Here is a 57,671-nt window from a genome sequence, read left to right as displayed (position 1 = left end):
ATGAGAGCGAACATTTATGTTTCCAGCCAGACTTTTTCGGCAAGGCGCGCACCCATCAGATTGAACATCGGATGGGGAGTGACACCCTTGACCTTCTTGGATGTAGCGTCGAGAAAATCGCCGAACATGGGGATAAGTGCGCCGCCATCATTGCTGATCATCGCTTGCAATTCGGCGTAAATTTCCTTGCGCTTCTCCTGATCGAGCATCGCACGAGCTTCGAGCAGCTTGGCATCGAAATCAGCTCGCTTCCAATGTGTATCGTTTTGCGATGCATTCGAAGCATAAGCGACCGACAGGGCCTGATCGGCGGTTGGACGACCACCGCGATAAGACATGCAGAACGGTGCTTTCATCCAGACATTATCCCAATACCCATCGGCTGGCTCGCGCTTAATGTCGATCTCAATGCCCGATTTGGCTGCGGCGGTGCGGAAAATTGCCGCTGCATCGACAGCACCTGTGAAAGCGGCATCGGAGGCAGATAACTGGATTTTCAGCGAATCCATGCCAGCCTGTTTGAGATAAAACTTGGCCTTTTCGGGATCATAAGCACGCTGCGGAAGCGAGAGGTCGAAGTAAGGGTCGGCGCTTGGGATCGGATTGTCGTTGCCCAGACGGCCATAACCGCGCAAAGCAGTTTTGAGCAGCTGCTCTCGGTCGATGGCGTGCTTGATAGCAAGGCGGATATTGTTGTCGGTAAATGGCGCTTGCGTGCAATCCATCAGGAAAGAAAAGTGCTGGCCGCCAGAGGACTGGACGATATTGAGGTTTGGATTGCGCTTGAGCAGATCGACGGTCTTGAAGTCGAGCTGGTTAATGGCGTGAACCTGACCGGACATTATGGCGTTGGTACGCGCGGACACATCATTGATGACAATAACTTCTACCGCATCGACCCAGGCTGTATTCGGCTTCCAATAGCTCTCATTGCGCGTGAAACGTGCACGCACACCGGGCTGAAAACGCTCAAAGACGAAAGGTCCGGTGCCGACAGGCTTGTTGAAATCCGTCCAGCCCTCAGGAATTACGAGGAAGTGATAATCGGACAGAATGTAAGGCAAATCGGCGTTGCCGCTCTTCAATGTGATCTTTATTGTAGCTGCATCGACCTTGGCAACGTCGGTAAATTCCGAGGCGAGAGAACGAGCGCCAGAGACGGTTTCGCCACGATGCAGGTTGATCGAATAGATGACGTCATCGGCGTCGAGTGTCTTGCCGTTATGGAAGGTTACCCCCTGGCGAACTTTAAAGGTCCATTCCTTGGCGTCGGCTGATGGCTCCCAGCTTTCGAGCAATTCCGGCACTGCATTATTATTGGAGTCGATTTCGACAAGGCCGTTCATCAGCATGTAAGCCTGAGCAACCGGAACCCAATCTTTCAGAAGACGCGGATCGAAATTATCAGTAGTGCTGCCGCCACCGATGCCAAGTTTGAGCACTCCGCCTCTCTTGGGTGCACCATCCTCTGCTGCAGAAGCGGGCGATGTAATCAGACCGCTCATGCCGGTGATGCCCACCAGTCCAAGACCAGCTGTACCCGCCATGAAACAACGACGCGTCAACTGAAACTGGCTCTTTTGCTCAGACATTATGTACCCCTGTGTTAAAATCATAGCTTATTTGTTTTGGCGAGTATGGTAGATGACTATACCCTTTGTTTTCAAGGGAGTATGGTCAGTTTTTAGGTATGACTTTTAAGCATACCCCCATGCGAAATGTGTGTCTTGGCATTTACGTGAACAGGATCTAAAGCAACCTTTAATAGGACCGGCAGGGTGTTTTCTCGCAAGAGCAGTTGTCCCCTGCTTTCCCAGATTTAGGTGATCTTGGAGATCGAAAATGGGTTTGCCAGACGTTATTGGCTTGGTGGGCGCGTTCTTTTACGTTCTTGGCTATGCGCTGATTCAATTGCGTATCTTTTCCGTTGACGATCCGATTATTCCGCTGCTGAATATTCTGGGTGGTTTCGCCTTGATCTATTCGCTTATCTGGAATTTCAATCTCGGTTCGTTCATTTCGCAAGTAGCCTGGGTCGTCATTACGATTGTCGGATATATCCGCTTTCGCATGGGGTCGCGGCCTTGCACCACTCGTCCGCAAGAATGAGACGCGAGGCGGATCCGGTCATCCTATGTGATCGGATCTGCTCCATTGCTAGCAATGAGCCAGTCCGACACTTCGCGCACAATTTTGCGCTGATGTCTATCGGCTGGTCGCATCAAGTAGAAATAGGCATTCGACCGCATCATATGACTGTGAACCGGGACTAATGTGCCATTCGCGAGCTGCTCCTTGATAAGCCATGTCCAGCCGAGAGTAATGCCGATGCCCTGCGTTGCCGCAGCGACACAAAGACCATAATCACCGAGGCGCCATTCTCGGACGCCGGGCGGTGGTGAAAGTCTGGCGTCATGCCACCATTCTGACCATCCTTGCCATTCGCGCATCGCATCCTCAATGGCGAGCAGAACAGGCGCTTCTTGCTCCATAATATTGGGTGTTCCCGGCGCTGATACCGGTACGACTTCTTCTCGACCAAGCACCGTGAGATTAACGCCGATAGGGCGCTCTTTGCGGTAGAACAATGCAAGGTCGAACTCATCAAGCCGCAAATGCGCGACGCCATCCGTCACACGTAACCGAATTTCAATGCCTAGAATCTCTGCCTTCAGCCGACTTATTCGAGAAAGAAACCACTGGTCGGCAATTCCGCGCGAGCAGGCGATGGTGATCTGTCGCGGCCCGCTCCATGCCCGCAGGCCATCGGTCACCGTGCTTAAATCTCCTAAAAGGCGGCTTACTTCCGAGGCATAGCTTTCCCCGATGGCGGTTAACTGCACTCCCACAGGTAGGCGGTTGAACAGTTTCGAGCCGATAAAGGCTTCGAGCTTGCCGATTTGTCGACTGACAGCGCTCTGGGTGAGGCCCAGTTCTAAACCTGCGCGCGAAAAACTCCCGAGCCGAGCTGCACTATCGAAGACCACAAGCGAATTAAGTGGTGGTAGGGACTGACGGCCGAATGCCAAAGTAGTTTTCTCCCGTTTGAAGGTATCCGATTACAAGCATCTGGGTTTTGCTGGTTTTTTTCCCTTCTGCTGCGCTATTGTAATTCAGTTTGCATAATCGAATGAAGATGAATGCTTATGCCGCGTTTTTATCAGGTTAAGTGCCGCTTAGTTTTCAACCCACGCCCATGCGATACTAGGATTGGTCGTTGGCCAGGCCGGGTCATGGCCATGCTTGGTCGTTCAACCCCTCAAACCGGCCTGTTTACTTTATGTATTGAAGTGTCGCCGCCAGCCTCTGGCTGAGATAGTCGGTCGTCCTTGCTAAAGCGTTAATTGCTAATGCCGGATCTCCGATTCTGACAAGCTTGCATCGATTAATTTAATGTTCTGAAAACTCCAAAATCGTGCCGGAGGCATTTTCTGGCAAAACAGCAATTCCAGCGTCGGTTTTTAGATAAGACACCTCATTTTTATCCAAAGCCGCGCTTACTTCCGCCAGCGAACTAACGCGGATCCGAAGTGCTGCAAAAGCATTTGAGGGCGTGTTGGAGAAATCAACATCAGGATAAATTTCCGCTGCGCGTTGTGCGCCAACAATGATGAGGTCAGCCGAATTGGCGCCCGTGGACACTCTCCATTCGCCATCCGCTTTGCCTACCTTGCCATCAGCAAACAATCTCGCAAAGCCTTGAGCCGTTTTTTCGGGATCGGCCGAAACCGCAATGATGGCGGAAAGCCCTATGGCGCCATTGCTGTGTTTGATCAGTTCAGGCAGCCAGACAGTCTCGCGGGTTTTATGCTGGCACATGAATACCATGCCTTGCGGCACTTCGCTTTGATCGTAGGAAACGGTTTCAAAAGCCGCCACACTTTCCTTACCATCCGATAGCGTTACCGGGCGTGCAAATGCACCCACTTCGCCGGTATGAAAGCATAAAGCGGTAAGCTGGGTTTTTGCATCTTGCGCATTGTCGATGCGGCAAGCTATTGCGTGAAGCCCTTCACCTTCCGAGGCTAGTTTATTACGTTGATGGATATTTCCGTCGGTCTCGTTAACAATGCCCAGAAGCTCAAAATAATCTTCCGGAAACATGATCGTATAATTTCCGGTTCCCTTTTCTTTGCTGTGCAGGCCGCGCGGGCTAAGAGTGAAGCCCAATTGACGATAGCGCTGAGCACTTTCTTCCAAATTTTTTACCAGAAGATAGACGTGATCAATGCCTTTAACCGGATGCGTCATCAAACTTCCTTTCAGCACAACCTGAGCAATATTCCTGATTTTAAGTTCGCAGCGATTTCCCACTTTAACGTGAGTCCCCCGTCAGCGGAGATATCCCACAACGCTGCACACTATTACTTTGGCATGTTTGCACAATGTTGCGATGATAAATTTTTCTAATTTTTATGATAATATTAGTTTGAATTCGCTGAATCGCTGTTTATTGTGGCAACGCAATGCAGATTGAGAGCCATTGCCAAAAGAAGCCGCTTTACGTTTATTTTCAGGGCCTTGAACAATAATGTGAGTTGCGGGAAAAGAAGCTAAACAGCCCTACCTCAACCGACTTCAGGGGAATAAAAATGCAGAATAGAATAGTTGGCCTTGGCGTTTTACTCGCTGCTTTTTCGGTCGCTGCGACTGCATCGCATGCGGAAGAAGTGCAGCGTGGCGGAACGGTCATTGTCCACATGAATACCGAACAGGGCGTGCTCAACCCAGCATTGCGCGCATCAACGGGTGTTTATCAGATCACGGGTCGCATTATGGAGCCTCTGATCGATAAGAGCTATGAAGGCTACGAGCCAGTTCTGGCCACGAGCTGGACCTCCTCTGATGATGGTAAGGAAATTACTTTCAAGCTTCGCGAAAATGTTCGCTGGCATGATGGCAAGCCGTTTAGCTGCGATGACGTAGCTTTCACCGCAATGAATATGTGGAAGACGCTGCTTAACTATTCGACGACATTGCAGGCAAATTTAGAAGCGGTTGACTGCCCTGATCCGCACACTGCTGTTTTCCGCTATTCAAAACCTATGCCGCTCGAACTGCTGGTCGCTGCGATGCCGGATCTTGGTCATCCAGTGCCCAAGCATCTTTATGAGGGCACTGATATTCTCAAGAATAAATATAATGCCGCGCCAGTCGGCACGGGTCCGTTTAAGTTTGTGCAGTATGAGCGGGGCCAGCACATCATTGCTGAGCGCAATGACGATTATTGGCGCGGAGAGCAATATCCATATCTCGACCGTGTTATCTGGCGCTTTATTCCAGATAAAGCCGCCGCCGCCGCGGCGCTCGAAGCCGAAGAAATGATGGAGACTGCATTTAACGGCATTTCTATGTCGGATACTGAGCGGCTGCAAAAAGATGGTCGTTTTGATACGGGCACTCAGGGTTTCGAAAACAATGTTGCGCATTCGACCGTTGAATTTAACTGGCGTAATCCAATTCTGGCCAATTTGAAGGTTCGTCAGGCCATCTATCACGGGCTTGATATTGATTTTGCCATCAACACGATCATGCGTGGCTATGCCAAACCCGGACGCGGCCCGATCCCCAGCAGCGGCGGAGCCAACTATACTGACGATGTTCGCGTTTATGAATATGACGTAGAAAAAGCCAAAGCATTGCTAGATGAAGCTGGCTATCCGGTCGGACCCGATGGCATCCGCTTCAAACTGCGGCATCGTCCGGCTCCATGGGGCGAATATACTCAGCTCTGGGCTGAATATTATGCGCAGGCAATGAAGGAAATCGGTATTGATGTCGAGTTGCTGACCAATGATGCGCCGGGTTTCCTCAATGGCGTCTATCGTGACCATGATTTTGATACTGCCAATGGCTGGCACCAGTTTCGCGCTGACCCAGCTGTTTCAACGACGGTTTGGTTGCGGTCCGGTGCGCCTGTGGGCACAGCCTGGTCCAACCAGTTCGACTATAAATCCGAAGAGATGGACAATCTGATTGATCAGGCTGCAACCGAGCTTAACCCGGAAAAGCGTGCGGAGCTTTACCATCAGATCCAGAAGCTCAGCATGGAAGAGCTGCCAGTAATCTTTGCGATTGAGCATCCTTTTGTTGGGGTCACGAACAAAAAGCTCAAGAATCATCACAACACACCGCGTTGGGATTCTTCGAGCTGGTATGATCTCTGGATCGAACAATAATTAATCTCACCGCTGCCGGACGGTCCGGCAGCGGTTATTTTTGAGCGAGCACAGCATATGCTTTGGAATATTTTGCAGGATAGTTCGCAATGGCGTTGCCCCCGATCCTGACATTTGCACTGCGGCGAATTTTACAGGCAATACCCGTCATTCTACTGATTATGATAGGGTCGTTTTTGCTGATCAAACTGGCGCCCGGCGACACAGTAGACGCGCTTGTGGGCGATATGGGCGGAGCGGATCCGCAATTCGTCGAACGGTTGCGCGCGGAATATGGCCTTGATCAGCCGGTCTGGGTGCAGCTTTGGCGTTATATGAGCAAGCTGGCGCAGTTCGATTTCGGCTGGTCGCACGTCTATGAGCTCCCCGTTCTTGACGTACTCTTGAGCCGTCTGGTGCCCACACTGTTATTGATGCTATCTGCCCTGACTGTGGCTTTTATTTTTGGCGTCGCACTCGGTGCTATCGCTGCACGGCGCGCCTATTCGCTGACGGATAACGCAATTTCCACGCTTGGCCTGATCTTTTATGCAATGCCAAGCTTTTTCCTCAGCCTTATTTTGATGTTCGTTTTTTCGGTCAAACTCGGCTGGCTTCCCGTTGGTGGCTATAAAACGATTGGTGGCTTTTATACCGGTTGGCAGAATGTCTGGGACATTACACTACATCTTATTATGCCGGCGACTGCGCTATCGCTGATTTATCTTGCATTCTATATGCGCCTCATGCGCACCAGCGTGCTGGAAGTTGAAGGGCTTGATTATGTGCGCACGGCCCGGGCCAAAGGAGCGAGCGGCGCAAGATTGATGTTCCATCACATCATGCGCAATGCGTTATTGCCGGTTGTTACTCTGCTGGGTTTACAATTTTCAACAGTACTTGGCGGTTCTGTTGTGGTGGAGACGATTTTTTCTTTACCGGGCCTCGGGCAGCTCGCCTATATGTCGGTCATCAAACGCGATCTCAATACATTAATGGGCATTATTTTCCTCTGCTCGGTGCTTGTGGTGATTGTCAATTTCATCACCGACCTGATTTATGCGCGTCTTGATTCAAGGATTGAATTGTCATGAGCAATCAGGATCTTACGCTCTCCGCACCGCAAGTTTCGCGGGCCAAAATTCTTTGGCAGCGCTTTCGTAGAAACCGCGCTGCCGTGCTTGGCCTGATGATTTTCATCATCGTGGTGGCGATTGCTGTTCTGGCAGGAATTATAACGCCCGGTGACCCTCTGCGACGCGCAGGCAACCCGCTTGTTTGGCCGTTTACAAATATGGCTACTCCACTGGGAACAGATCAGCTGGGGCGTGATATTATGGCGGGCATCTTTCACGGCGCGCGCATTTCCTTGCTGATTGGGGTTGTGGCAACGCTGATTTCGATTTTCATCGGTGTTTTGATTGGCGCTGTCGCGGGTTTTTATGGTGGCTGGGTTGATGACGTGTTGATGCGTATCACCGAAGCTTTCCAAACCGTTCCCAGTTTTGTGCTGCTTTTGGCTCTCGTAGCGATTTTCGGATCGTCGATTGAAAATATTATCATTTGCATTGGCATTGTGTCTTGGACTGCGCCAGCACGTATGGTGCGCGCTGAGTTTCTTGCATTGCGTAAGCGTGAATTTGTCGATGCTGTGCGGAATTTGGGCGTGGGGAATATTTCGATCATTTTCCGTGAGATTCTGCCCAATGCCCTGCCGCCCGTCATTGTATTTGCATCGGTTGTGATGGCGAATTCCATTTTAATGGAAAGCGGTTTGGCATTTCTGGGACTTGGTGATCCTAACTATGCAAGCTGGGGCAATATGATCGGGCAGGGGCGCGCAGTATTGCGTTCTGATTGGTACTGTTCGGTTATTCCGGGCATTGCAATTCTGCTGACGGTTCTTTCTTTCAGCCTTCTTGGTGAGGGATTGAATGATGCGCTTAATCCAAGGCAGAAAAAATGACTAATTCATCGGTTCTGGAAATTAAAAATCTGCAAATTGCGCTGCCTAAAGGTGCGGATCGTCCGCTGGCCTTGCAGGATCTGACGCTAAACATTCACCCAGGCGAGGTCGTTTGCCTTGTTGGCGAAAGCGGGTCGGGCAAATCGCTTTCCGCTGGGGCGATCATGCGGCTTCTGCCGGAGCCGCATGTGCGCGTCACCAATGGGACCATCAAGCTTGAAGGAGTCGATCTTTATTCGCTTAGCGAAGCAGAAATGAAAAAACTGCGCGGCGATCGGATTGGCATGATCTTTCAGGAGCCGATGACGGCCCTTAACCCGCAAAAAACGGTTGGCTGGCAAATTGATGAAGTGCTCCGGCTGCATACGAAGCTTGGTCGAAAAGAACGACGGGCTGCCGTGCTGGAAATGTTGCATGAGGTGAAAATTCCCGACCCAGAATCTGCCTATAATGCCTATCCGCATCAGATTTCTGGTGGCCAGCGCCAGCGCGTGATGATCGCAATGGCTTTGATCTTAAAGCCCCGTTTGATCATTGCAGATGAGCCAACCACAGCGCTTGATGTGACGACGCAGGCACAAATTCTCAAATTGATCCGTGACTTGCAAAAAGAGCATGACACGGGCATTCTCTTTATTACCCATGATTTTGGTGTGGTTGCCGAAATTGCTGATCGTGTTGCAGTGTTGCGCCTTGGTGAACTCGTGGAGCACGGCACCGCGCAGGAAGTGCTCAATCATCCCAAACACCCATATACACAGGCATTGATAGCATCAGTGCCTTCGCTCACTCCGCCAAAGCCGATTGATATTGCTCAAAACCAGCCGGTAATTTTGAAAGCGAATAATCTTCAAAAAACATTTAAGGCACGCGGTGGGCTGATTTCAGGAAAACGCAGTGCAGTGGCTGCGGTTAAAAATCTTACTTTTGAACTGCGTCAGGGCGAAACGCTGGGCGTGGTTGGTGAAAGTGGTTCTGGAAAAACGACCGTTTCGCGCATTGTGACCCGTTTGCTCGAAGCCGATAGCGGTAAGGTGGAAGTGAACGGCAAGGATTTTTTAAGCGCTAGCCCGCGTGAATTGCGCTCAATGCGCAAGAATATTCAAATGGTATTTCAAGACCCGATGGCGTCTCTCAATCCGCGTCGACGGGTGATTGACCTGATTGCGCAAGGGCCTATTGTTCATGGAGTGCCCAAAAGCCAAGCGCATGAAAAAGCCCGGGAATTGCTAGAGCTGGTCGAGCTTTCCCCAGCGGCGGCTGATCGCTTTCCGCATGAGTTTTCCGGCGGCCAGCGTCAACGTATCGGCATTGCGCGCGCGCTAGCATTGGAGCCGCGGATAATCGTTGCGGATGAGCCGGTTTCAGCGCTCGATGTTTCGGTTCAGGCGCAGGTTTTGCGGCTATTAGCGGAGCTTCGTGAGCGGCTAAATCTGTCTTTATTATTCGTCACCCATGATTTGCGCGTTGCGGCCCAGCTTTGTGATCGCATTATCGTCATGTCTAAGGGCGAAATTGCCGAAGCAGGATTAACTGCGGAAGTTTTCGCCAATCCAAAGGCCGAATATACGCAAAGATTATTGGCTTCAATTCCCGGCAAGGAATGGACACCACCCCATATTAACAGCGCGAGTGAGAACAGCTGATCAATGCAGAACGTTACTTTTCCGCCGTCTATCTGGGCAGCAACAGCGCCAGAACGTAAAATTACAGCGCCGCTCACACAAGATGTAGAGGCAGAAGTTGCCATTGTCGGCGGTGGTTTTAGCGGCCTTTCGGCAGCGCTTCATCTCGCCAAGCGAGGCAAGCGCGTGGTCTTGCTTGAAGGCAACGCGGTTGGTTGGGGCGCGTCGGGGCGCAATAATGGTCAGGTCATTCCAACCATGACTGCGGCTGAACCTGATGCAATCGCCCAGCGCTACGGAGCGGCGGGCGAACGATTTGCCAAATTGATTGGAAACAGTGCCGATATTCTGTTTGCAATCGTGCGGGAAGAAAATATTCAGGCCGAAGCGGAGCAGAATGGCTGGTTCCAGCCCGCCCATTCGCCGGGCCGGGTGAAACTGTCGCAAATGCGGGTAGAAGCCTGGAAACGTTTTGGATTTCCGGCTGAATTTTTAGACCGGGAAGCTACCCAAAAATTGCTCGGTAGTGATTTTTGGTATGGCGGCATGTTCAATCCGACCGGAGGTCATATTAATCCGCTTGCGCTTGCGCGTGGAATGGCGGCAGCCGTCGAAAGCCATGGCGCGATAATTTACGAACAAAGCCCGGTCACCTCTTACAAACAGATGGGCGATAGCTGGATTGTTCAAACCGATAAAGCCAGCTTACGAGCCAAGAGCTTTTTGCTGGCGACAAATGCCTATACTGGAGAGTTGCGCGAAAGCTTGGCTCCCCGTCTTGCGCGCACCATAGTGCCGGTGCTTTCATGGCAGATGGCAACCACGCCCTTGAGCGATAAGCTGCGCGCAACCATCTTGCCGGGCCGGCAGGCGGTTTCTGATACGCGTGGTGACTTGCGTTTCTTCCGCTATGATGCACGTAATCGATTGATTACTGGCGGGGTGGTGATGGGCAATTATAATGTTGCAGAACGCGTCAAGCGCAAGACAGCGCGCAATCTGGCTGAAGCGTTTCCCGCACTTGGCGAACCGGAAATTACCCATGTCTGGAGCGGATATATCGGCATGACATGGGATAGGTTTCCCCGCGTGCATAAGCTGGGACAAAATGGCTGGGCGTGGATTGGTTGCAATGGCCGAGGGGTTGCGCTCGGCACGGCCCTTGGCCGGGAAATTGCGCGGGCAATTGACGGCGAGCCGGTGCAGGAGCTTGCATTACCGCTTAGCGAACCGGCACCTTTACCGTTTCACAAAATTGCTCGGCGCATAGCGCCTTTCTATCTTTCCTGGCTTCGGCGCAAAGATCTCACCGAGCCTAAACTTTAATCAGTCTCGTTATTAATCATCTGAAAGGTCAGGTCCATGAATCAGATGCCAATTCTCGAACGTCGCCGCATCGAAGCGATGGTAATTAAGAATATTTATGATGTGCTTTGCGAACGCGTAGGCGAGGAGGAAGCGCAGGCTTCCATTGGCGAGGCGATCAGCCGCTCGGCGATCCAGCAAGGTAAAAGCTTTGCAGAAGAGCTAGGGCGCACGCCGACGATTCAGGATTTTGTCGATATCCAGCCTCTTTGGACCAAAGATAACGCTCTTGAAATTGATGTTATTTCGCAGAGCGAAGAGCATTTCGATTTCAATGTTACGCGCTGCCGTTATTCGGAAATGTATCGCGAAATGGGGCTTGGCCATATCGGTCATCTACTGTCATGCAATCGTGACGGTGATTTCTGCATCGGATACAATCCAGATATGAAGCTCAAGCGCACCCAGACCATAATGCAGGGCGCAAGCCATTGCGATTTCCGCTATCGTCTAGAAACATCAGAAAATGAAAAAGGGGCTGAAAATGCCGGTTGAAAATTGGACTGCAAACCAGCTCGATGATCTGATTGCCTTCCGCCGCGACCTGCATCAGAATCCTGAACTGCTTTATGATGTCGAGCGCACCGCTGAAAAGGTTGCAGATGCATTGCGTGCAGCAGGTGTGGATGAGGTTGTAACTGGTATCGGTCGCACCGGCGTAGTCGGGGTTATTCATGGTCAGACGAATAATTCTGGCCGCACGATTGGACTGCGTGCCGATATGGATGCATTGCCGATTTTTGAGGAAACCGGCGCAGAATGGGCATCGAAAATTCCAGGCAAAATGCATGCTTGTGGCCATGATGGCCATACAACTATGCTTTTGGGTGCGGCTCGTGAACTGGCGAAAAGCCGTGCATTTGATGGAAAAGTCGTAGTTATTTTCCAGCCTGCCGAAGAGGGTGGCGCAGGCGCAAAAGCCATGATCGATGACGGTTTGTTAAGCCGTTGGCCGTTGGACGAAGTCTACGGGATGCACAATCGCCCCAATCTTCCGGTTGGACATTTCACTATTAATTCCGGTCCGATTATGGGCTCGGTCGATGTGCTAGAAATTGAGATTGAGGGCATCGGTGGTCATGCGGCCACGCCACACCACACGGTTGACCCCATTCCGGTAACAGCGGCACTTATCCAGGCAATTCAGACTTTAAGCGCACGGACGATAGACCCTCTTGATTCAGCGGTGATTTCGATCACGACCATTCATGGCGGCGATGCGTTTAACGTTATTCCGCAGACAATCAAACTCTCCGGTACGGTGCGCACCTTGCGCGAAGAGGTGCGTGATCACATCGAAGAGCGCCTAGCTCGTGCAGTGCAGGGCATCGCCGACGCTTTTGGTGCAAAGGCCAAGCTCGATTATCAGCGCAACTATCCTGTGACCGTCAATCATGAGCGTGAAACTGAGCTTGCGGCGCTTGCTGCCGAGGCGGTTGCAGGGGCTGAACGCGTAACCCGCGATATGCCGGCAACGCTTGGCGGTGAAGATTTTGCTTTTTTGCTGAACGAAGTTCCAGGCGCCATGATCAATATTGGCAACGGCAGCAGTGCTAATCTGCATCATCCAAAATATGATTTTAATGATGACGCTATTGCCTGGGGCTGCTCTTATTGGACAACGCTTGTGCGCCAAAGATTGCCGCTGATTTCCTAGCGGCAGTTTCGCAGCGATGGAGGGGAGGCCATCATGGGGCATGAAAAATCGATTGCAGTTCTCACCGGCTCTGTAGAAGGGCCGGTGATTTCCTGTAAGGAAGGGCTGAGCTTTTGGGGTGGCGTTGACCCGGCTACCGGTAAAGTTACCGATGTGCATCACCCGTTGCATGGTACCTGCCTGACGGGCAGCGTGTTGTTCATGCCAACCAGCCGTGGTTCCTGTTCAGGATCAGGGGTTATCCTTGATATGATCCTGAAAGACCGCTCGCCCGCCGCACTCATCTTTAGCGAAGCGGAAGATATATTGACGCTGGGCGCATTGATTGGCAGCGAGATGTTTGGAAAATCGCTTCCAGTTATCCGTCTTGCACCTGATAAATTCGAGCTTTTGTCGCGCGTGCAGAAGTTGAAAATTAGCCCAAACTTGATTGAAGCGGATGAGATCAAGGTGGCGCTTGAAGCACCGGCGCTTGAGGCGCTTGATCTCAACGCATCTGACCAAGCAATGCTGGCTGGAGAAGAGGGGGAAGCCGTTCGTCAGGCAATGCGCATAATTTGCGCTATGGCCAACCAACAGGGCGCGCAAGGGCTAATTGACGTTCGTCAGGGGCATATTGATGGTTGCATTTATGCCAGCCCTGCCAATCTGATATTTGCCGAGAAAATCGCTGATATGGGAGCAAAAGTGCGCATTCCCACAACAATGAACGCGATTTCTGTCGATTTGGCCAATTGGCAAAACCAAGGCGTTCCAGTCGGCTTTGGAGAATCCGCAGCGCGACTTGCAAAAGCCTATGTCCGCATGGGGTGCCAACCAAGTTTCACATGTTCACCCTATTTGCTTGATAGCGCTCCAAAAACGGGCGACGCCATCGCTTGGGCGGAATCCAATGCCGTTGTATTTGCGAACACAGTTCTAGGAGCGAGAACGGCAAAACATCCTGATTTTCTTGATCTTTTCATTGCTCTGACAGGCCGAGCGCCCAATTCTGGTGTCTATCTTGAGGAAAATCGGAAAGCATCCCGCATTATTGATGTAGACTTGCCGGACGCGCTGGATGATGGTTTTTGGCCGGTAGTCGGTTATCTCGCTGGCAAAAAAGCACCCGATTGCATTCCGCTTTTGCGTGGTCTTGCAGCGGGTCAACCCTCACGCGATGATCTTAAGGCTTTATGTGCGGCCTTTGGCACGACATCAGCAGCACCGATGCTGCATATTGAAGGTGTGACACCCGAGGCACATCTCTCGGCGGCAGCGGATGCGGATTTCGTGAAAATTTCTGCTAACGAGCTGATAGAGGCATGGACGAGCCTGAATTCAGGCCCGGAAGAGGTTGAACTGGTGGCCATCGGCAGTCCGCATGCCTCGCTTGAAGAATGTCGCGCCTTTGCCGAAAGATTATCAATTGCACTTGCTGGACAGACACGCAAATCTCAAACCGCGATCATCATCACGGCGGGCCATTCAGTTATCGACGCTTGCCAAAAAGACGGCACGTTTAAACGTCTGCAAATGATGGATGTCCAACTTTTACCCGATCTCTGCTGGTGCTCAATCTCAGAGCCGGTGTTTCCGATAAGGACCCGTGCCCTTATCACGAATTCTGGGAAATATGCTCATTATGGTCCCGGCCTATCTGGCAGGATTGTGCGGTTTGGCAGTCTTTCCGATTGCGTAGAAGCGGCAATTCACGGCAGGGTCGCACCACGCCGATCCGGCTGGTTTTCGTGAATATGTAAGCGTAAAAACGCCGCGCTCTCATGCGCGGCGTCCCAGTTTAGAAGAATGTGACAATCAGCCGTCGATCTTGCCGATGGTGAAGAACTGAGTTTCACCATTGCTGCCGTCAACGCCATCATTATCGGTCACAACAAAGGCATTGCCCGATTTGGTAATGGCAAAACCCTCGACCTTATCTGGCACAAAACCATTGAGCTGCTTGAGATCAGGAATGAAATCACGCACCAAAACCTTGGTAGCGACTGGCAGATTTTCACCCAGTTCCACGGGATTAAGGTCGGCGAGTGCAACCTTATAAAGGCGTTTGTTTACTGCCTCAGCACCGATCAAATTATCCCGTTCGATAATATAGAGATCGCCATTATGGGCGGTCACTTCCGAAAGTCCAACCCAGCCTTTTTCTTTCGGATCAAGAGGATAGGCAACCGCCTTCCAGCTTTTATCTTTGATGTTATAAGCAAGAATTTTAACATGGCCTTCATCATCGTCGGCCCATTCGCGCTGGATAACCATCCACAAAGTGGCATCATCGCCTTCGCCAACGCGGGTGATACCCTCAAGACCAAAGCGAGTTTGATGTTTGAGCAGCTCCGCGGGAAGAGCGATCTCTTTCTTGATCACGCCACTCTCGTCAACATTGAAGATTGCATGCGGAACGAGTTTTGCTTGATCGCCTTCATTGGCGAGCCAGAATCCACCTTCGCCATCGGTTGTGATACCTTCCAAATCGATTTTCTGGGCTGCATCCTTGCCACGTTTTACCACAAGCGCCGAAGTAATCTTCGCTGGCTGCTGATTGGCATCGATTGTGTAAATGGTGGGTGCTGCGTGATAGGCCGAGTCGGAAACGGCATAGAAAATACCGTCCTTATTTTCATCCGCCACCATGCCCGAGAGTGCGCCCCATCCGATTGGCGTTCCTTCCTGGCTAAATTCAGAAACCAATTGCGGATATTGAGCAGGAGCATCTTGTAATTCGTAAATCATAACATGTGAACGCGCGCCACCATCTTCGCCAAGATCGGTTTCGTTAGCTGTTACGAAAAGATTACGCGATGGGATTGCAAGCAGACCTTCAGGTCCAATGCCAGATGGTAGCAATTGCAGCAATTCAGGTTCACTGCCCGTATCTTTATAAACGCCAACGATGGATCCGCGTTCGCTTGCAACAAAAAGATAGTTGGTTTCACCAAATTTACCAACTTCGGCCCCTTCGGGTTCAATGCCTTTCTTATTGCGTTTATCTGGATAATGACCGGCGGCGGCAATCTGATGCTCAAGCGTTGCCCCGGATTCATAGAGCAGCTTTCCATCTTTGGAGAAAATGGAAAAACCACGTGATCCGCCCTTATAGTCACCCTCATTCGCAATCAATATACGGTCATTATCGACCCATTTTATGGTGTCAGGCTCGCGTGCAACAGATTTCAATTCACTATCGAAGGTAATCTGGCCATCTTTTTTGGTATCGATCTTGTCAAGATCGACATGACCAGCAGAAAAATGTGAGATGATCTCGCCGGTCTCAGCATCAATGATAGCTATGTGATTGTTTTCCTGAAGCGTGACAGCAATTTGGTTGAGAGTATTAAATGAAACAAATTCCGGCTCGGGATCGTCAGTGCCTATTTCTGCAATGCCGGTGAGATCGACTTTTTTCATGGTCGCGCAATCAATTTGACCGTTTTGCATGTTAAAAATAGTCAAATAACCGGCCGGTAATTGCGGGAGTTCTCCATTATTGAGATCTTCGTCTCGTTCATTTTCAATAGCAACGGCCAGATATTTCTGATCGTCTGATACGGCCACAGAATCCGGTTGCCCACCAAGATCACAGCTATTTTCGATTTTTCGGCTCGCAATATCGATAATATCTAAACGACCAGAAGGGGATGTATAGCTTTCCGATGTGTTCACGCCAGCAAATACGCGTGATCCCGCGACTGCTACCGAAGTAGGCTCGCCATCAACTTGGAGAATTCCACCCGCTTTTGGCGTTTTTGGATCGGTGATATCAATAAAGCCAATCGCACCATAAGGGCTGTCGGAATAAATCAGCGTATTGCCATCTTCTGTCACAGTGATGATTTCAGAGGAAGTCGGTTTTGACTTATCAGCGCCAGCGGGAAGATTATCGACAACGGAAAATGATGCAATGCGGTTGAAAACCGGCTCGGCTGCGGCAGAAAAAGCCACGGAAGCGGAAAGCGCTGTCAAAAGTGCCAGCGTGATCGGACGTCTGTTCATAAGAAACCTCGGAACCAAATTGAAACCGAGGCGAGCTTTGAAGTCCGAACATTGCAGTGAGATGACGGATATATGAAGAAACGATGACGCTCCAATTTGGTGGTGGCGCGCTATCTCAACGATTTGCTAATTGCAAAAAGCACATTGCTCCAAAACGGATGCAATGTGCTTTAATGGATTAGTCTATCGTCTCAGTAAGCAGCAATTTATTATGCTGCTGCATCCGAGGATGAAGGTGGCGTAGGTGAAGGCCTGCTAGGACGAGCCGGAAGAGACTTCCTCTTGGGGCGGGGTAGCAAACCTTCTCTCTGTGCTCTCTTCCTTGCGTCTTTTCGCGCACGACGAATGGCTTCGCCTTTTTCTCGTGTGCGGCGTTCCGACGGCTTTTCATACGCACGACGTGCTTTAAGTTCGCGGAATATGCCTTCGCGTTGCATCTTTTTTTTGAGCGCCCGAAGTGCCTGATCCACATTGTTATCACGTACTATAACTTGCAAGTTACCTCCTTTTACAGCATCAGCTGCTAAACTGTTAAAGTGATGCTCTTCAAAAACATGATCGTAGTAACGGAGACCTTTATTCTACATCATTGTCTTTTCCGAGTTGCGGGAATTGGGTCGGTAAGTTCAGCCCGTTCCAAACGCGCTGCTCTAAGCCGCTTGGTCTTTGCTGATGCGGCTGCTTTTTCGCTATCTAAAATTTCTCTCGCAACGCGATCTGTTTCGGCGTGTTTACTCTCCATGCGAGTGAGCGGCTTTTTAAAGAGATTGTCTTTATTCAAGCCCGGATTATTTTGATTTTGCATTGCCATTTCCTATCAATGGTCAGAGCGCTGCTTCTGATACTCGAGGGAAGCAATGCGTTAAAAGCGTTGCGAACGCGTTCTTGAAGAACCACCACCAGAACGGCGGAGTATATTGGCAAGCTTGCTCCAGTCAGTCGAAGGTTGCGACATTTGCTGGCGAGCCTTCTCAACTTCAGCCGCACTAGCGTTCAAAGAAGCGGCGGCTTTGAGATACTCCGTCCGGGGTCTATTCATTCGAACCTCGTTTCGTTCATCGTTCAGGCGCATCAATTTTTTATTGAATGAGCCGGAGACGGATTGACGCGCAACTTGTCCGAAAACCGTGTCACATTGGTCGGAATGCGCTTCCAACGGTTAAAAAAAGGCCGGGAATTCCCCGACCTTCCAATCGTCTCAACAATCTGCGCCAGTACATCCGTGGTCACAGATTGGAAACAATATTTAAGACACTAATTAAAGTGCCTGAAGATTTTCAGCGGCAGACTTGCCTGAACGACGGTCTGCAACAACTTCAAAGCTCACTTTTTGACCTTCGTGAAGGCTCGAAAGTCCTGAGCGTTCAACAGCCGATATATGTACGAATACATCTGCAGCACCATCATCGGGCTGAATGAAACCAAAACCTTTGGTGGTGTTGAAGAATTTTACTGTACCGTTTGCCATATTGAATTCCTTTCAATTTCGCATGGTTGACATAAAGCGGAACTATCCGCTGCCTGATTACACGAGATTGAAAGAAAGAAATTGAGCAGTCGGCCCAGATACATTCAGAAACAAAATCGATACACTCAATATAAGCGATGGTTCTTATTTTTACAAGGCCAGATGTTCGATTAATTTAATCGTTAGCAATATTTAATTTACTTTGCCACGCAGTCGGTATTTCCGGTTGGTGTAGAGATCGGCTCCAAAATTCTGGAGAAATATCAAGCATAATCTCGAAACGGGGGGCGTCGGTTTTAACAAACTGCATCACCCGACATAATAGTTGTGTTTAAAACTTTTAATCTCGATCGATGTTTTTGCTGCAGGCATAGAGGTGGATTTCGTGCCTATTCGATTTCCGACGAAATGAATAAGATGGCACAGCTATTACAAAGATGGAAATTGTACGGTTTTATGCCAAATCATAAAATGACATGATACAAGTGCCATGGGCAGTCGTCATTGTCGGCTGCCCATGGGCGGTATACCGCGACCAGAAGGAGGACATCATGGCCGCATTATTGGATAAGCGTAAATTTTACATCGGGGGAGCTTGGGTAGATCCGGTGCGTCCGAACGATCTTGAAGTGATCGACCCGTCCACGGAAGAGGCAGTGGCCGTTATCAGCCTTGGGGCGGAGGATGATACCAATCGCGCGGTTGCGGCGGCAAAGGCAGCATTTCCAAGCTGGTCGCAGACTTCGCCTTCCGAGCGTCTGGCATATGTCGAAAAAATTCTTGAAATCTATAAGCGCCGTGCCAAGGAAATGGCTGAGGCCATGACCATGGAAATGGGCGCTCCGCAGGATATGGCGCTTGCCGATCAGGTCGGCGTGGGTGCCCAGCATATTGAAAACTTCATTACAGCTTTTCGAAACTTCAAGTTCATTGCTCCATTGGGCGATCATGCGCCGACTACGATGGTGGCGTGGGAGCCGGTCGGCGTGGTTGGTCTGATTACCCCATGGAACTGGCCAATGAACCAAGTCACGCTGAAAGTAATTCCTGCCATGCTTGGCGGTAATACCGCCATTTTGAAACCATCTGAAATCGCGCCACTTTCTTCGGCATTGTTTATGGAGTTTGTTCACGAGGCTGGCGTGCCAGCGGGCGTGGTCAATATGGTCAATGGCGACGGGGCGGGTGTCGGAACCCAGCTTTCCACCCATCCAGATATCGATATGATCAGCTTTACCGGATCAACCCGGGCTGGCATCGCTATTACCAAAGCCGCTGCGGATACTCTGAAAAAAGTCACCCTGGAGCTTGGCGGTAAGGGTGCCAATCTGATCTTCGCCGATGCTGATTCCGAAGCAGTCGTTCGCGGTGCCCGTCATTGCTTCAACAATTCTGGTCAGTCCTGCAATGCGCCAACGCGAATGTTGGTTGAGCGTTCGATTTATGACCAGGCAGTTGAGACCGCCGCCCGCGTGGCAAAAGAAACACAAGTTGCCTCTGGACATTTGCCGGGCAAACATATTGGTCCGGTGGTCAGTAAGACGCAATGGGACAAGATTCAGGACTTGATTCAGAAAGGTATTGATGAAGGAGCTCGGCTGGTTGCCGGTGGTCCGGGCCTACCTGAAGGCGTCAATCGCGGTTATTTTGTTCGCCCCACGGTGTTTGCCGATGTGAATAACGAAATGTCCATCGCTCGTCAGGAAATTTTCGGTCCTGTTCTTTCGATCATTCCATTTGATAGTGAAGACGAGGCTGTCGAAATTGCTAATGACACGATTTACGGTCTGACCAACTACGTTCAATCGCAGGATGGCGAGCGTCGCAATAGGCTCAGTCGGAAATTGCGTGCAGGCATGATCGAAATGAATGGCGAATCGCGTGGCGCAGGCTCCCCCTTTGGTGGCATCAAAGCATCGGGACGCGCTCGTGAAGGCGGGGTAATGGGACTTGAGGAGTTCATGGACTCCAAACAGATCTCCGGTTGGAGTGTCGATTCCTAATCCAAATCCAAGTCTGATGCGGCAGCCCCCATTTAGCGGCTGCCGCAAGCAGTCCGGTTTCAATTTTCTTTGCAATTTTTTCAATGGTGGCGGCTCATTCTTCGCCCTTCGCCCTTCGCCCTTCGCCCTTCGCCCTTCGCTGTGCGGTGCGCTTTCGGCGAAAGCCGCAGGAGAAGAGCAAGACAGCGATTGACTTCGCTCAACGGGCTGCGTACCCCCATTCATAATAATATAGGATTATGCCCGGCCCGTTCGGGGGCATGATTGAGGGAGGTGGAGGGATGAAACCGCAGCCAATCACTGTGGCTCCGGAAGATGCGGCGGCTCGCCGGGCGATTAATCCGGTTATCTGTTATCCGGTTGATAGATTGCCACGCGCTAATCTTGCTGCATATCGCGCTCTTCGAGATGATCTTCAGATCATAAATCGTGTCAGGGTCGCGCCGCGTGACGCTGCTTGCTGGCATGTTCCAGCTGGGCATTTTTTTCGCATCGTCTGTAGCGATGGCCCACAGGTAGGCGATCTTAACCTGTTTAATGCCAATGATCTGAACGAACGGCTTTATACGGGAAAGACGCGGGCGCTTAACGGTTCTCATGTAGGACTCGGAGACCAGCTTTTTTCTAACTTCCCCTATCTCCGACCGATCGCGACCATAACTCATGATACGCTCGATTGGTATGGTTATGACGAATATGGCGGGTCTGTTCACGACGTGATTGGGACAAGATGCGATCCCTATACTCATAATCTTTTGAGCAATGGCGGGCAGTATCATCATTGCTGCCATTCCAACCTCACTCGAGCTTTTGCGATCGAAACCGGCATGTCGCTGGAAAAGGCCAGTGAGCATATCCATGACGTGCTCAATGTTTTCATGTGCACAGGCTTTACACGCGACACTGGACAATATTTCATGAAGGCAAGCCCGGTTCGTCGGGACGACTATCTCGAATTTTTTGCTGAAATCGATCTCATTGGTTGCATGTCGGCTTGTCCCGGCGGCGATTGTTCGACAGAGCATTCTTCAGACAATGCTCAATGCTATCCGCTTGAAGTTGAGATTTATAAACCGGTGGGTTTGCCCGAAGGCTGGTTACCGCCAATAGTAAATGGCTATGACGGAACTCATGGCGTTAATTGAAAATTACAACATTAAGACCGAACGGGGTTCGGGATTGACCAGAGCAAAGTAAGCGAAAATGAACAAGCAAACATCGGTTCTTGCCCGGCCCACCACTCATATGGCTGTCCTGCTGGTTCTCAGTCTCACCCATCTTCTCAATGATCTCATACAGTCGCTAATCCCGGCCATTTATCCGATCATCAAGGACAGTTTTTCGCTCGATTTCATGCAAATCGGGATGATTACACTCACATTCCAGATTGCTGGATCGCTGTTGCAGCCGGTAGTCGGGTTTTACACCGACAAGCATCCGATGCCCTATTCAACGGTTATTGGGATGACGTTTTCGCTCGCCGGACTCTTGGGCCTGGCTTTCGCTTCAAGCTATGAATTTATTCTGATCTCAGTTGCCTGTATCGGTATCGGATCATCCATATTCCATCCGGAGGCGACGCGGATGGCGCGTTATGCGTCTGGCGGCAAACAGGGGCTTGCTCAAGGATTGTTTCAGGTCGGAGGTCAAGCCGGCGGAGCGCTTGGGCCGCTGCTGGCGGCACTTATAATTGTTCCGCGCGGACAAGTCAGCCTAGCATGGTTTTCTGCTTTTGCGTTTATTGCAATGGCATTGATGGTGTGGACGGGCGGCAAACATGCCGAAATTCGTGATCAGTTCGCGGCAGCCAAAGCGGCGCTTGCGGGTGGCGCGTCTAGCCATCGTCAGCACTCAACAAAAACAATCACTTTTGGCCTAATCGTGCTTGGATTGTTGATGTTCTCAAAGAATACCTATGTGGAAAGCTTCCGGTCGTTTTATACGTTTTATCTGATTGACCGGTTTGACGTCTCGATTTCCACGTCGCAACTGATGTTGTTCGTGTTGCTGGTTTCGGCTGCTGTCGGCGTCCTTCTGGGTGGGATACTTGGCGACAGGATCGGGCGATATCGCATCATATGGATTTCAGTGCTGGGGCCGCTGCCATTTACGCTCATGCTTCCCTATGCCGATTTCTTCTGGACGGGTGTTCTAACGGTGGTCATCAATCTCATCATGGCCAGCGCGTTTGCGTCAATTCTTATCTATGCGATGGAATTGGTGCCCAATAGAATTGGCCTGATTGGTGGATTGTTCTATGGGCTGAACTTTGGTCTGGCCGGAATTGCAGCGGCACTTTTAGGCAGCCTTGCCGATGGGTTAGGGATCGAACGCGTCTTTCAACTCTGTGCTCTTTTGCCCCTAGCGGGAGTTCTTACTTGGTTCTTGCCGCGCATCGACGACCGGCCATTGCGAAAAGCTTAGCTCTTCAAGCAAGCTGGGAAAGAAGATTCAACTCCGAGCGTAAATACTCGGGGTTGGCTAGGTTCTTTTCAATATCGGTATGAATCTGTTTCCAGACCGGCGTAGCTTCTTTGAGCACATTTAGGCCGTCGGGCGTAAGCCGAAGGCGACGCGCCCGCCTATCATGGAGATCGGTGCTGATTTCAATGAGGCCTGCGCGTGCTAAAGGCTTGAGATTGGCCGTCAAAGTTGTGCGATCTAAAGCCAAAAGACTGGCGACGCTACCAAGAGTAGGAGGTTCAGGACGGTTTAGCGACATCAGAAGCGAAAATTGACCGCTTGTGATGCCGAATGGCTTCATCCCGACATCAAATAATCGCGCAAGTGCTCGCGCTCCCCGTTGCACATGCAGACAAAGGCAATTGTCCCGTACATAAAGGGTTGTTTGAAAACTCAGCTCGTCTCTTTGTTGCATTTCGTTAGTTGACATCTCCCAAGTCTATACGTTGATATCAAGCTAAGCTGCTATCGTCAAGTTGCACGATGTCAGCGGTTTGATCATAGGAGGAGATGATGAAAATAGTAACGAGCCTCAGCTTTCAGGGGCAATGCCGCGAAGCATTTGAATTTTATGCCAAAGTTTTTGGCGGAACTATTACTGCCGCTTTACCCTATAGCGAAATGCCTCCGACCATGGCGGTTGACGATGCCCAATATAAGGATTGGCTGATGCATTGTTGGCTTGAAATAGGCGACCAAGCCTTAATGGGAGCCGACATGGACATTCAATGGGCGCCAAATATTGATAAGCCAAAGAACGGTTTTGACGTAACAATTCATACCGATGACGTGTCGGAGGCACGGCGATGGTTTGGTGAGCTTTCTCAAAATGGAAAAATAAACATGCCTTTTGAAGAAACGTTTTGGTCGCCGGGCTTTGGTTCATTAGTCGACCGTTTTGGTATTCCATGGATGGTCAACACAAGTCCATCGCCGGGCTGGAGCGCCAAACATAGTTGATTACTCCCGAAAATAAGTGCCTATGCGAATATCGCTCGCATAGGCATTTATCTTATAGGCCGTTGCTCTGATCTTAAAGAGATTTTGCGCCCAGTGGTTGCAGAAAAGTTGACGCATCGGTGTCGCGATCATTTATCTCATGACTGGTCACGCTTGTCCGATTGACAGTCTTCAATAGGTTTCCATCTAGCTGGCCTGATCGCCGGACCAAATTATAGAAGCAACTTATCAAGAAGAGGAGGAGTTATTGCGGTTATGAGTGTGTCGGCAAGTGCCGAAGGAGAGGTATAGATGGCATTGCATAAAATTGTTATTGTAGGGGCCGGGTTCGCTGGCCTTCAAGTCGCGAGGGATCTAGCAGGCGCCCCGGTTGATATAACGATCATCGACAAGCGCAATCATCATCTTTTTCAACCACTTCTTTATCAGGTTGCCACAACCGTCTTGGCGACTTCCGAGATTGCTTGGCCGATCCGGACCTTGTTTCGTGACAGGCCGGACATACGCACATTGCTGGCCGAGGTGGTTGGGGTCGATGTCGATACTAAGCAAGTTAAGCTCAAAGATGGGGGCAGAATTGAATATGATACACTCATTCTCGCCACTGGTGCCCGACATGCCTATTTCGGGCACGATGAATGGGAGCCTTTTGCGCCCGGTCTCAAAACATTGGAAGATGCCACGACCATAAGGCGACGCCTGCTTTTGGCTTTTGAACGAGCCGAACTTACCACCGACGAACATGAGCGCCGTGCCTTGATGACTTTCGGTATCGTGGGCGGAGGTCCGACTGGGGTCGAACTGGCTGGTATCATTGCAGAGCTCGCACAACGCACGTTGGTAAAGGAATTTCGCGCAATCGATACGCGTGAGAGCCGTGTTATTCTGGTTGAGGCAGGATCTCGACTGCTTCCTGTTTTCCCAGAAAATTTATCAATTTATGCAGCCAATGAACTCAGAAAAATGAAGGTCGATGTAAGACTGGGCGCACCGGTGACGGCGTGTGATGCAAACGGTATTGTAATCGGGGATGAATTTATCGCTTGCCGAACCGTAATCTGGGCTGCGGGGGTTGCAGCTTCAAGCGCAGCAGAATGGACTGGGGCCGCGCAAGGTCCAGCGGGCAGGGCGGAGGTGAAGGGCGATCTTACGATTGAAAACCATCCAGAGATTTTCATTATTGGCGATACGGCTGCGGTCTTAACAGAAGAGGGTAAGCCGGTGCCCGGTATTGCTCCTGCCGCGAAACAGCAGGGTCACTATGTGGCTCAGCTCATTCGATGCAGGCTAGCCAATCAAAAACCACCGCGGCCATTTCGCTACAAACATCAAGGCAATCTCGCGACTATTGGCCCAAGCGTCGCAGTGATTGATTTTGGAAGATTGCAGCTCAAAGGCTGGCTTGCATGGTGGATATGGGGACTGGCCCATGTCTATTTTTTAATCGGAACCCGAAGCCGATTGGCGGTCGCATCCAGTTGGTTGTGGACTTTCCTGAGCGGGCATCGTTCGTCGCGTCTTATTACCCAAAAGGAAACACGTTACCCCGAAGGAGCCCCAGAAGATGATTAGCTGAGTCTTGCGGAAGACTCAGCTGATAAAGCCAGATTAACTTAATGCGGCGATGAAACTATCGTTAAGGACATCGAGCAAATGATCAGCATTGGCTTTGCTAAAAATCATTGGTGGCCTTAATTTCAATACATTATCAAACGGTCCCTCAGTTCCGATCAATATGCCCCGCTCCCGAGCGCCATCATTGATTGCTTTTGCCAATGCCGAGGCTGGCGTCTTGGCTTTGCGATCGGTCACAAGCTCAATTCCCAGAAACAAGCCCTGACCGCGCACATCGCCAATAATATCGAAGCGCTTTTGCATTTCCTTGAAACCAGCGATTAAATAATTCCCGACGGAGAGAGCATTTTCGCGGAGCTGATCGCGCTCAATAATGTTTAGAACTGCGAGGCCAGCGGCGCAAGAAACCGGGTTTCCGCCAAAAGTATTGAAATATTCCATGCCATTATTGAAGCTTTCGGCCACTTCCTTGGTGGTGACGAGCGCAGACATGGGGTGTCCATTTCCAATTGGCTTACCCATAGTTACTATATCTGGAACGACATCTTGCATTTCAAACGCCCACCAATGGGTGCCGATGCGACCGAAACCCACCTGCACCTCATCGGCTACGCAAAGTCCGCCTTCCGCACGAACCATAGCATAGACTTCTTTGAGGTAGTTTTCTGGCAAAAATACTTGGCCTGCGACGCTTGGAATGGATTCAGCAAGAAATAGCGCAGGCGAACGACCGCTTTTTCGCATGAGGTCAATTTGTTCGGCGACACTTTGGGCAAAGCGCTTGCCATGTTCTTGCAATGGCCAATCTTCCGGGGCGCGGTAGCTGTCGGGAATGCTTGCCTCGAAAACATGTTCCGGACGGCCTTTGCCTCCACGACGCTTATATTTGTAAGGGCTTAAATCTATTAGTTCTTGCGTCGTGCCATGATAGGCCCAGTCGAGAACAATTGCGTCATTGCGGCCGGTATGATTACGGGCCATACGCAGCATCAAGCTGTTCGCCTCGCTACCCGAGCAGGCAAAGGCTGCGACGCAAAGTTCATCTGGCAAAGTTGCGGTCAAGCGCTCGGCATAGTCGACGATATTATCGTGCAGATAGCGCGTGTTAGTATTGAGCAGCGCCGATTGACGCGTGATAGCTTCGACCACTTCGGGATGCGCATGGCCTAGATGGCAGACATTGTTGAAGCAATCGAGATAGGCTCTGCCATAATTGTCAATCAACCAAACGCCATCGCCACGTACGAATTTGATCGGGTCCGTATAGGATATGGATAAATTAGGAAGCAGAATTTCGCGCCGCTTAGCTACAATATCAGCTCGATCTCGCCCTGTTTGAAAATAGGTTTCGGGCGGAATGCCCGCAAGAATTGATGCATCGGGAAACATATCTGCCCAAACATCCAGATATTCACTTTCCCCAACGCCCAGAATTTCTTCTGCTGACAATGATGTGTCGGTAGAAATTTGCAAATGAAGATGTGGCGTCCACCCACCATTTTCACTGATCGGACCGATAAAACCAACCAGATCGCCAGCCGCTAATTTTTGCCCCGGCATAACTCGCTCTAGCGCTTCGTGGGCCATATGCCCCCACAAAGTGATGAAAGGCGGACAGCCGTCGGGCGCATGTTCCAGCGCTATCAATCCGCCGTAACCGAGCGGTGATTTTTCTATTCCGACGCTTTTTACTGTGGCCGCAAGGGGCGTATAAACTGGCGTCCCCGCGGGCATAAACAGATCCAAACCCAGATGATGGGTGCGTCGTTTGCCTTCAATGAACCGTGATTGAAAGGCGACATCCGTGTAGACACTGCGTTCCTCGCCCCAGGGGCCGACGCCAAGCTCTATTCCATGGGTGTTGCAGAAATCGTTCCACCATTTGGTTGCATCATGCGCACGTTCTTGAGCGGATGCAATGGTCATCTCATGATCGGGATCACCATATGGGACAATTGATTTCGTCAATGTCGAAGCGTCTGGATTTACTACCGGTTTGAATGTTTTTTTATTCGCTTGCAGCCAGCTACAGACCGTGCTGGCGCCTGAAACGGCATCAAATCCACATGCCTTGCGAAGGATTGCTGTCGCAAAGCGAGGATTCATCGCATCAAGTTTTTCAAGCAATTCCCATGCGGGCGCTTCGCTAATTGCAAGATAAGGATTGTCATCAGTCCAATCACGTCGAGATGCGGAGATGGTGACACTCGTAACCAATCGCATGGCGATAAGGTCAAACAAAATTTCCAATTCTTCTGCAAGCAGCGGATAGTTTTTATGAAAACCGGCAGTTAAAGCAGCTGCCGCGCCAATCGGGTCTTCCGTGCCGAGAATAGAATAGGCACAAGCGATAGCAACTTCTGCAATTAAGATCGTGTGAACGGAATCGCCGAAATCGATTACTCCGGCAATTTCCGAGTGATCTTGTTCATTAACGAGAACATTCCAGTCATTGGCGTCATTATGAATGACCTGTGCGCGCAGGAACGGAAGTTCGGGCACAATGTTTTGCTCAAAACGGTTGAGGAACCGCTCTAAAATTGCACGTTTTGCCGGATCTTTAACGAAATGAAGTCGCGAGCGAGCCCGGCCAGCGTGACGAAGATCCCAATCAATATCGCGCAATGCACCGGGATGGATAAAGCCTTTAAGCGCTTGGTCGAGTTTGCCAAGGGCGCTGCCAAGTGCGTGCATTAACGCAAAGTTGCGCTCGGCTTTCGCCAGTGGTGTTCCTGGCAGCCATTCCACCAAGCGGACGGAATGTGTTTGTTGGTCCGCCGTAAGAGCGCTAACAAGCAAATCGCCGGATTTGCTGGTTTTTAAACGTGGTACAGCAATGTCTAACTGAGCATTGGCAAGATGTTGCAAAAGTGCCGTTTGAAAAGCGCTATCAATCTCTGGCTCACTAGCATTGATGATCTTTAAAACCCATTTGGGCTCGCCTTCAATATCCAAGCGGAAATTGCGATCCCGCTCGCTTTCAAGCGTCGTTGCCTGCGCGGCAATACCAAAATGATCATGCGCAAGTTTTTCCGCCTCGGTTACAGAAACATCGGGCGTATGTTGGGAGAGATCATTCATGTCAGAAATCCGTGTGATTGATTTCAATAACTTGGCACGGTTTGCATTTTGAGGCACTAAGCATAATACCGGCATGACCGGCAAAGTGTCGGAATAAACCGGCATTTTGCCTTCAAAATCTATGAGAATTGAAATGCAAAAGCTTGACGCAAAAGACCGAGAAATTCTTTCGATACTTTCTCGCGATGGACGCATAGCAATGAAAGCGCTGGCGGCTCATATTGGACTGTCGCGCAGCGCGACCAGTCAACGTGTGGCCAATCTTGAGAAAAGCGGAACCATTCGCGGTTATCGGGCCGATATTGGCGAAATTGATGCCAATATTGTCCGAGCGATCCTGTTGATCACATTGAAAAAGACGCCCGCACTGGAGTTGCTGGACGTTTTGGCGCAAGAAGCAAATGTGCGTCGCGTATCTTCTCTTAGCGGTGAGTTAGACATGCTCGTCGAGCTTGAATGCTCTTCCATCGATAATCTCAATCACATACGTGATCGGATAGCTGCGAACCAAGCGGTGAAAGATCTGACCACAACGGTCGTGCTTCGTCGAGATATTGATCGCGAATGAGCGTTTAAAACCATTATGCGAGCAACGATCGGAAGCTCATTTGAACCGCCGACCGCGCTCAATATTATAAATCAATAAGCGATTATCAATTAAATAAGGGGCCGGCCTTCGCTGCGCGCTTGATGAACTTCGCGCATGAAAGCGTGAACAAGCGTGTAAAGCACACCGCCCACGACAACTGGCCAGATCAACACATAAAGTGTCAACATAAGACTATCCACAATATACTCCTTGGTTAAGCGACTGTTGCATCAAAATTGCCAGTTTTCTGAGCAATTTGATCAAAGTCAAAATCAGTTTTTCCTGCCAGAGAGATCCCCACGCAGAGTACTGCACTAATGGCATAAGCAAGTAATGACGCGCTAAGGACCGTATATTGATGCAGGAAGCCCATACCCAGTGGAAGGCTGATCAGAGCAGCTATTACACCAATGGCAGTGCCCGCGCGGCGGCCAAAGAAGCCAAACGCCATCAGACCCGCAATCACGCCGATGCCAATGACCGCAAAGAAATCACTAATCACAGCTAGGGAGCCGGTTAGTTCGATCCAACCAAAGCGCACGGGGAAAAACACAGCAAGGGCCGCCAATACTGAAATTGTAAAGGCTTTGTTCGACACCTTGTTCCAGTAAAAACTTGCGATGACCGGAAAGACCAAAGCTCCCCAAATAGCACCGACAAGAACTAAAAGTTCAAGAATATTCAGTCGGTTACTTGCAATGAAAAGAGCAACTGCGGTTGCAATGATCATCGTGATACGGCCGATCAGCAACATGGTTTTGGGGTTGGCTTTGCCAGGTTTAGCGATATTGCGACCATAAATGTCGGTCATCATGATCGACGAGAGTGCAGAAAGATCACTATCTGCCGTCGACGCCAATGAACCGATGATCATGACGAAAAACAAGCAAAGCAGACCGACGCCGAGATAATTTGCTGCCAGTTGTGGCACGAGATTATTGACATCGCCGTCGATTGGCTCAACGCCCAGATATAGCGCCATTACGCCAAGCATGCCCACGCCGATGACAGTCGCGCCATAACCGACAGTGGCGGTAATGAAGGTTGCCTTGATCTTGTCCTCGCGCACCGCAAACAATCGTTGTGCAATGGTTTGGTTACCGATCGCATAGGCCAAAACTGCTGCAATATAGGGCGCACCTTGATTAAAAAAGGCGTCGGAGGAGAAGAAATCCTTTTGTTGTGGGGTCGGATTATTTGCGCCAGTCACGAAAATTTCTGGGCCGCCCGCAAAGAAAAACACTGCCGGAACCACAATGACGACAGCTCCAAGCATCGCACAAACCTGTATGAAATCGGTCAGAATCGAAGCACGTAAGCCCGACCAGATTGTATAGAGGAGGACGCCAGTAGCAATCATCAATACGCCGGTGGAGAAAGAGAGCGGCGAGAGCATGGCGATAAGCGCACCGCCTGCAATGAAATTAGAAGTTAGGCTGAGCAGGCTGCCCAATACATTAGAACCTGCAAGGATAAGCTGACTGGAACGACCATGACGAGCATGAAGAATCTCGGCCAGCGTATGGGCGTGGGGTGCCAAGCTGCGAATCCGTTTGCCGAACGGATAGATGAATAAGATCATCAGCGCGCCCCAAAGGCCATAGTGGATCGGTCCAGAAACTCCATAGGTAAAGCCGGATGTGGCTGAAGCGTAAAGCGACGATGCCCAAATCCAGGTGGCGGTCATTGAAGCTGCCGAAATACCAAAGCCAACGGCATTACCAGCAGTCATGTAATTGTCGGCATTTTCTCTCTTTCGTCCAATTGAAACGGTAATAATGAAAGTTACGCCGAAGAAAAGGGTTAGCAATAAGAGGGTGAGAGGTGTTCCGAGTTGTTGATATTCCATTTGACCTGAGTTCTGTCTGTTAACATCGATCGGTCCGAAACAAACGATAAATACAACAGCAGACATCACTGCCGCCGCGGACCGCGGACAATAAAAATTCGGCAAAAAGGGGGCCGATAGTAGCAAAATGGCAGATGTTGCCTAATGGGTGTTAAGAAAACATCAGGGCTACAAAGCTGCAATGCAGCGTGGCCTTTGTAGGCATTTAGAAATCGAAAATCAACCCTTTAAAAAAACATCAAGGTTTATTGGAGCTTTGTTCACTAGAACGATATGGTTATTTGCGTGGAGATTTTATTTATTTAAATGCGCTTTAAATTGTTTGATAAATATTTCATAAGAATATCAAATATACTTTTGTATCCACATGCCCATCCGATGTAATTCGGCATATGTTAAATTGCTTTTATAGTTACGAATGATATGATTATTCCGGATTACGGAGGATGAAATGGCAGTCAAACTCGCAATAATTTATTATTCTACCTATGGTACAAATTATCAAATGGCGTCATTCGCTGCGGAGGCAGCAAGGGCGGCGGGTGCTGATGTTCGGCTATTAAAAGTGGCGGAAACCGCGCCTAAAGAGGTTGTTGAAGGCCAGCCTGCGTGGAAAGCCCAAGCTGAGAAAACTGCTCATATTCCCACAGCCACGCCCGAGGATATGGAATGGGCAAATGCCTATTTATTTTCTGCCCCTACACGTTTTGGTGTAATGGCAAGTCAAATGCGAGCTTTCATTGATACGCTTGGTGGGGTTTGGTCCGCAGGCGGGCTGACTAATAAAGCTATTTCCGCGATGACTTCGGCCCAGAACAAGCATGGCGGACAGGAAGCAACGCTTCTTTCTTTCTATACGACTGCTTTTCACTGGGGCGGGATCGTCGTAGTTCCCGGTTATACGCATGAGTCGATCTATAAAGTCGGCGGTAACCCCTATGGCTACAGTCATTCACAAAATGAAGAATTTTCAGAAGATGTGAAAGCCGCAATCGGTCATCAAGCCCGACGTTTAATCGAGGTAGCGGCAAAACTCGTTTAATTTACCGGCCTGACACGGGTTGGCTTCCATAGGCAGATTGGCATAGGCGGAGTAGCGTAGTCGGCTTGCACAGGTGGGGCTGGGAGCAGGCAAGGGTGCTGCTACTATTTCCTAGCTTATTTTAAGATAGATATAAGTTTAATAGCGCGCAAAAGCGCGCTATTATTTGGTTCGAAAAACCGTCTACTTCACCCATAGAATTCGACGCGTATCGGTTTCTACAAGTGCTGGTCTTTCATTGATGTAGATGTAGGAATAGCTTGGCTGGTCTGGGATCACTTCGAGAGGAAGCGTGTCCGGGATAACCGTGCCTTCAACAATTTCCCCTTCATAAACCACCGGTGGCAGGGGGTTGCTTTCGATATAGGTGACAACTCCGTCTGGGATGACCGGGCCAGAATTGGGTTCATCCGCATAGTAGACGACTTGCCTATTATCCATAGAAACGATTACAGGGCTGCCATCTACATAGATATAGCCAAAACCTGGATCATCGGGAATTGGATGTACTTCGACCGTTTCGGGCAGAACATATCCTTCGGTGATATTCTCCTCAATAATGACTGGGTCAGCCGGATGTGCGATGACATATTCTCGCACCGTTTGTGGCACCTTTACCACGACATCTTGGGCAAAGGCGGTGCCAGAGAAAGCGACAATTGCCGCTGCGGTTGAAACGAAGATTAGCTTTTTCATGTCGTGCCTCATTTTGAAGCGCCCCACAGTTGCAATAACTGATAGCAGCAATGCCGGTTCCCTGATTTAAGGTCACAACATGAGACGTGATGAAATGTCTTGGAGACTTAGATTAGTATTTTCTTATGTAGACAAAGCCGATTGATATTTACCAAAAATGCTGTGACGGCCTAAAGTTTTCATAAGCTGAATTTAAGATCTAAAATTCGTCATAACGACGAGAGCTTCGTCGAAATGGCAAGAAGATGCTTTAAAATTGTCATTTTAAAGGGTTGTTTGTACAAACATTAAGTGGAAGAGTTTACTTATGGACTACGCACAAATGGGGGTGCGAGCAGCTTAATTATCAAAATAATATATCGAAGACTTGGAAAGCCCGTTTTTTCTGTTGCTTAACCGTGGCTCGTATCAAAAATAATTGTGATGTTTTCTGGGAGGAAATCAAAGCATGCCTGCAAGGCCCGTAGTTCAAGCCGACACAATTCTCTTCAATGGAACGATCTGGTGCGGATATGAAGAGGGGACTGTAGAAGCGCTGGCGATCTGGCAAGGTAAAGTTCTCGCCACGGGCAAACAGGCGGAAATAATGGCCTATCGGGGTGATGAAACCCGATTACTCGATCTTGAGGGCCGCTTTGCAACGCCCGGGCTAAATGATGCACATTTGCATTTAATCTCCCTCGGGTTGACGCTGAATTGGATTGATGCGAGGTCGGATGCCGCACCCACGCTGGACAGTTTACTGAGTGCTATTCGCCGCAAAGCCTCGTCCATACCGGCGGGAAATTGGATTATGGCCCGCGGTTATGATCAGACCAAGCTGGACATTGGCCGCCATCCATTACGTGAAGAACTGGACCAAGCCGCACCTGATCACCCGGTAATGTTGGTGCGCGCGTGCGGCCATGTTTCTATCTTTAATTCGGCTGCGTTTAAGCTGGCCGGTGTGGATGAAAGCACAAAGGTTCCAGAAGGGGGACTGATAGAGAAAAAAGACGGCGCGCTGACCGGTATGGTTGCGGAAAATGCCCAAGAATTGCTACGTGCGGCAATTCCCTCGCCAACTACGGAACAGATGATTGAGGCCATTGAAGCGGCGGGCAATCTGCTGCTTTCATATGGTATCACCAGTGTGATGGATGCAGCCGTCGGTCAAGTGGCGGGCTTTGACGAAATCCGTGCCTATAACCTCGCCCGCTTGCAAAAAAGGCTGCCCGTCCGAAGCTGGCTCGTTTTGCTCGGCGACCCTGGGCGATCTATCGTTGAACAATGCTACGAGACCGGACTTGTGTCAGGAGTGGGTGACGATATGGTCACTATTGGCGCTGTTAAGATTTTTCTTGATGGCTCTGCGGGCGGTCGCACTGCGTGGATGAGCGAGCCATATCTTGGCGGCGACAACACTCTTGGCGTGCAAATATTATCGGATGAAGAGCTCGAAAGCTTGGTGCTAAAGTGGCACGAGAAGGGCTATCAATTTGCTTGCCACGCAATTGGCGACGCTGCAATTGGCCAGCTCATTAGCGCCTATGAAAAGGCGCTTACTGCCTTTCCTGATCCGGATCGGCGGCATCGCATTGAGCATTGCGGGTTTTCGACCTCACAACAACATGAGCGTATGAAGAAATTAGGCATATATCCTTGTCCGCAGCAGGTGTTTATCTACGATTTCGGCGATGCATATGTTTCGGTTCTGGGTGAAAAAAGGGCGCTTTCGAGCTATCCGCTCAGAACTTGGCAAGAATTAGGATTTAAACCCGCAACGGGCAGCGATGCTCCAGTTTGTCATCCAAATCCTTTTCCGAATATTTATTCCATGCTGACGCGTAAAACCTCTCAAGGAACGGTAATGGATGCTAATGAGCGCGTTGGTATTGAAGAAGCATTGCAGGTTTATACAGAATATGGTGCCTTTTCACAGAAGCTGGAAAAGGTGAAGGGCAAGCTCGTGCCGGGTCAATTTGCGGATATTGCTGTATTCTCTCGCAATATGCTCGCCGCACAACCGGAGGAAATTCTCAACGATACAGAGTGCGTTTTGACCATATGTGGCGGGGAGATCGTATACCAAAAACAATAGGCGGGGGCGCTGGGCGGCTTGGCTGGTGGCTTTGTCGCCCGGAATATGGTTCTCTTCATACAAACTATAAAAGGGGAAAAAATGAAAAAATTTGCATTAATGGCGGCATTTTCAGCGTTTCTGCTGACGGGTACCGCAACTTACGCAGCCGATGAGCCGCGCTCAGGTGGGGTGATCAATTTTGTCGCGCCATATGGCGATAGTTTTTCGTCGCTTGATATTCACGCCTCTCCGGCAACTCAGGACGAGTTTTATGCCAAGGCCATTCATAGGACCCTTTATGATTGGGATGCCAATGAAAATACGCCCGTCCTGGGGCTTGCAACCGATGTGTCTGTTTCAGATGACAAGCTGACCTATACTTATAAGCTGCGCGACGATGCCCATTTCCACAATGGCAAGCAACTAACCGCAGATGACATTATCTGGAGTTATACCCGGATGATGGACCCTAAGCGCGCTTTCCCACCTGCACGCTATATTGCCGAAATTCAGGGTGCGGATGAATATTCCCAAGGCGCCGCAGACAGTATTTCCGGTCTCAAAAAGATCGATGATCACACGCTTGAGATTACGCTTAAACAGCCGATCAATCCAAGCTTCTTGTTCATGCGCAATAATACGGCGATTTATCCGGACGGCGAAGGTGATAGCGAGGAATTTCAGCGCAACCCCATTGGTCTTGGGCCGTATAAATTTGCCGAATATGTTCCCGGTTCACGCCTAACGGTCGAGAAGTGGGATAAATATTATGAGGATGGAAAACCCTACGCTGACAAGATCAATATCATGATCATGGGAGATGCAGCAGCGCGTGACGTCGCCTTCCGCAATAAGGAAATTGATGTGGCTGTGTTAGGCTCAGCGCAATATGTTGCCTATCAGCAGGATCCGGAACTATCGAAGAACTTGCTTGAAGTCGCAGAAGTTTATACGCGCATGGTTGGTTTCAATCCTGACCACGAGCCGTTCAAGGACAAGCGAGTTCGCCAGGCGATAAATTATGCGATTGATAGTGATTTGATTATCAAGCGTTTGGTCAAGGATAAGGCCTATCGTGCGGTGGGTTGGTTGCCAAACTCGTCGCCCGCATTTGACAAGAACGCAAAACCTTATCCATATGATCCCGAAAAAGCCAAAGCTTTGCTCGCCGAAGCGGGCTACCCGGACGGGTTTGAATTCGAACTCACAGCCACGCAAAATGAAAGCTGGGGCTTGACGATTGTTGAAGCCATTATTCCGATGCTCGATAAGGTGGGCATTAAGGTTAAGGCGAAACCAGTGGAAGCTTCTGTGCTTTCAGAAGTCGTGCCCGGAGGTGATTTCCAAGCGTTCATGTGGTCGCTTGAAAGCGGTCCTGATCCGCTGACATCGCTTCAGTGTTTCCATTCTCAAACGCCGCAGTCATCCTGCAATTATCAGAAGTTTTCCAACGCAGAGTTCGACAAGCTGATCGATGATGCAAAGGTTGCGGAAACTGAAGAAAAGAAAAATGACCTATTGCGTCAGGCCAATAATCTGCTTCAGGAAGAAGCGCCAGTCTGGTTCTTCAACTATAATAAGGCGGTGATGGCTTATCAGCCTTGGCTTCATGGCCTTCAACCTAACTCAGCGGAGCTTGCGATTCAGTCCTACGAGGATTTGTGGCTGGATGAAAACGTTCCGGCAGGACGTTAAGCCTAGCGGGTAAATTAGCCCGTCCGGTGATTGTTGCGACGATTGCCGGGCGGGCCAATGCGCTTTGCCAGCGTTCCCTTGCTGATACGGAAGGAGGGCCGTGTGCTTTATTTCATCCTGCGCCGGGTCTTACAAATGATCCCCACGGTTGTGGCGGTGTCGCTGCTTATTTTTGTCATTTTCAGCGTAGTACCAGGTAGTATTGCATCAGGTCTTCTTGCCAGCGGCAAAGGTATGAACGATCCGCGAGCAGTGGAGAAAATTACGCAAGAATTCGGACTTGATAAGCCGGTTCATGTGCGCTTTGGCAATTATCTTGTTCAATTGGCGCAATTTGATCTGGGGACGTCCTATCGTTCACGTCAGCCAGTGGCCACACTTATTCAAGAGCGTATGTGGCCGACGCTCAAACTTGCATTTGCCGCGATGGGTTTTGCGATATTGGTTGGTGTTCCGCTCGGCTTTTTGGCGGCGCTGAAACCTGGCAGCCTTCTGGATAGCGTAACGATGATCGGTGCGGTTTCTGGTCTTTCATTGCCGCAATTTTGGCTTGGCCTGCTGGCAATGTATCTCTTTGCGCTCACTTTGGGCTGGTTGCCAAGTTTTGGTTATGGCGATGGCGGCATACGTCATTTGATTTTGCCAGCAATGACACTTGGTGTCGCCCCTTTGGCTCTGTTGGCGCGAACCACGCGCGCTGCGGTGCTTGAAGTGATGAATGCCGATTTCATTCGCACGGCGCGCTCAAAGGGTATGAACAGTTTTCGTTTGATCAAATGGCATGTCGCGCGCAATGCTTTGGTGCTGATTATTACGACGATTGGTCTGCAATTTGGCTCCATGATGGGCCAGGCCGTGGTAGTCGAAAAACTTTTCTCATGGCCGGGGCTGGGGTCCCTTTTGATTGATAGTGTTTCGTTGCGCGATATTCCGGTCGTGCAGGGGGCCATTCTCGTGATCGTATTGTGGTTTTTGATCATCAATACCATCGTTGACATTCTTTATGCGGTCATCGATCCGCGCATCAGCCACGAGTAAGCTCATGAATCTTCGTTTTAATTTTGTATTGGGCGGGATCATTTGCATACTCATGCTTGGAGGCGCGGTTTTTGCTCCTTTGATTGCGCCTTTTCATCCCATCATGGATGCAAATCTGATGAATGCGGAACTGCCGCCAGATCGAGAGTTTTGGTTTGGCACGGATGCGCAAGGCCGAGACGTATTCACTCGCATTCTCTACGGGGCACAAATATCGCTCACTGTCGGCGTTGTTTCCCAATGTATCAACACTGTGATCGGTCTTTGCTTTGGCATTTCCGCTGGTTATTTTGGCGGCTGGTGGGACGATATGGTCAATGGTCTTACCAATCTGATGCTGGCAATTCCATCGCTGATTTTCGCTCTTGCGATCATGGCGGTTCTGGGGCCAGGTTTGTTGAGCCTGCTCATCGCATTGGGGCTGACCAACTGGTCTTGGACATGCCGAATTGCGCGAAGCTCTACCCTCTCTTTGAAAAAACAGGGCTATATTCAGGCAGCTAAAATGCTCGGTTATAGTGATCTGCGTATCATGATCACGCAGATTGTACCGAACATGATCGGGCCAATCCTCGTTATTGGAACGCTTGGAATGGGCGATGCTATTCTCGCTGAAGCCGCACTGTCTTATTTGGGACTTGGCATCGCACCGCCAACGCCGAGCTGGGGCAATATGCTCACCGATGCACGCGAACTGATTGTCAATGCTCCATGGGCTGCAATTTTCCCCGGTCTTGCAATTTTCCTCACCGTGCTTGGCCTCAATCTCTTTGGAGATGGTCTTCGCGATTGGCTTGATCCCCATATGAGGACGCGCAAGATATGAGCGGAAATAAACTTCTCGAAGTGGAAAATCTTCGTATCGATATTCTTGCAGGTTCAAGTCAGCATAATGTTGTCGATGATGTTTCCTTCGCGATTGAAACCGGGGAGACATTTGGACTTGTGGGTGAATCGGGCTGTGGGAAGAGCATTACCGCTCTGTCCCTAATCGGGCTGTTGCGAAAACCGCTTGCAATTACCGGAGGTTCTATCCGGTTTAAAGGGCAAGACTTGCGGCAAACATCAGCGCGTGAAATCCGCAAGCTGCGTGGCAACCGTATTGCGATGATTTTTCAAGAGCCAATGACCGCGCTTAATCCACTATCTCCGGTGGGTCGGCAGATTGCCGAAATGTATGTGCTACATCAGGGTGCCACTTGGCACGAGGCAGAGCGCAAAGCAGTTGAAGCCTTAGCCAGCGTGCAAGTGCCAGCACCGGATCAGCGCGTTAAAAACTATCCTCATCAAATGTCGGGCGGTATGCGACAGCGCGTGATGATCGCTATCGCACTGGCTTGTGATCCGGATCTGTTGATTGCCGATGAACCCACGACTGCGCTTGATGTTACGGTACAGGCGGAAATTCTCAGGTTAATCAAAGAGCTTTGTTCAGCTCGCGGCACTTCTGTGCTGATGATCAGCCACGATCTGGGTGTCATCGCTAGAATGTGTCAACGTGTTGGCGTGATGTATGCTGGTCACTTGGTCGAGGCGCGGGAAACAGCAAGTCTGTTTCAGCATCCTTCGCACCCTTACACCCAAGGACTTCTCGCATCTTTGCCACGGCTCGGCTCTCGTCAGAGCGAGGGGCGGCGGCGTTTGCAAGAAATTGAAGGGGTCGTGCCGTCTATTTCGGCTTTTCCGCACGGTTGCCGGTTCGAGCCGCGCTGCACTCGTTCAACTGAAATATGTAGGCAAGTGGTGCCAGGTCAGTCTCATCTCGCGGATGGAGGTTTTGTGAGGTGTTACCATCATGACTGATAAAGGATTTCAAGCAAGCTCTCTGGTAGACCCATTGGTACAGATCGACGATCTTTGCGTTTATTTTCCGGTGGGAAATGGCCTATTTGGCCGCAAAAAACAGTTATTGCGTGCAGTCAATCATTTAAGTCTCACGCTCAATAAGGGTGAATGCCTATCAGTCGTTGGCGAATCCGGCTGCGGAAAATCGACTTTGGCTCTATCACTTGTCGGGCTGCAAAAACCAACGAGTGGCGAGATTTATTTTGAAGGCAAGCCAATTACCGGCAAGGGTGAACCATCACGGCTGGAACGGGCCAAAATGGTACAGATGGTCTTTCAAGATCCGTTCGCCTCGCTTAATCCGCGCCAATCGGTTTATTCGTCCTTGGCCGCGCCGTTGCGCTTGCATGGCATTACCAATCGCAGCGAGATTGACGGGCGTCTGGAAGAAATCATGCGGCTGGTCGGGCTTAAGCCAGAACAAGCGAAGCGTTTTCCGCATGAGTTTTCCGGTGGTCAACGTCAGCGCATTGGTATTGCCCGCGCGCTACTTCTTAATCCGAAGGTCATTGTGCTTGATGAACCAGTCTCAGCGCTCGATGTTTCGATCCGGGCGCAGATCATTAATTTGCTTCTCGAATTAAAAGAGCGTTTGGGCCTTTCCTATATTATGATCAGCCACGATCTGAGCGTGGTCGAACATATGAGTGATCGCGTGGCAGTGATGTATTTCGGTCAAGTAGTGGAAACCGGGCCGTGGGATCGCATATTTTCTAACCCGACCCATCCTTATACACGGCGTTTAATCAGCGCCATACCAGACCCAATGCAAGAATTATCGGGCGAGAAATTGATTGACGAAACCGCCACACCTTCTCCGCCTCAAGGCTTTGCTTTTTATCCGAGTAGTTTTGGAACGCATGATGTGCATCAGATCCCACCACCCACTCATTTGGTCGATATTGGCGGCGGGCAGAGTGTAAGAGTTATTGAAGCAGCGTGATTGAAAATGCTTATTGTTGCGTTTTTCCGCGCAGCTTGGTTTCGGTAAAAACCAGAACACTGTTGATGAGAACGGCAAGTGTGGCAACTATGATGCCGCCCTGTAAAACAAAGGCGGTATTGCCTGACAAAAGCCCAGCAACAATCACTTCTCCAAGCGTACTGGCGGCGACGGTTGATCCGATCGTCGCAGTTCCGATCGAAATAATAGTGCTCAATCTAATTCCAGAAAGAATGACTGGTAGCGCAAGCGGCAACTCCACTTGAAACAATAATTGCTTATCTGTCATTCCCATGCCGCGGCCTGCCTCAATGACGGTATCGTCAAGTTCGGTCAGACCAGTCAGAGTATTCTCAAAAATCGGCAAAAGCCCGTACAGTAATAGTGCGATGAAAGTCGGAACGGAGCCGAAGCCAAAAATTGGAACGGCAAGTGCAAGAACCGCGACCGGCGGAAATGTTTGACCTAAATTTGCCACCGCGCGCGAAAGCGGAAGGAATTCCTGTCCAGATTTACGTGTTGTCAGAACTCCAAGCGTAACCGAAATAAGCGTTGCGGTCAGAGTGGCGACGCCTACTAATAATAGATGGTTGACGGTCAGCTGGAGCAGGGAGTTTTGAGTATAGATCGCCGGCGCACGGTGATGCGTGAACGGCTCAAACAGCCAGCCAAACAATTGTGGCCGTAAAAGAAAACCACATAATCCCAAAAAGAGAACGCATTTTATGATCGTTCCGGGTTTCGCACGGATCCTCACGATGCGGCCTCGCGCGCATATGTTTCAATTGCCTTGCGTGTAATTCGTCCCATGATTTGGCCATTTTTTATCACGGGGAGAGCGTCTCTGCCCGACCACAAACTTGTTCCCAGCGCCTCCCGTAAGGATGCGTTACTAGCTATGGGTGCGCCCTCGGCAGGTCCGGGCTCTGTGAGCGTTTCAACGCTGCGCAATGCCAGCAGCCGATAAATCCGATCGCCACCGCCCCCAAGTAGAGTGCGGACAAAATCGGTAGCAGGTTGGGTGATAATGCCTTGCGGAGATGCGTATTGAAGCAGTTTTCCCTTATCCATCACCGCAATGCGGGAACCTAACCGGATCGCCTCTTCCATATCGTGAGTGACGAGAACAATGGTCGTGCCATAGTGTTTTTGGATATTGAGCAAATCTTCTTGCGCCTTGTCGCGAATGATCGGATCGAGTGCGCCGAAGGGTTCATCCATTAGCAAAATGGCGGGATTTGATGCCAGCGCCCGTGCGACACCAATTCGCTGTTGTTCTCCACCTGAAAGTTCATGGGGCATGCGATCACGATAGAGCGCGGGATCAAGCTTAAAGAGCGTGAGAAGCTCATCAATGCGTTTAGAAATTTTTGGTTTATCCCAGTGGAGCAATTCGGGCACCGTTGCTATGTTTTGCCCTACTGTGCGATGCGGAAAAAGCCCGTGATTTTGGATGGCATAGCCAATGCCGCGCCTTAAAATATGCGGGGGTATCTCACGACAATCTTTACCATTGATGCGAATTGTGCCGGAGTTTGGCTCCACCAACCGGTTTATCATTCGCAGAACAGTAGTTTTTCCCGAACCGGAAGTGCCGACAATCACAGCCAGATCCCCGTCGTCGACAATCATTGATACATCATCGACGGCGCGCTGACCATTAAAGCTATGGCTAACATGGGAAATCTCAATCATAGCCCTTACTCCGATTTTGCCTCACGCCCACGACTGATTTCAATCAACGCATCAAGGATGATTGCCGCACTAAACGCCATTGCAACGGTGGGTAGAGCGCCCAGCAATATTAGATCCGTTGCGGTTTGGCTTAAGCCCTGAAAAATGAATGTGCCAAGGCCACCTCCACCGACCAATCCCGCTATGACGGTAAGGCCTATATTCTGCACCAGAACCACCCGGATGCCGGTGAGTATAACGGGAAAAGCAAGCGGAATTTTGATCTTTATAAGCCGCTGAACACGCGTCATTCCTATGCCTTCTGCTGCTTCCGTAATGGCCGATGGCACGCCAGCCAACCCAGTTACGGTCGCAAGTGTTATCGGCAGCAAAGCGTAAGCAATGAGCGCAATCAGCGCAGGCGCAGGGCCAATGCCGGCAATCCCAAGTGCTGCCGCACCAGGCAAATTGGCGCCCACCCAGGCGAGAGGTGCAATTAATACACCAAATAAAGCCATGGAAGGAATTGTTTGAATGACATTGAGAACAGAAAGCACTGCCTCGCGTAAACGAGGGGAATTATAGATTAAAATGCCAACCGGAAATGCGATCAACATAGCCAGACAAAGCGAACCACCGGCGAGCATGACATGTGTGCTCAATGCATTCATGAACGGGCGTCGATAAGATGCATATTCCTTGAGGATTGAAAGATCGTTCCATGCTCCGAAATATAAAATGGCTCCAAAACCTAGGCCAAAAATGCCCAGCACCGCAATCCGGGTCACAGGCTTTAGCTTGAGCTTTACGACGCTGTCACCAATTGCAAGGCCAAGCGCAAATAGCAGAAACCAGAAACCCCCGCCGGGAGATATTCGCGCATAATTATTATCGGTTGGTGTCAGATAGGTTCCGCTCGATCCGATTAAAAATAACAGACTAAAAAGCGCGATGCTGAGGATAAAAAAACGTAAGCTCGCTTTTGTACGCACGACCATGATTAATACACAAAGCTGCAACAAAGTGCATAAAAAGACCCATTGAGCGAAAGGTAAGGCGTGCCATAATTCAACCGGCGCTGCTGCCGCGATACGGTTGGGGCGTAATGCTGCAAATGGCTGGAAAATTGCTGCCGAGATTAAAACCGCAATTACCAAGCCCAGCCGATCCAAACCGAAACGGGTTGATGAATGTGAGGTAGGGCCTGCTCTCGCCTGCATCAAGTCGCTGTCACCTGGCTTTGATCGTGGCTGGATCTCCAATAAGTTATTTTAGAAAGCCTTTTTGGGTCAAATAATCACGTGCCACATCGGCCGCAGGTTCACCGCCAATTTGTACACGGCCATTAAGCTGTTGCAAGGTCTTGAGATCAAGAGACTCAAAAACTGGTTGCAGCAAATTTTCAATCTGCGGATATTCTTTAAGGGTTGCCTCTCTGATGATCGGCGTGGGCAGGTAAACGGGTTGCACTCCTTTATCGTCCTCAAGAACAATCAACCCCGCCGGTGCAATGCCGCCATCGGTACCGTAAACCATCGCTGCATTTGCGCCGGAAGTTTGTTGTGCAGCGGCTGCAATTGTGGCTGCCGTATCGCCACCAGAAAGTGTGATTAACTGATCAGGCTTAAGAGAAAACTGGTAGGCAGCTTGAAATGCCGGAAGAGCGGTAGGAGAAGTGACAAATTCAGACGATGCGGCAAGCTTAATGTCACCGCCGTCAGCTACATATTTGCCAAATTCCGACAGAGTTGAAAGTTTGTGCTCATCTGCCAAATCTTTGCGTAATGCAATTGCCCAAGTATTGTTGGCTGCTGCAGGCGTTAGCCAGACAATTTTGTTGGTTTCAAAATCCAGTTTTTTCGCTTCTGCATAACCTTCTTGTGGCTTATTCCAGACTGGCAGGTCCGGCTTATTGAAAAAGAATGCAGCATTGCCTGTATATTCTGGATAAATATCGATCTGTCCCTGCAGGATTGCTTCCCGCACGATGGGCGTGGCACCGAGCTGAATTTTATCGATCGTCGGAATATCATTGGCGCTGAGCACCTGAAGAATGATGTTTCCTAAAACGCCGCCTTCAGTATCGATTTTAGAACTAACGACAACATTCGCCGAATGTGCGGCTGTGGCTGAAAGAATGCCGACGCAAAGGCCAGCTGTGAGCAGAAATTTAAACATTTCACTCTCCAAAGCGCGGGGCGATATAGAATGAGCCCTCCGGGCTTCTTCGTAAAGAATAAAATCGTACAGTTTGATAATAACTAGAGCAGACAGCGGGCCTTGCAAGGCAGGTAGCACGATAGAGAAATCGCAGTTTATTAGCTTTGTTGTGAATTCGCTTTTTGTGACGTCGATGCGCAATTATTGCAGTTGAAAAAATCCACTCACACTAACACGCATAGCATTGATTGTTATTCTGAGTGTTTAGGAGGTGGAACTTTTGCTAAGTGTAACATATACCTATTTATTAGTAGGTAGGAGTACAGTGAGAAATTGGGAAAGAGAAAGGTGGAAGGAAAGGTTTTTCGCCTTCCCATGTTACACTAATTATCAGGAACGTATAAGCTTGAATTGAGCCAGACGCGATTGATTCCAAATCGCTGTTTCCTATCTCCCTTGGCTTTAGCTACAAGGTTTATGATATTTAAACTTAACCAGGCGCTGTTTCCACCTCAGGTGTGAAACAGATCGCGACGGTTCGCAGAAAGGATAGAATATGAGCTGGAAACCCCATGGAAAACATTTGATCGCCGGGGAATGGGTGGCAGGAGAACAGACATTCGCGTCTACCCCTGCGTCGGGGCCATCATATGATTTTGCCGTTGGTACACCAGATCTGGTTGCGCGTGCTTGTGAGGCCGCGGAGGAAGCATTCTGGACCTATGGTTATACGTCTCGCGAGCAGCGTGCCGTATTTCTTGAAACCATCGCTGATGAAATCGAAGCCCGCGCGGCTGCGATCACAGAAATCGGTACACAGGAAACGGGCTTGCCAGCGGGCCGCTTAGAGGGTGAGCGCGGTCGTACGACCGGTCAGCTTCGTCTTTTTGCTGATCATATCCGTAAAGGCGCTTATCTTGATCGTCGTGTGGATGAGGCATTGCCGGACCGCAAGCCCGCACCACGTCCTGAAATTCGTATGATCCAGCGCCCTGTCGGCCCGGTGGCCGTTTTTGGTGCGTCCAATTTCCCGCTCGCATTCTCTACCGCTGGTGGCGATACCGCAGCAGCTTTGGCCGCAGGTTGCCCGGTGGTTGTGAAGGGACATTCCGCACATCCAGGCACAGGCGAAATCGTTGCAGATGCGATTGCGTTAGCTATCGAAAAAACCGGTATGCCGAAAGGTGTTTTCAGCCTGATTCAGGGCGGAAACCGTAAAGTCGGCGAAGCTTTGGTGACCCATCCGTTAATCAAGGCAGTAGGTTTCACCGGCTCCTTGGGCGGAGGACGTGCGCTGTTTGATCTTTGCGCCCAGCGCCCTGAGCCTATCCCATTCTTTGGTGAACTGGGCTCGGTCAACCCGATGTTTATGCTGCCTGAGGCACTTAAAACCAGAGCTGAACCTTTGGGCGAAGGCTGGGCAGGTTCGCTCACCATGGGTGCGGGACAGTTTTGTACCAATCCAGGTATAGCCATTGTCATCAACGGACCAGATGCCGACAAATTCGTCAGCTCGACTCGGGCTGCGTTAGAAAAAGTCGCGCCTCAAACCATGCTGACCGATGGCATCGCCAAAGCCTATCATGATGGTAAGGCGCATTTTGATAGCCGCAACTCGGTAAAGCCAATTCTGGTAACGGAAAGCGAAGGCCGCCAAGCTTCTCCAAATCTTTACGAAACCACTGGCGAAGCTTTTCTTGCGGATGATTCACTCAGTGAGGAAGTATTTGGCCCGTTGGGCGTCGTGGTGCGCGTCAATTCCGCTGACGAGATGGTTGAGTTGGCAAAAGGATTTGACGGCCAGTTGACCGCGACGATTCACATGGATGAAGGCGACGCTGACACAGCCCGTTCATTGCTGCCTATCTTGGAGCGTAAAGCTGGCCGAGTGCTCGCGAATGGCTTCCCGACGGGTGTTGAGGTTGTGGATTCGATGGTTCATGGCGGTCCTTACCCAGCAAGCACCAACTTTGGTGCAACCAGCGTTGGCACGCTTTCGATCCGTCGCTTCTTGCGTCCGGTTAGCTATCAGAATCTGCCTGCTAGCATTTTCCCTGAGGATTTATGAAACCGGCTAAATTTTAAGGTATCACACCGTTAGCTCAACAAAAGAAGCCTGCCTTTTGCTCAAAAGGCGGGCTTTTAGTCTTTATTCTCCACATGAAAGAAAATTTCAGCTATTGGAAGAATCTGAGTTAAGGCGCAATCTGGAGACCCGGATGCGGTATTGGAAATCTATTCAATTTCCTAAATTTACTGCACGGATGCTTTCTGGATGGAGCAGCGCCAGAGGTTAAGGACATTTGCGCATGAATTTTGATATTTCACCGTGGGGAAAATTGGCATTACTGCCCCGCCGGTGCAAACAGATCATCTTGCTATTGAGCGATGTCGCGTTTCTTTTGCTTGCAGCCTATCTCGCTTTTGTCATCCGGCTAGGGTTTTTATTTGTTCCTACAAAGGCGCAGCTCTTTCTAATTGGGATAGCTCCATTTCTTGCTGTTCCGGTATTCATTCGGTTCGGGCTTTATCGAGCAATTATCCGCTATCTGCCCGAGCGTTCAATCTGGCCTATCGTCCAAGCAACGGCGGTCTCAGCACTTTTTTGGGTGGCGCTGGTTTTTCTGACCGAGTTGTACGGAGGAGCCGGTCTTCCCCGCTCGGTTCCGCTGCTTTATTGGCTTTTGAGCACTGTTTTTATTTCGGCGAGCCGTTTTGGAGCCAAATGGCTGCTCCGAAATGTTGAGCATGGAAAGAATTATTCAAGCACAGCAATAATCGTTGGCGTGGGCGAGGCCGGGCGCCAGCTTGCGGTGGCATTGCGAAGTCATAGTGATACGCGCGTTATTGGATTTATCGATCCGGAAGATAAACTCGATGGGATGGATATTGTCGGATTACGCATCTATCGGATGGAGAAGATACCGAGCCTGATCGAGAATTTGGGCGTGGATCAGGTTCTCATTTCCGAGCCGCGGCTGACGCAGGAAAAGCGCAATGAGTTTGCAAAACTTTTAAGCCAATTACCGGTATCGACACGCATTCTTCCTCCGATCGCGGATTTGACTTCCGGAAAATATCTGGTCGGTGCATTACGCAATGTAGAAATTGACGATCTATTGGGTCGCTCTCCGGTCCCACCAGAGACGGAATTATTGCGTGATGTGGTTGAAGGTCATCGTATCATGGTGACGGGTGCGGGCGGTTCGATCGGAAGTGAACTTTGTCGCATTATTGCCCAATGGAACCCGGAACTTATAGTCCTTTATGAATCCAGTGAGTTTGCACTTTATCAGATCGAACGTGAGTTGCGTAAAGTTGCGGACTGCTCGATCGTGCCCGTTTTGGGTTGCGTAAGAGACGGAGCATGTGTCGAAACTGCTCTACGCGAACATCGTATTGATACGGTTTATCATTGTGCGGCCTATAAGCATGTGCCGCTCGTTGAAAAAAATCCGTTAATCGGCATTCAGAACAATGTGTTCGGCACCTATCAGGTTGCGGCGGCAGCGCTGGCTTCGGATGTAGAGCGTATGGTGTTGATTTCGTCGGACAAAGCCGTGCGGCCAACCAATATCATGGGCGCGACAAAGCGATGGGCCGAACTGATCATTTATTATCACGGCCTGCTAGCAGCCCAGCAGGGCAAGAAAAAACTGTTTTATTCTGTCCGCTTTGGAAATGTTTTGGGATCGAATGGCTCGGTTGTTCCTCTGTTTCGTGAACAGATTGCCAATGGTGGGCCGGTGACACTCACCCATGAGGACATGACGCGCTATTTCATGTCGATCAGGGAGGCAGCAGAACTGATTGTGCAATCGGGTGCGATTGCTCAATCGGGGGACACGGTGCTGCTGGAAATGGGCGACCCGATCAAGATAAGGGTGCTAGCGGAAAATATGATTATGCTTGCGGGCCTGACAGTGCGCAACAAAGATAATCCCGATGGCGACATCGCAATTGAGGTCACGGGCATTCGCGAAGGCGAAAAGATGCATGAGGAGCTCTTTTACGATCCATCACAGGTTCAACCCACCAGACACCCTAAAATTCTGCGTGCACCAAAGGGTAAGAAGGCTGATGTGGATGTTCCGGCAAATCTTGATACGCTGCGTAGCGCGCTTCAGAAAGGCGACGTTGAGGAAATCCGCAAGGTGCTTTTTAGCGTTATAGCGTCCTGATAAGTCCTCGAAAGTCCAGTAGCAGCAATAACACCACTACCAGTGCAATGAATAGACCTGCTATTTGCACGAAAATATGCTCGCAGCGTATGATTATCATTGCACCGCTTATCAGCAACAGATTCAGCAAAACAACATGAACAATGATTTTTTGCACGCTCCACCCAGACCGCCTTGCAAGTTGATAGGCGTGTTGAGAATGAGCTTTGAAAATATTCTCGCCTTTGACGGCGCGCAGAATGAGGGTCGTGCTCGTATCTAAAATATAGTAAAGTGGCAGGATCAGTGCGACGACGATATGTGTATTTTTTGCCAGAAGTAAAAATACCGTTCCCGCCAGCAGTCCAATGGGCAGACTCCCGGAATCGCCAAGAAAAATCCGCGCAGGTGGCCGATTAAAAAACGCGAAACCCAATAAACCACCAGCAGTTATAGCGGCTATGGCTCCGCTTCCGGCATCAGTCATCGTCAAAGCAGCAAGAATAGCCACGCCCAATAATGGAGTGCCAATTCCACCGACAGTCATTAAATCGAGGCCGTCCATGAAATTGGTTATATTGATTGAAGCTATTAGCGCGATGACCAGTATTATAATCTCGACACTGTGTGGCAATAGTTCGGGAAATAAACGGAAGTCGGCACCCAGGCCATAGAGGATAAGGCATGCTGCGATAAATTGCGCGGCAAATCGGGTTTTAACCGAAAGTTCAAAGCGATCATCAAGAGCGCCTATAATCCAAAGCAATAATGAAGCGCCGCTAAGGCAAAGCATCATGCGACTATCGAGCCCGAGATGCGTTCCAAAAAGTACTAGTGAAAGCACGATTGCGGGGATCAACGCTAATCCCCCTATTTGCCGGGCTGCAACGCTATGATTCGAGCGCGAATTAAATCGAGCCGCCAAAAAACTTGATGGCAGAAGCGACGATAAAATATAAAGGCCCGCTCCGCAGAGAATTGCGCTTGCGAAAAAGGACACTGAAAGCAAAATCATTCAGAATACCAATGATAGAAGACGGTGATCCAATATCAATTTTACCTCAATCAGGAAATACAAAGATTCGTCTATCGTGATTGTATAATCCATGTGAGAGCATAATTGCGGATATGGAACGTTAACGCGAGTGGCATTATGGTCTGCATAAACGAGTTTCGGAGTTTTCAGTGAAAATTTTCGTTTTTGGAAGTGTGAATGTTGATGTGAGCGCCCGAATGGCAATGCTCCCACGTCCCGGACAGACCGTGAATGCTACAAGTTATGGTATTGGATTGGGCGGCAAAGGAGCCAATCAGGCGGTTGCGATTGCCAAACTTGGCGGCGATGTCCGCTTCGTTGGAGCGGTTGGAAAAGATGCGTTCGGTGAGCTTGCATTAAAGGAAATGCAGCAATTCGGACTATCAACTCAAACTGTTCGTCAGATCGACAATGTGGATACTGGAATGGCAATCATCCAAGTCGAAGAGGCCGGGCAGAATTCGATTGCGGTTTGTGCAGGCGCTAACGCGCATTGGAAGCCCAGTGATATTGATCAATATAAACCAGATATTATCAATGCCAAAATTACACTGCTTCAGCGCGAGGTGCCCCATGAAGCAAATCTTACTGTCGCAAAAACAGCCAAATCCGCAGGCGGTTGTGTATTTTTAGATCCAGCACCAGTGGGAGATGCAGATAAATTGCGTGATTTAATTGCGCTGAGCGACATTGTTTCTCCCAATGAAACGGAAGCTGCAGAAATCACTGGTATTGAGCCAAATGACATCGCAAGCAGCGAAGCGGCAGCCCGTAAGATCATCGAAATGGGCGCGAAGATCGTGATCCTGAAATTAGGCGAACGCGGAGCGATGCTCGTGACAGCAGAAGAAAAGCGCCATTTTGAGCCTTTCAAAGTCACAGTCGTGGATACGGTTGCGGCTGGCGATAGTTTCAATGGCGGTTTTGCGGTTGCGTATACACAAGGTCAATCGCTTTCGGATTGCGTACGATTTGCTTCGGCGTCTGGCGCTGTGGCGGTAACTCGCGTGGGTGCCGGGGCGGCAGCGCCGAGATTAGAGGAAGTTCAACAATTGCTTGGGTCTGCATAAGCCGAAAACTTGCAGCACGCGAATGATGTCATGTGCGATTAGCGCATGACATCTACCGGCTTCATGGACAAAATCTATTCGAATACCTATGTGTTCAGCATAATAGCAAGGCGGCGGTGAAAATTATGTTTAAATACCAGCGCTACACGGTCTGTGTTGCTGCGATAGTTTTGACATTGATTTCAGTTTGGGGGGCGGTTTCGTATACCCCGTGGCTGTGGCTTTCGACCGCGGTTTTTGGTGCATTGGTTTTAGTAGGTATTCGAGATTTGCGGCAGCGAAAACACTCAATCCTGCGCAATTATCCTATTATTGGCCATATGCGTTTTATTTTCGAAAGTATCCGGCCCGAAATTCGGCAATATATGCTTGAATCCGACGATGAAGAAGTGCCGTTTAGCCGGCAAGATCGAGATCTTGTCTATCAACGCGCCAAAGGGGAGGAAGATAAGCGACCGTTCGGGACAATCGAGAATGTTTATAGTTCAGGTTACGGCTGGTTGACGCATTCGGCAGTTCCGGTCGAAATTAAAGACACCGATTTTCGCGTAACAATCGGCGGATCGTCTTGCGCGCAGCCTTATAGTGCCAGCCTTTATAATATTTCCGCCATGAGCTTTGGTGCATTGTCCGCTAATGCAATTTTGGCACTCAATATCGGCGCACGCAAAGGTCGTTTCGCCCATGATACGGGAGAAGGCAGCATCAGCAAATACCACCGCGAGGGCGGTGGCGATCTGATCTATCAAGTTGCCTCAGGTTATTTTGGCTGCCGTAATGAGGATGGTAGTTTTTCACCTGAAAAGTTTGCAGTGACGGCTTCCGATCCGCAAGTCAAAATGATTGAGCTAAAACTCAGCCAGGGGGCCAAGCCCGGTCATGGTGGAATGCTGCCCGCATCGAAGATTTCAGCCGAGATTGCTGAAGCTCGCGGCATCCCCATGGGCGTTGATTGCATTTCACCGGCAGCGCATAGCACGTTCAAAACGCCCATTGAATTGATGCATTTCATTGGCAAATTGCGTGAACTTTCCGAAGGAAAGCCGGTTGGGTTTAAACTATGCATTGGGCATCGCCGCGAATTCATGAGCATGGTAAAAGCCATGCTTGTTACGGGCATTATCCCCGATTTCATCGTCGTAGACGGCGCCGAAGGTGGAACGGGAGCGGCACCGGTGGAGTTTGCAAACCGTGTCGGCATGCCAATGTTGGAAGCCCTCACTTTCGTACATAACGCTCTTCGTGGAGCGGGAATTCGAGATGAAGTGAAAATAGGAGCAGCAGGCAAAATCGTCTCGGCTTTTGATATTGCACGAACTCTAGCTCTGGGGGCAGATTGGTGTAACTCGGCTCGTGGTTTCATGTTTGCGGTGGGCTGTATTCAAGCTCAATCCTGTCACACAAATACATGCCCGGTGGGAATAGCCACCCAGGACCCCCTTAGACAGCGTGCAATTGATATTGGTGATAAAAGCGAGCGGGTGGCGCGTTTTCACCGCAACACAATGCGCGCTTTGGGCGAGATTGCTGGCGCAGCCGGCTTATCCAATCCCAGTGATTTCATGCCTTATCATTTTATGTTCCGGCAGACGGATAATGAATTCCTCGACGGTAACGAAGTCTATCCATATTTGCCGGAAGGATTTTTGGTTTCAGGCGACGAGATCCCCGAATTGGCAGATTGGTATAGTCGTTGGGATCGTGCAACGCCGAATTCATTTGCACCGCCAGAAATTCCTCACGGGCCTTTCCAGCGTCGCAAGGCTGCTTAGATCCCGGCTTATAGTGCGGGATTGATGGCCAGCGGTCATCAGTCGCCGTTCTTTTCTGAAAAAGAACATTGATGAATATCAACCGGAAGGTTTTTTCTAGGCGGTTGCATCGCCCAATGTTATTTCTGGGGTGAATGTGATTATGCGCTCTAAAAGCGGACGTTCTTTAGTCATTGCACGGCAGGCAAGACGTGCGGCGATCTCGCCCATCTCCCTGCGGGGCGAACGGGAAGTGGCGATCTGAACCGGAAGGGAATTGGTGATTTCCAATCCGTTAAATCCGGCCAGAAGCAACTCTTCCGGCACGCGGACACCTCTTTGCATCGCCGCAAAAAGTCCGCCTGCGGCCATGTCATCATTTGTATAATAGATGCAATCAAGATCGCTTCTTTGCGAGAGCAGTTCTGCGGTCAGCTCTTTACCAAGTGTTGAAGAAGAAAAGCCGGGCGCAATAGCTTGGGCGATAAAACTCAAGCCGTTTTCTCCCAGAACCTGCTCAAAACCCGATCGCCGCTTAACCGCGCGCATATCCTTATCAAGAGCACTTCCGACATAGCCGATTTTTCGCCTTCCAGCCCGCAACAGTGCATGCGCCATATCGGCCCCGGCTTTTTGGTGTGATAGACCGATATTGAATTCTATCGGCTCGCCATCGGTATCCATGATTTGAATAACAGGAATTTCCGCCTGCAACAGCAATTGGCGTGTGCGCGGCAATTGATCGAGCCCGGTGACAATAATTGCCGCTGGCTGCCAAGATAGCATGTTTCGAATAACATCATATTCTTTGGTCGGCTCATAATCGGTAATGCCAAAAACCGCCTGCATATCAGTGCCCGCCAATCCATCGTTAATCCCCGCGAGCATTTCGGGAAAAACGATATTGGTCATGCTAGGGACAACGACACTAATAAGATCAGTGCGATTTGACGAAAGCGACAATGCAAGCCGATTGCGGACGTAACCTAGGCGATCAGCGGCGGCAATAACTTTTCGCATGCTATCTTCCGAAACGTCTGCCGCACCTCGTAATGCCCGCGATGCAGTCATTTTGCTGACCCCTGCAGCTAAGGCGACTGCCTCCAATGTGGGTTTTCGCATCGCTTCCCATCTCAGTAATCTCAAGCAAATTAAATCTATTGATAGGGCTGGATTCGGCAAAAGGCAAACGGTGCGGTAGTTGACAAGCGGAGTTTTTTATAACTACGTTACCGATACCGGTATCGATACCATGAAAGGCTGGGAGGAAAGCGGAGTGACGTCTGGCGGTACAGCGACTGTCATCGGTTTGGGGTCTATGGGTTGGGGGGCAGCCATGTCTCTCCTTCGTGCGGGCTTTACAGTTAAAGGCGTCGACATTGCACCCAAAGTGCTCGAACGATTTAACGCCGAAGGCGGATTGTGTTTTGCAACTCCTGCCGAAGCGGGAACCAGTGATGTGGTTTTCGTTTTTGTAGTCAATGCAGAGCAGGCGGAGGAGGTGTTGTTCGGGCCAAATGGTGCGATCAACAATGCCAATCCGGGAACGGTGTTTTTGCTCTGTGTTACGATGGCGCCCAGCGCCACAGTGAAAATAGCAAAAAAGCTTGAAGATGCAGGCATGGCCGTAATTGACGCGCCCGTATCGGGTGGACATGCCAAGGCGCTGGCCGGAGAAATGACCATTATGGGGTCAGGCTCAGAGGCAGCGTTTGAAAAAGCGGCTGGCGCGCTAGACGCCGTTGCCGCCAAGGTTTTTCGTCTTGGCACCGAGGCCGGGCTTGGCTCCAAACTTAAGATGATCAATCAACTGCTTGCGGGTGTTCATATTGCCGCTGCGGCGGAAGCAATGAGCCTTGCGGCAAAGATTGGTCTCGATCTTAAGACCGTTTTTGAAGTGGTAAAAGTTTCGGCTGGCTCGTCATGGATGTTTGAAAACCGCGGGCCTCATATTGTGGAAGGCGATTATACACCGCATTCTGCTGTGAATATTTTTGTGAAAGATCTGGGGATCGTTACTAGTGAGGCAGAAAGTGTGGGCGGCGTGACGCCGTTGAGCGAAACTGCTCTTAATTTATTTCGCGATGCCGCTTTAGCTGGATTGGGGGCTGAGGATGATGCTGCTGTGGCCAAAATCCTTGCCAAGAGAAGTGGGATTGTGCTTCCAGGCATGGAAGCGAATGCGGGAAGGGCAGAAAACTAAATGGCGACGTTTTCTGCAAATTTAGGGTTTCTTTGGCAGGATTTGTCACTGCCCGATGCTATCCGAGCCGCCAAAAAAGCAGGCTTTGTGGCGGTCGAATGTCATTGGCCCTATCAATATAGCACGCAAGAGATAGCTGCTGCATTGCAAGAAACTGGGCTGCCAATGCTGGGTCTCAATACCGCACGCGGAAACGTGGCGGCGGGCGACAATGGTCTGGCCGCTATTCCCGGTCGAGAAGCGGAAGCGCGAGAGGCAATCGATCAGGCGATTGAATATGCAGCGGCGCTCGGGGTGGCAAATGTTCATGTCATGGCCGGAAATGCATCTGGTGAAGATGCTCACCGTACGTTTCTGAGCAATCTTGACTATGCGTCTAAACAGGCGGCTAAAAGCAATATCACAATTTTGATTGAGCCTCTTAACCGCTATGATGCGGCGGGATATTTTCTTAAAACCTCTGTTCAAGCGATTGCTATAATAAAAGAGTTGCAGGTTGAGAATCTCAAACTAATGTTTGATTGCTATCACCTTCAGATCATGGAAGGTGATATTAGCAGGAGGCTTGAAACTAGCCTGCCATATATTGGACATATCCAGATTGCGGCTGTGCCCGACCGAGCAGAGCCCGATCACGGAGAATTGAATTATCAGCATGTGCTGGGGCTACTGGATTCTTTGGGCTATCAGCTGCCAATCGGAGCTGAATATAAGCCGAGAAGTACAACAGAAGCCGGACTTTCATGGATGAGGAGTTACGATGACCGCGGCCGTAAGTGAGAAAAACAAAGGAATAGCGTTGGTCACCGGCGGCGGGACCGGCGTGGGGCGCGCGATTAGCAAAGCTTTGGCCATTGCTGGTTACAAGGTTGTGATCTCGGGGCGGCGCGCAGAAGTTCTCGAAACGGCAGCTGAAGAACTCCGCTCGGAAACCGGAGCAGAAATTCATTCTGTTGCAGCGGATGTTAGTGATCCTGTTGCAGTTCGAGCCTTGTTTGATGAAATCGAAACAAAATACGGACGGCTTGATCTTCTTGTGAATAATGCCGGCGGCACCGCGCCAGGCGTGCCGATGGAAGAAATCACCTATGAACAGTGGAGCACCATTGTCGGTGCGAACCTGACCGGCGCATTTCTTTGCACGCAACAAGCATTTAGACTTATGAAGTCTCAAAATCCTCGCGGCGGGCGCATTATTAACAATGGTTCTATCTCTGCAACTACACCGCGGCCTAATTCAGCACCCTACACGGCGACCAAGCACGCTATAACGGGTCTGACAAAGTCATCGGCACTTGATGGTAGAGATTTTGATATTGCTTGCGGTCAGATCGACATCGGTAATGCTGCAACCGATATGACAAAGACAATTTCTACCGGCGTTATCCAAGCTAATGGCACATTGGCGGCCGAGCCTACTATCGACGCTGCGCATGTGGCTGATGCTGTTGTTTACATGGCAAGTTTGCCCCTTAATGCAAATGTGCTTACCATGACAGTGATGGCAACGAAAATGCCTTATGTTGGTCGGGGATAAGCGAGCAAAGATTAACCCGGTTGAAAAATGTAGGAGAATGTAGAAACTTGTGATCTCGGTGCGTGAGGAGACCGTGATCATAATAAATAGATTGCTCTCTGGGAGGAGGATGCATGGCTGCGGTTCAATTCGCCGACGTAAGGAAATCTTTCGGTAATTTCCCCGTGATTAAAGGTGTCGATATCGACATCGAGGATGGTGAATTCGTCATTTTAGTAGGCCCGTCTGGCTGCGGTAAATCAACTTTGTTGCGCATGCTGGCGGGGCTTGAAAATATATCGGGTGGGGAAATCCGGATCGGCGGAAGGACCGTTAACACGCTGCCGCCAAAGGAGCGGGACATCGCGATGGTGTTCCAGAATTACGCTCTTTATCCTCACATGACAGTAGCGAAAAATATGGCTTTTTCGCTGATGCTTAATTCATCTCCTCAGGCAGAAATTGACAAACGGGTCAATTATGCAGCCGAGATACTTGGACTGAGTAATTTGCTGGATCGCTACCCCCGGCAATTGTCGGGTGGTCAGCGCCAGCGTGTCGCCATGGGGCGCGCTATTGTGCGAGATCCTCAGGTATTTCTGTTTGACGAGCCGCTTTCTAACCTCGATGCGAAATTACGCGTGGCGATGCGTGCAGAGATCAAGGAGCTGCACCATCGGCTGAAAACCACGACTGTTTATGTTACGCATGATCAGATCGAAGCTATGACCATGGCTGACAAAATTGTTGTCATGCATGATGGCAAGGTTGAACAGGTCGGCTCACCGCTTGAGCTTTATGATAATCCCAACAACCTGTTTGTTGCTGGATTTATCGGCTCACCTGCGATGAATATGATTAAAGGCAGGCTGGCAGAGGATGACAACCGTGTTTTTGTCGCTGAAGATGGCACGCGCTTACCGCTTTCACACGCTTATCCCAACGCGGCAGGTAAAGATCTGATCTATGGTCTTCGCCCTGAATATATCCGTTTGGATAGTGAAGGTATGTCCGTTCCGGTAAGTGTGATCGAGCCTACGGGCTACGAAACCCATATTGTCACAAAGCTCGGCGGGGCTGATGTCACCTGTGTATTCCGGGAGCGTGTTATCGCCCGGCCAGATGAGAATATTTCTATTTCGATTGATCCCGGCAATGTGCATCTATTCGATGTGCAAAGCGGGCAACGATTGACTGTATGATGTGAAAGAATTCGCTGGCGAAGAGGAGTTGCCGGCGTGCTCAATTAGGTTCCCATCATAATCAGCCATCCGCCCGACGGGACAGCGGATGTAAGCGGGAAAAAGTCCCGGATTTGGAGGAGGAGCATATGACCATCAAAAGAAGAACATTTCTTGCCGGAACGGCAAGCCTTGTAGGCGCGTCTAGCCTGTCTGGACTGGGAATTCGCCCGGCATTCGCGTCTGAGCCTCAATATACGCCGGAGGAAGGCGCGAGCCTGCGTCTTTTACGTTGGACTCCTTTTGTAAAGGGTGATGAAGACGCGTGGCTTGCCAATACCAAAAAGTTCACTGAAGCAACTGGCGTCGAAGTCCGTGTGGATAAGGAAAGCTGGGAAGATATTCGTCCCAAAGCTGCGGTGGCCGCGAATGTGGGTTCTGGCCCGGATATAGTAATGTGCTGGTTCGACGACGCACACCAATATCCAGATAAGCTTCTTGATCTAACAGAACTCGGCAATTATCTCGATGCGAAATATGGTGGCTTTTACGAAGGCCTGAAAGGATATGCGACCCGCGGTGATAAGTTCATCGCAATGCCCTTGACCGCAATCGGCAACGCGATTGTCTATCGCGAAAGCCAGATGAATAAGGCAGGATTTTCCGAGTTCCCGCAAGATACGGCTGGCTTCCTTGAGCTTTGCAAGGCGCTGAAAGCCAATGGTACACCGGCAGGGTTCCCGCATGGTAAAGCTGTGGGCGATGGCAATAATTATGCCCATTGGCTTCTTTGGAGCCATGGCGGGCAGATGGTTGACGAAAGCGGCAAGGTGACGATCAACTCACCGGA

At 50.1% G+C, this 57,671-nt stretch carries 51 protein-coding genes (2 of these 51 running past the window's edge); 31 read left to right on the top strand and 20 right to left on the bottom strand.

The window, feature by feature from the left end:
- A protein-coding gene (locus C7374_RS06405) for an ABC transporter permease (RefSeq protein WP_111574780.1) crosses the window boundary here: on the bottom strand, window positions 1-14 show its 5' portion. 934 nt of this gene lie to the left of the window's left edge; 14 of the gene's 948 nt are visible here — the first part of the coding sequence; the start codon lies at window positions 12-14; the stop codon falls past the left edge of the window.
- Window positions 15-1,592, bottom strand: a complete 1,578-nt coding sequence (locus C7374_RS06400) for an ABC transporter substrate-binding protein (RefSeq protein WP_111574779.1) — start codon at window positions 1,590-1,592, stop codon at window positions 15-17. It lies immediately after the preceding gene.
- Between the two features lie 250 nt (window positions 1,593-1,842).
- On the opposite strand from C7374_RS06400, the gene C7374_RS06395 reads away from it, so the two are divergent.
- Window positions 1,843-2,109 carry a CBU_0592 family membrane protein gene (locus C7374_RS06395; protein ID WP_111574778.1) on the top strand — a complete coding sequence of 89 codons (267 nt, stop codon included), beginning with the start codon at window positions 1,843-1,845 and terminating at the stop codon, window positions 2,107-2,109.
- A 23-nt stretch (window positions 2,110-2,132) separates the two neighbouring features.
- Here the strand turns inward: C7374_RS06395 and C7374_RS06390 are convergent, their stop codons facing one another.
- Window positions 2,133-3,029, bottom strand: coding sequence for a LysR substrate-binding domain-containing protein (locus C7374_RS06390; RefSeq protein ID WP_111574777.1), 897 nt, complete (start codon window positions 3,027-3,029; stop codon window positions 2,133-2,135).
- A 361-nt stretch (window positions 3,030-3,390) separates the two neighbouring features.
- Complete coding sequence (locus tag C7374_RS06385; protein WP_111574957.1) at window positions 3,391-4,251, bottom strand: VOC family protein; 861 nt, start codon at window positions 4,249-4,251, stop codon at window positions 3,391-3,393.
- Window positions 4,252-4,592: 341 nt separating this feature from the next.
- Between C7374_RS06385 and C7374_RS06380 the strand changes: the two genes are divergently transcribed.
- The 8 genes from C7374_RS06380 to lhpI all read left to right on the top strand — a co-directional run bounded on the left by C7374_RS06380 (window position 4,593) and on the right by lhpI (window position 14,505).
- Window positions 4,593-6,179 carry an ABC transporter substrate-binding protein gene (locus C7374_RS06380; RefSeq protein WP_111574776.1) on the top strand — a complete coding sequence of 529 codons (1,587 nt, stop codon included), beginning with the start codon at window positions 4,593-4,595 and terminating at the stop codon, window positions 6,177-6,179.
- Between the two features lie 89 nt (window positions 6,180-6,268).
- Complete coding sequence (locus tag C7374_RS06375; RefSeq protein ID WP_111574775.1) at window positions 6,269-7,252, top strand: ABC transporter permease; 984 nt, start codon at window positions 6,269-6,271, stop codon at window positions 7,250-7,252.
- A complete protein-coding gene (locus C7374_RS06370; RefSeq protein ID WP_111574774.1) occupies window positions 7,249-8,124 on the top strand; it encodes an ABC transporter permease in 876 nt (291 codons plus the stop codon). Before C7374_RS06375 ends, C7374_RS06370 begins: the two co-directional genes overlap by 4 nt.
- The gene (locus C7374_RS06365) at window positions 8,121-9,770 is read left to right on the top strand and encodes an ABC transporter ATP-binding protein (protein ID WP_111574773.1); all 1,650 of its coding nucleotides are present in this window, start codon (window positions 8,121-8,123) and stop codon (window positions 9,768-9,770) included. The genes C7374_RS06370 and C7374_RS06365 overlap by 4 nt, the downstream gene beginning before the upstream one ends.
- A 3-nt stretch (window positions 9,771-9,773) precedes the next feature.
- Complete coding sequence (locus C7374_RS06360) at window positions 9,774-11,075, top strand: NAD(P)/FAD-dependent oxidoreductase (RefSeq protein WP_111574772.1); 1,302 nt, start codon at window positions 9,774-9,776, stop codon at window positions 11,073-11,075.
- 36 nt (window positions 11,076-11,111) lie between these two features.
- Window positions 11,112-11,609: an L-2-amino-thiazoline-4-carboxylic acid hydrolase gene (locus C7374_RS06355; protein ID WP_111574771.1), complete on the top strand. Its 498-nt coding sequence runs from the start codon at window positions 11,112-11,114 to the stop codon at window positions 11,607-11,609.
- Window positions 11,599-12,771, top strand: coding sequence for a M20 aminoacylase family protein (locus C7374_RS06350; protein ID WP_111574770.1), 1,173 nt, complete (start codon window positions 11,599-11,601; stop codon window positions 12,769-12,771). Before C7374_RS06355 ends, C7374_RS06350 begins: the two co-directional genes overlap by 11 nt.
- A gap of 33 nt (window positions 12,772-12,804) precedes the next feature.
- Complete coding sequence (gene lhpI, locus C7374_RS06345) at window positions 12,805-14,505, top strand: cis-3-hydroxy-L-proline dehydratase (RefSeq protein WP_111574769.1); 1,701 nt, start codon at window positions 12,805-12,807, stop codon at window positions 14,503-14,505.
- Window positions 14,506-14,568: 63 nt separating this feature from the next.
- Here the strand turns inward: lhpI and C7374_RS06340 are convergent, their stop codons facing one another.
- The 5 genes from C7374_RS06340 to C7374_RS06320 all read right to left on the bottom strand — a co-directional run bounded on the left by C7374_RS06340 (window position 14,569) and on the right by C7374_RS06320 (window position 18,229).
- Window positions 14,569-16,761 carry an esterase-like activity of phytase family protein gene (locus C7374_RS06340; protein ID WP_111574768.1) on the bottom strand — a complete coding sequence of 731 codons (2,193 nt, stop codon included), beginning with the start codon at window positions 16,759-16,761 and terminating at the stop codon, window positions 14,569-14,571.
- A 209-nt stretch (window positions 16,762-16,970) separates the two neighbouring features.
- Window positions 16,971-17,258, bottom strand: a complete 288-nt coding sequence (rpsU, locus tag C7374_RS06335; RefSeq protein WP_111574767.1) for a 30S ribosomal protein S21 — start codon at window positions 17,256-17,258, stop codon at window positions 16,971-16,973.
- Between the two features lie 89 nt (window positions 17,259-17,347).
- A complete protein-coding gene (locus C7374_RS06330; RefSeq protein ID WP_111574766.1) occupies window positions 17,348-17,566 on the bottom strand; it encodes a hypothetical protein in 219 nt (72 codons plus the stop codon).
- 57 nt (window positions 17,567-17,623) lie between these two features.
- A complete protein-coding gene (locus C7374_RS15895) occupies window positions 17,624-17,800 on the bottom strand; it encodes a hypothetical protein (protein WP_158527806.1) in 177 nt (58 codons plus the stop codon).
- Window positions 17,801-18,019: 219 nt separating this feature from the next.
- Window positions 18,020-18,229, bottom strand: coding sequence for a cold-shock protein (locus C7374_RS06320; protein ID WP_111574764.1), 210 nt, complete (start codon window positions 18,227-18,229; stop codon window positions 18,020-18,022).
- A gap of 551 nt (window positions 18,230-18,780) precedes the next feature.
- Here C7374_RS06320 and C7374_RS06315 point away from each other — a divergent pair.
- From C7374_RS06315 to C7374_RS06305, 3 genes are all read left to right on the top strand, one after another.
- Window positions 18,781-20,232 carry an aldehyde dehydrogenase family protein gene (locus C7374_RS06315; RefSeq protein WP_111574763.1) on the top strand — a complete coding sequence of 484 codons (1,452 nt, stop codon included), beginning with the start codon at window positions 18,781-18,783 and terminating at the stop codon, window positions 20,230-20,232.
- A 281-nt stretch (window positions 20,233-20,513) separates the two neighbouring features.
- Window positions 20,514-21,377, top strand: coding sequence for an urea carboxylase-associated family protein (locus C7374_RS06310; RefSeq protein ID WP_111574762.1), 864 nt, complete (start codon window positions 20,514-20,516; stop codon window positions 21,375-21,377).
- Between the two features lie 58 nt (window positions 21,378-21,435).
- Window positions 21,436-22,656: an MFS transporter gene (locus tag C7374_RS06305; RefSeq protein WP_111574761.1), complete on the top strand. Its 1,221-nt coding sequence runs from the start codon at window positions 21,436-21,438 to the stop codon at window positions 22,654-22,656.
- A gap of 4 nt (window positions 22,657-22,660) precedes the next feature.
- Here C7374_RS06305 and C7374_RS06300 read toward each other — a convergent pair whose 3' ends face one another.
- Window positions 22,661-23,110 (bottom strand): MarR family winged helix-turn-helix transcriptional regulator, encoded by a 450-nt coding sequence (locus C7374_RS06300; protein WP_111574760.1) that lies wholly within the window; start codon window positions 23,108-23,110, stop codon window positions 22,661-22,663.
- 98 nt (window positions 23,111-23,208) lie between these two features.
- On the opposite strand from C7374_RS06300, the gene C7374_RS06295 reads away from it, so the two are divergent.
- Window positions 23,209-23,655 carry a VOC family protein gene (locus C7374_RS06295; RefSeq protein WP_111574759.1) on the top strand — a complete coding sequence of 149 codons (447 nt, stop codon included), beginning with the start codon at window positions 23,209-23,211 and terminating at the stop codon, window positions 23,653-23,655.
- 291 nt (window positions 23,656-23,946) lie between these two features.
- The gene (locus C7374_RS06290) at window positions 23,947-25,227 is read left to right on the top strand and encodes an NAD(P)/FAD-dependent oxidoreductase (protein WP_111574758.1); all 1,281 of its coding nucleotides are present in this window, start codon (window positions 23,947-23,949) and stop codon (window positions 25,225-25,227) included.
- Window positions 25,228-25,263: 36 nt separating this feature from the next.
- Here C7374_RS06290 and C7374_RS06285 read toward each other — a convergent pair whose 3' ends face one another.
- Window positions 25,264-28,311, bottom strand: a complete 3,048-nt coding sequence (locus tag C7374_RS06285) for an aminotransferase class III-fold pyridoxal phosphate-dependent enzyme (RefSeq protein WP_111574956.1) — start codon at window positions 28,309-28,311, stop codon at window positions 25,264-25,266.
- 133 nt (window positions 28,312-28,444) lie between these two features.
- Between C7374_RS06285 and C7374_RS06280 the strand changes: the two genes are divergently transcribed.
- Entirely contained in the window at window positions 28,445-28,879 is a 435-nt protein-coding gene (locus C7374_RS06280) for an Lrp/AsnC family transcriptional regulator (RefSeq protein ID WP_111574757.1), read from the top strand.
- An 89-nt stretch (window positions 28,880-28,968) separates the two neighbouring features.
- Here the strand turns inward: C7374_RS06280 and C7374_RS16230 are convergent, their stop codons facing one another.
- Together C7374_RS16230 and C7374_RS06275 are read right to left on the bottom strand one after the other, a co-directional pair.
- A complete protein-coding gene (locus C7374_RS16230) occupies window positions 28,969-29,100 on the bottom strand; it encodes a putative transporter small subunit (protein ID WP_210205084.1) in 132 nt (43 codons plus the stop codon).
- 14 nt (window positions 29,101-29,114) lie between these two features.
- On the bottom strand, window positions 29,115-30,815 hold the full coding sequence (locus tag C7374_RS06275) for a sodium:solute symporter family protein (protein WP_210205083.1): 1,701 nt from the start codon (window positions 30,813-30,815) through the stop codon (window positions 29,115-29,117).
- 385 nt (window positions 30,816-31,200) lie between these two features.
- Between C7374_RS06275 and wrbA the strand changes: the two genes are divergently transcribed.
- Entirely contained in the window at window positions 31,201-31,791 is a 591-nt protein-coding gene (gene wrbA, locus C7374_RS06270) for an NAD(P)H:quinone oxidoreductase (protein WP_111574756.1), read from the top strand.
- A 183-nt stretch (window positions 31,792-31,974) separates the two neighbouring features.
- Here the strand turns inward: wrbA and C7374_RS06265 are convergent, their stop codons facing one another.
- Window positions 31,975-32,487: a DUF1236 domain-containing protein gene (locus C7374_RS06265; RefSeq protein ID WP_111574755.1), complete on the bottom strand. Its 513-nt coding sequence runs from the start codon at window positions 32,485-32,487 to the stop codon at window positions 31,975-31,977.
- A gap of 448 nt (window positions 32,488-32,935) precedes the next feature.
- Between C7374_RS06265 and C7374_RS06260 the strand changes: the two genes are divergently transcribed.
- From C7374_RS06260 to C7374_RS06235, 6 genes are all read left to right on the top strand, one after another.
- Window positions 32,936-34,567: an amidohydrolase gene (locus C7374_RS06260; RefSeq protein ID WP_111574754.1), complete on the top strand. Its 1,632-nt coding sequence runs from the start codon at window positions 32,936-32,938 to the stop codon at window positions 34,565-34,567.
- An 81-nt stretch (window positions 34,568-34,648) separates the two neighbouring features.
- Window positions 34,649-36,244: an ABC transporter substrate-binding protein gene (locus C7374_RS06255; protein WP_111574753.1), complete on the top strand. Its 1,596-nt coding sequence runs from the start codon at window positions 34,649-34,651 to the stop codon at window positions 36,242-36,244.
- A 102-nt stretch (window positions 36,245-36,346) separates the two neighbouring features.
- Window positions 36,347-37,282, top strand: coding sequence for an ABC transporter permease (locus C7374_RS06250; protein ID WP_111574954.1), 936 nt, complete (start codon window positions 36,347-36,349; stop codon window positions 37,280-37,282).
- Window positions 37,283-37,286: 4 nt separating this feature from the next.
- Complete coding sequence (locus C7374_RS06245; protein WP_111574752.1) at window positions 37,287-38,108, top strand: ABC transporter permease; 822 nt, start codon at window positions 37,287-37,289, stop codon at window positions 38,106-38,108.
- Window positions 38,105-39,085, top strand: coding sequence for an ABC transporter ATP-binding protein (locus C7374_RS06240; protein ID WP_111574751.1), 981 nt, complete (start codon window positions 38,105-38,107; stop codon window positions 39,083-39,085). Before C7374_RS06245 ends, C7374_RS06240 begins: the two co-directional genes overlap by 4 nt.
- Window positions 39,078-40,070, top strand: a complete 993-nt coding sequence (locus tag C7374_RS06235; protein WP_111574750.1) for an ABC transporter ATP-binding protein — start codon at window positions 39,078-39,080, stop codon at window positions 40,068-40,070. Before C7374_RS06240 ends, C7374_RS06235 begins: the two co-directional genes overlap by 8 nt.
- Before the next feature lie 10 nt (window positions 40,071-40,080).
- On the opposite strand, the gene C7374_RS06230 is transcribed toward C7374_RS06235, so the two are convergent.
- The 4 genes from C7374_RS06230 to osmF are packed head-to-tail and all read right to left on the bottom strand — an operon-like array spanning window position 40,081 to window position 43,922.
- Window positions 40,081-40,821, bottom strand: coding sequence for an ABC transporter permease (locus tag C7374_RS06230; RefSeq protein WP_111574953.1), 741 nt, complete (start codon window positions 40,819-40,821; stop codon window positions 40,081-40,083).
- A 2-nt stretch (window positions 40,822-40,823) separates the two neighbouring features.
- Entirely contained in the window at window positions 40,824-41,765 is a 942-nt protein-coding gene (locus C7374_RS06225) for an ABC transporter ATP-binding protein (protein WP_111574749.1), read from the bottom strand.
- 5 nt (window positions 41,766-41,770) lie between these two features.
- Window positions 41,771-42,964: an ABC transporter permease gene (locus tag C7374_RS06220; protein WP_111574748.1), complete on the bottom strand. Its 1,194-nt coding sequence runs from the start codon at window positions 42,962-42,964 to the stop codon at window positions 41,771-41,773.
- A gap of 46 nt (window positions 42,965-43,010) precedes the next feature.
- Window positions 43,011-43,922 carry a glycine betaine ABC transporter substrate-binding protein OsmF gene (gene osmF / locus C7374_RS06215; RefSeq protein ID WP_111574747.1) on the bottom strand — a complete coding sequence of 304 codons (912 nt, stop codon included), beginning with the start codon at window positions 43,920-43,922 and terminating at the stop codon, window positions 43,011-43,013.
- Between the two features lie 538 nt (window positions 43,923-44,460).
- On the opposite strand from osmF, the gene C7374_RS06210 reads away from it, so the two are divergent.
- The gene (locus tag C7374_RS06210; protein WP_111574746.1) at window positions 44,461-45,972 is read left to right on the top strand and encodes an aldehyde dehydrogenase (NADP(+)); all 1,512 of its coding nucleotides are present in this window, start codon (window positions 44,461-44,463) and stop codon (window positions 45,970-45,972) included.
- 241 nt (window positions 45,973-46,213) lie between these two features.
- Window positions 46,214-48,085 (top strand): polysaccharide biosynthesis protein, encoded by a 1,872-nt coding sequence (locus tag C7374_RS06205; RefSeq protein ID WP_111574745.1) that lies wholly within the window; start codon window positions 46,214-46,216, stop codon window positions 48,083-48,085.
- Here C7374_RS06205 and C7374_RS06200 read toward each other — a convergent pair.
- Window positions 48,072-49,079: an MraY family glycosyltransferase gene (locus C7374_RS06200; protein WP_111574744.1), complete on the bottom strand. Its 1,008-nt coding sequence runs from the start codon at window positions 49,077-49,079 to the stop codon at window positions 48,072-48,074. The two genes, C7374_RS06205 and C7374_RS06200, sit on opposite strands and share 14 nt — an antisense overlap.
- 218 nt (window positions 49,080-49,297) lie before the next feature.
- Between C7374_RS06200 and rbsK the strand changes: the two genes are divergently transcribed.
- Both rbsK and C7374_RS06190 read left to right on the top strand, forming a co-directional pair.
- Window positions 49,298-50,170, top strand: coding sequence for a ribokinase (gene rbsK / locus C7374_RS06195; protein WP_245412600.1), 873 nt, complete (start codon window positions 49,298-49,300; stop codon window positions 50,168-50,170).
- Window positions 50,171-50,295: 125 nt separating this feature from the next.
- Window positions 50,296-51,942 carry an FMN-binding glutamate synthase family protein gene (locus C7374_RS06190; RefSeq protein WP_111574742.1) on the top strand — a complete coding sequence of 549 codons (1,647 nt, stop codon included), beginning with the start codon at window positions 50,296-50,298 and terminating at the stop codon, window positions 51,940-51,942.
- Between the two features lie 96 nt (window positions 51,943-52,038).
- Here the strand turns inward: C7374_RS06190 and C7374_RS06185 are convergent, their stop codons facing one another.
- Entirely contained in the window at window positions 52,039-53,043 is a 1,005-nt protein-coding gene (locus tag C7374_RS06185; RefSeq protein ID WP_111574741.1) for a LacI family DNA-binding transcriptional regulator, read from the bottom strand.
- Between the two features lie 130 nt (window positions 53,044-53,173).
- On the opposite strand from C7374_RS06185, the gene ltnD reads away from it, so the two are divergent.
- From ltnD to C7374_RS06160, 5 genes are all read left to right on the top strand, one after another.
- Window positions 53,174-54,124, top strand: a complete 951-nt coding sequence (gene ltnD / locus C7374_RS06180; protein WP_111574952.1) for an L-threonate dehydrogenase — start codon at window positions 53,174-53,176, stop codon at window positions 54,122-54,124.
- Window positions 54,125-54,904 (top strand): hydroxypyruvate isomerase family protein, encoded by a 780-nt coding sequence (locus C7374_RS06175; RefSeq protein ID WP_111574740.1) that lies wholly within the window; start codon window positions 54,125-54,127, stop codon window positions 54,902-54,904.
- Window positions 54,885-55,661 carry an SDR family oxidoreductase gene (locus tag C7374_RS06170; protein WP_111574739.1) on the top strand — a complete coding sequence of 259 codons (777 nt, stop codon included), beginning with the start codon at window positions 54,885-54,887 and terminating at the stop codon, window positions 55,659-55,661. Before C7374_RS06175 ends, C7374_RS06170 begins: the two co-directional genes overlap by 20 nt.
- A gap of 113 nt (window positions 55,662-55,774) precedes the next feature.
- Window positions 55,775-56,842, top strand: a complete 1,068-nt coding sequence (locus C7374_RS06165) for an ABC transporter ATP-binding protein (RefSeq protein ID WP_111574738.1) — start codon at window positions 55,775-55,777, stop codon at window positions 56,840-56,842.
- A gap of 128 nt (window positions 56,843-56,970) precedes the next feature.
- A protein-coding gene (locus tag C7374_RS06160; protein ID WP_111574737.1) for an ABC transporter substrate-binding protein crosses the window boundary here: on the top strand, window positions 56,971-57,671 show its 5' portion. 610 nt of this gene lie beyond the right edge of the window; only the first 701 of its 1,311 coding nucleotides appear in the window; its start codon is at window positions 56,971-56,973; the stop codon falls past the right edge of the window.

The organism is Falsochrobactrum ovis (genome assembly GCF_003259955.1).
In the GTDB taxonomy this organism is placed as follows: domain Bacteria; phylum Pseudomonadota; class Alphaproteobacteria; order Rhizobiales; family Rhizobiaceae; genus Brucella; species Brucella ovis_A.
Note: the sequence above shows the minus strand (reverse complement) of the source record. Positions and strands in the feature narration are given on the sequence as shown.

Bases quoted from the DNA above. Each gene is read 5' to 3' on its own strand.
- C7374_RS06235 (WP_111574750.1), top strand. From the start codon at position 39,078: ATGACTGATAAAGGATTTCAAGCAAGCTCTCTGGTAGACCCATTGGTA.
- C7374_RS06360 (WP_111574772.1), top strand. From the start codon at position 9,774: ATGCAGAACGTTACTTTTCCGCCGTCTATCTGGGCAGCAACAGCGCCA.
- C7374_RS06290 (WP_111574758.1), top strand. From the start codon at position 23,947: ATGGCATTGCATAAAATTGTTATTGTAGGGGCCGGGTTCGCTGGCCTT.
- C7374_RS15895 (WP_158527806.1), bottom strand. From the start codon at position 17,800: ATGAATAGACCCCGGACGGAGTATCTCAAAGCCGCCGCTTCTTTGAAC.
- C7374_RS06395 (WP_111574778.1), top strand. From the start codon at position 1,843: ATGGGTTTGCCAGACGTTATTGGCTTGGTGGGCGCGTTCTTTTACGTT.
- rbsK (WP_245412600.1), top strand. From the start codon at position 49,298: ATGGCAATGCTCCCACGTCCCGGACAGACCGTGAATGCTACAAGTTAT.
- C7374_RS06365 (WP_111574773.1), top strand. From the start codon at position 8,121: ATGACTAATTCATCGGTTCTGGAAATTAAAAATCTGCAAATTGCGCTG.
- C7374_RS06210 (WP_111574746.1), top strand. From the start codon at position 44,461: ATGAGCTGGAAACCCCATGGAAAACATTTGATCGCCGGGGAATGGGTG.
- C7374_RS06375 (WP_111574775.1), top strand. From the start codon at position 6,269: ATGGCGTTGCCCCCGATCCTGACATTTGCACTGCGGCGAATTTTACAG.
- C7374_RS06385 (WP_111574957.1), bottom strand. From the start codon at position 4,251: ATGACGCATCCGGTTAAAGGCATTGATCACGTCTATCTTCTGGTAAAA.
- C7374_RS06245 (WP_111574752.1), top strand. From the start codon at position 37,287: ATGAATCTTCGTTTTAATTTTGTATTGGGCGGGATCATTTGCATACTC.
- C7374_RS06280 (WP_111574757.1), top strand. From the start codon at position 28,445: ATGCAAAAGCTTGACGCAAAAGACCGAGAAATTCTTTCGATACTTTCT.
- C7374_RS06205 (WP_111574745.1), top strand. From the start codon at position 46,214: ATGAATTTTGATATTTCACCGTGGGGAAAATTGGCATTACTGCCCCGC.
- osmF (WP_111574747.1), bottom strand. From the start codon at position 43,922: ATGTTTAAATTTCTGCTCACAGCTGGCCTTTGCGTCGGCATTCTTTCA.
- C7374_RS06185 (WP_111574741.1), bottom strand. From the start codon at position 53,043: ATGCGAAAACCCACATTGGAGGCAGTCGCCTTAGCTGCAGGGGTCAGC.
- C7374_RS06300 (WP_111574760.1), bottom strand. From the start codon at position 23,110: ATGCAACAAAGAGACGAGCTGAGTTTTCAAACAACCCTTTATGTACGG.
- C7374_RS06285 (WP_111574956.1), bottom strand. From the start codon at position 28,311: ATGAATGATCTCTCCCAACATACGCCCGATGTTTCTGTAACCGAGGCG.
- wrbA (WP_111574756.1), top strand. From the start codon at position 31,201: ATGGCAGTCAAACTCGCAATAATTTATTATTCTACCTATGGTACAAAT.
- C7374_RS06350 (WP_111574770.1), top strand. From the start codon at position 11,599: ATGCCGGTTGAAAATTGGACTGCAAACCAGCTCGATGATCTGATTGCC.
- C7374_RS06315 (WP_111574763.1), top strand. From the start codon at position 18,781: ATGGCCGCATTATTGGATAAGCGTAAATTTTACATCGGGGGAGCTTGG.
- C7374_RS06295 (WP_111574759.1), top strand. From the start codon at position 23,209: ATGAAAATAGTAACGAGCCTCAGCTTTCAGGGGCAATGCCGCGAAGCA.
- C7374_RS06165 (WP_111574738.1), top strand. From the start codon at position 55,775: ATGGCTGCGGTTCAATTCGCCGACGTAAGGAAATCTTTCGGTAATTTC.
- C7374_RS06190 (WP_111574742.1), top strand. From the start codon at position 50,296: ATGTTTAAATACCAGCGCTACACGGTCTGTGTTGCTGCGATAGTTTTG.
- C7374_RS06275 (WP_210205083.1), bottom strand. From the start codon at position 30,815: ATGTCTGCTGTTGTATTTATCGTTTGTTTCGGACCGATCGATGTTAAC.
- C7374_RS06225 (WP_111574749.1), bottom strand. From the start codon at position 41,765: ATGATTGAGATTTCCCATGTTAGCCATAGCTTTAATGGTCAGCGCGCC.
- C7374_RS06320 (WP_111574764.1), bottom strand. From the start codon at position 18,229: ATGGCAAACGGTACAGTAAAATTCTTCAACACCACCAAAGGTTTTGGT.
- C7374_RS06330 (WP_111574766.1), bottom strand. From the start codon at position 17,566: ATGCAAAATCAAAATAATCCGGGCTTGAATAAAGACAATCTCTTTAAA.
- C7374_RS06340 (WP_111574768.1), bottom strand. From the start codon at position 16,761: ATGAACAGACGTCCGATCACGCTGGCACTTTTGACAGCGCTTTCCGCT.
- C7374_RS06400 (WP_111574779.1), bottom strand. From the start codon at position 1,592: ATGTCTGAGCAAAAGAGCCAGTTTCAGTTGACGCGTCGTTGTTTCATG.
- C7374_RS06265 (WP_111574755.1), bottom strand. From the start codon at position 32,487: ATGAAAAAGCTAATCTTCGTTTCAACCGCAGCGGCAATTGTCGCTTTC.
- C7374_RS06355 (WP_111574771.1), top strand. From the start codon at position 11,112: ATGAATCAGATGCCAATTCTCGAACGTCGCCGCATCGAAGCGATGGTA.
- C7374_RS06305 (WP_111574761.1), top strand. From the start codon at position 21,436: ATGAACAAGCAAACATCGGTTCTTGCCCGGCCCACCACTCATATGGCT.
- C7374_RS06255 (WP_111574753.1), top strand. From the start codon at position 34,649: ATGAAAAAATTTGCATTAATGGCGGCATTTTCAGCGTTTCTGCTGACG.
- C7374_RS06200 (WP_111574744.1), bottom strand. From the start codon at position 49,079: ATGATTTTGCTTTCAGTGTCCTTTTTCGCAAGCGCAATTCTCTGCGGA.
- C7374_RS06170 (WP_111574739.1), top strand. From the start codon at position 54,885: ATGACCGCGGCCGTAAGTGAGAAAAACAAAGGAATAGCGTTGGTCACC.
- C7374_RS06240 (WP_111574751.1), top strand. From the start codon at position 38,105: ATGAGCGGAAATAAACTTCTCGAAGTGGAAAATCTTCGTATCGATATT.
- ltnD (WP_111574952.1), top strand. From the start codon at position 53,174: ATGAAAGGCTGGGAGGAAAGCGGAGTGACGTCTGGCGGTACAGCGACT.
- C7374_RS06310 (WP_111574762.1), top strand. From the start codon at position 20,514: ATGAAACCGCAGCCAATCACTGTGGCTCCGGAAGATGCGGCGGCTCGC.
- C7374_RS06260 (WP_111574754.1), top strand. From the start codon at position 32,936: ATGCCTGCAAGGCCCGTAGTTCAAGCCGACACAATTCTCTTCAATGGA.
- C7374_RS06380 (WP_111574776.1), top strand. From the start codon at position 4,593: ATGCAGAATAGAATAGTTGGCCTTGGCGTTTTACTCGCTGCTTTTTCG.
- C7374_RS06175 (WP_111574740.1), top strand. From the start codon at position 54,125: ATGGCGACGTTTTCTGCAAATTTAGGGTTTCTTTGGCAGGATTTGTCA.
- lhpI (WP_111574769.1), top strand. From the start codon at position 12,805: ATGGGGCATGAAAAATCGATTGCAGTTCTCACCGGCTCTGTAGAAGGG.
- C7374_RS06370 (WP_111574774.1), top strand. From the start codon at position 7,249: ATGAGCAATCAGGATCTTACGCTCTCCGCACCGCAAGTTTCGCGGGCC.
- C7374_RS06220 (WP_111574748.1), bottom strand. From the start codon at position 42,964: ATGCAGGCGAGAGCAGGCCCTACCTCACATTCATCAACCCGTTTCGGT.